The sequence below is a fragment of the Ideonella sp. genome (assembly GCF_044358605.1).
Classification (GTDB): Bacteria; Pseudomonadota; Gammaproteobacteria; order Burkholderiales; family Burkholderiaceae_C; genus Ideonella.
In genome coordinates this window covers 1-57066 of record NZ_JBIKNQ010000023.1, presented here as the reverse complement: position 1 = coordinate 57066, position 57066 = coordinate 1, and the positions used below count along the sequence as shown (strand labels likewise).

At 64.4% G+C, this 57066-nt stretch carries 46 protein-coding genes and 1 pseudogene (1 of these 47 only partly in view); 18 read left to right on the top strand and 29 right to left on the bottom strand.

Features of this window, described 5'->3' with window-relative positions:
* Both ACIQ3Q_RS10150 and ACIQ3Q_RS10145 read right to left on the bottom strand, forming a co-directional pair.
* Positions 1-1584, bottom strand: partial view of an ATP-binding protein gene (locus tag ACIQ3Q_RS10150; RefSeq protein ID WP_396268957.1) — the 5' portion only. Its footprint begins 936 nt before the window's first position; 1584 of the gene's 2520 nt are visible here — the first part of the coding sequence; its start codon is at positions 1582-1584; the stop codon falls past the left edge of the window.
* The gene (locus ACIQ3Q_RS10145) at positions 1581-2387 is read right to left on the bottom strand and encodes an ABC transporter substrate-binding protein (RefSeq protein WP_396268956.1); all 807 of its coding nucleotides are present in this window, start codon (positions 2385-2387) and stop codon (positions 1581-1583) included. Before ACIQ3Q_RS10145 ends, ACIQ3Q_RS10150 begins: the two co-directional genes overlap by 4 nt.
* A gap of 191 nt (positions 2388-2578) precedes the next feature.
* Between ACIQ3Q_RS10145 and ACIQ3Q_RS10140 the strand changes: the two genes are divergently transcribed.
* The gene (locus ACIQ3Q_RS10140) at positions 2579-3919 is read left to right on the top strand and encodes a DUF3422 family protein (protein ID WP_396268955.1); all 1341 of its coding nucleotides are present in this window, start codon (positions 2579-2581) and stop codon (positions 3917-3919) included.
* A gap of 11 nt (positions 3920-3930) precedes the next feature.
* Here the strand turns inward: ACIQ3Q_RS10140 and ACIQ3Q_RS10135 are convergent, their stop codons facing one another.
* Positions 3931-4344 carry a DsrE family protein gene (locus tag ACIQ3Q_RS10135; RefSeq protein ID WP_396268954.1) on the bottom strand — a complete coding sequence of 138 codons (414 nt, stop codon included), beginning with the start codon at positions 4342-4344 and terminating at the stop codon, positions 3931-3933.
* Positions 4345-4459: 115 nt separating this feature from the next.
* Between ACIQ3Q_RS10135 and ACIQ3Q_RS10130 the strand changes: the two genes are divergently transcribed.
* Positions 4460-5437 (top strand): SLAC1 anion channel family protein, encoded by a 978-nt coding sequence (locus ACIQ3Q_RS10130; RefSeq protein ID WP_396268953.1) that lies wholly within the window; start codon positions 4460-4462, stop codon positions 5435-5437.
* Here the strand turns inward: ACIQ3Q_RS10130 and ACIQ3Q_RS10125 are convergent, their stop codons facing one another.
* From ACIQ3Q_RS10125 to ACIQ3Q_RS10095, 7 genes and pseudogenes are all read right to left on the bottom strand, one after another.
* On the bottom strand, positions 5438-7771 hold the full coding sequence (locus tag ACIQ3Q_RS10125) for a putative bifunctional diguanylate cyclase/phosphodiesterase (RefSeq protein WP_396268952.1): 2334 nt from the start codon (positions 7769-7771) through the stop codon (positions 5438-5440).
* Positions 7768-8373, bottom strand: a complete 606-nt coding sequence (locus tag ACIQ3Q_RS10120) for a methylamine utilization protein (protein ID WP_396268951.1) — start codon at positions 8371-8373, stop codon at positions 7768-7770. Before ACIQ3Q_RS10120 ends, ACIQ3Q_RS10125 begins: the two co-directional genes overlap by 4 nt.
* Positions 8374-8572: 199 nt before the next feature.
* Positions 8573-9178, bottom strand: coding sequence for a YiiX family permuted papain-like enzyme (locus ACIQ3Q_RS10115; RefSeq protein WP_396268950.1), 606 nt, complete (start codon positions 9176-9178; stop codon positions 8573-8575).
* A 7-nt stretch (positions 9179-9185) separates the two neighbouring features.
* On the bottom strand, positions 9186-9950 hold the full coding sequence (locus tag ACIQ3Q_RS10110; protein WP_396268949.1) for a ubiquinone/menaquinone biosynthesis methyltransferase: 765 nt from the start codon (positions 9948-9950) through the stop codon (positions 9186-9188).
* Positions 9951-10171: 221 nt separating this feature from the next.
* Positions 10172-12002, bottom strand: a pseudogene (locus ACIQ3Q_RS10105) (ABC transporter ATP-binding protein).
* Positions 12003-12083: 81 nt separating this feature from the next.
* Positions 12084-12464, bottom strand: a complete 381-nt coding sequence (locus ACIQ3Q_RS10100) for a hypothetical protein (RefSeq protein ID WP_396268948.1) — start codon at positions 12462-12464, stop codon at positions 12084-12086.
* A 30-nt stretch (positions 12465-12494) separates the two neighbouring features.
* Positions 12495-12881, bottom strand: coding sequence for a TraR/DksA family transcriptional regulator (locus tag ACIQ3Q_RS10095; RefSeq protein WP_396268947.1), 387 nt, complete (start codon positions 12879-12881; stop codon positions 12495-12497).
* 142 nt (positions 12882-13023) lie between these two features.
* On the opposite strand from ACIQ3Q_RS10095, the gene ACIQ3Q_RS10090 reads away from it, so the two are divergent.
* From ACIQ3Q_RS10090 to ACIQ3Q_RS10070, 5 genes are all read left to right on the top strand, one after another.
* Positions 13024-13776 carry a class II glutamine amidotransferase gene (locus tag ACIQ3Q_RS10090; protein WP_396268946.1) on the top strand — a complete coding sequence of 251 codons (753 nt, stop codon included), beginning with the start codon at positions 13024-13026 and terminating at the stop codon, positions 13774-13776.
* 94 nt (positions 13777-13870) lie between these two features.
* Positions 13871-15064 carry a sensor histidine kinase gene (locus ACIQ3Q_RS10085; protein ID WP_396268945.1) on the top strand — a complete coding sequence of 398 codons (1194 nt, stop codon included), beginning with the start codon at positions 13871-13873 and terminating at the stop codon, positions 15062-15064.
* Positions 15054-16154: a sensor histidine kinase gene (locus ACIQ3Q_RS10080; protein ID WP_396268944.1), complete on the top strand. Its 1101-nt coding sequence runs from the start codon at positions 15054-15056 to the stop codon at positions 16152-16154. The genes ACIQ3Q_RS10085 and ACIQ3Q_RS10080 overlap by 11 nt, the downstream gene beginning before the upstream one ends.
* A gap of 28 nt (positions 16155-16182) precedes the next feature.
* Positions 16183-16962 carry a LytR/AlgR family response regulator transcription factor gene (locus ACIQ3Q_RS10075; protein WP_396268943.1) on the top strand — a complete coding sequence of 260 codons (780 nt, stop codon included), beginning with the start codon at positions 16183-16185 and terminating at the stop codon, positions 16960-16962.
* Positions 16963-17605: 643 nt separating this feature from the next.
* On the top strand, positions 17606-19303 hold the full coding sequence (locus ACIQ3Q_RS10070; protein WP_396268942.1) for a M14 family metallopeptidase: 1698 nt from the start codon (positions 17606-17608) through the stop codon (positions 19301-19303).
* A gap of 13 nt (positions 19304-19316) precedes the next feature.
* Here the strand turns inward: ACIQ3Q_RS10070 and ACIQ3Q_RS10065 are convergent, their stop codons facing one another.
* From ACIQ3Q_RS10065 to ACIQ3Q_RS10045, 5 genes are all read right to left on the bottom strand, one after another.
* Positions 19317-19640, bottom strand: coding sequence for a hypothetical protein (locus tag ACIQ3Q_RS10065; protein WP_396268941.1), 324 nt, complete (start codon positions 19638-19640; stop codon positions 19317-19319).
* A 147-nt stretch (positions 19641-19787) separates the two neighbouring features.
* Complete coding sequence (locus tag ACIQ3Q_RS10060; RefSeq protein WP_396268940.1) at positions 19788-20984, bottom strand: acetate/propionate family kinase; 1197 nt, start codon at positions 20982-20984, stop codon at positions 19788-19790.
* On the bottom strand, positions 20984-21955 hold the full coding sequence (locus ACIQ3Q_RS10055) for a bifunctional enoyl-CoA hydratase/phosphate acetyltransferase (RefSeq protein WP_396268939.1): 972 nt from the start codon (positions 21953-21955) through the stop codon (positions 20984-20986). Before ACIQ3Q_RS10055 ends, ACIQ3Q_RS10060 begins: the two co-directional genes overlap by 1 nt.
* Positions 21956-21968: 13 nt before the next feature.
* The gene (locus tag ACIQ3Q_RS10050; protein ID WP_396268938.1) at positions 21969-22706 is read right to left on the bottom strand and encodes a Crp/Fnr family transcriptional regulator; all 738 of its coding nucleotides are present in this window, start codon (positions 22704-22706) and stop codon (positions 21969-21971) included.
* Positions 22707-22824: 118 nt separating this feature from the next.
* Entirely contained in the window at positions 22825-22989 is a 165-nt protein-coding gene (locus tag ACIQ3Q_RS10045) for a hypothetical protein (protein ID WP_396268937.1), read from the bottom strand.
* A 352-nt stretch (positions 22990-23341) separates the two neighbouring features.
* Between ACIQ3Q_RS10045 and uvrA the strand changes: the two genes are divergently transcribed.
* Positions 23342-26290 (top strand): excinuclease ABC subunit UvrA, encoded by a 2949-nt coding sequence (gene uvrA / locus ACIQ3Q_RS10040; protein ID WP_396268936.1) that lies wholly within the window; start codon positions 23342-23344, stop codon positions 26288-26290.
* 15 nt (positions 26291-26305) lie between these two features.
* Here the strand turns inward: uvrA and ACIQ3Q_RS10035 are convergent, their stop codons facing one another.
* Positions 26306-27325: a GGDEF domain-containing protein gene (locus ACIQ3Q_RS10035; protein WP_396268935.1), complete on the bottom strand. Its 1020-nt coding sequence runs from the start codon at positions 27323-27325 to the stop codon at positions 26306-26308.
* 330 nt (positions 27326-27655) lie between these two features.
* On the opposite strand from ACIQ3Q_RS10035, the gene ACIQ3Q_RS10030 reads away from it, so the two are divergent.
* A complete protein-coding gene (locus ACIQ3Q_RS10030; protein ID WP_396268934.1) occupies positions 27656-30124 on the top strand; it encodes an ATP-binding protein in 2469 nt (822 codons plus the stop codon).
* Between the two features lie 60 nt (positions 30125-30184).
* Here the strand turns inward: ACIQ3Q_RS10030 and ACIQ3Q_RS10025 are convergent, their stop codons facing one another.
* Complete coding sequence (locus ACIQ3Q_RS10025; protein ID WP_396268933.1) at positions 30185-30613, bottom strand: SWIB/MDM2 domain-containing protein; 429 nt, start codon at positions 30611-30613, stop codon at positions 30185-30187.
* Between the two features lie 398 nt (positions 30614-31011).
* Between ACIQ3Q_RS10025 and ACIQ3Q_RS10020 the strand changes: the two genes are divergently transcribed.
* Entirely contained in the window at positions 31012-31371 is a 360-nt protein-coding gene (locus ACIQ3Q_RS10020; RefSeq protein ID WP_396268932.1) for a phage holin family protein, read from the top strand.
* Positions 31372-31386: 15 nt separating this feature from the next.
* On the opposite strand, the gene ACIQ3Q_RS10015 is transcribed toward ACIQ3Q_RS10020, so the two are convergent.
* The gene (locus ACIQ3Q_RS10015) at positions 31387-32988 is read right to left on the bottom strand and encodes a M48 family metalloprotease (RefSeq protein ID WP_396268931.1); all 1602 of its coding nucleotides are present in this window, start codon (positions 32986-32988) and stop codon (positions 31387-31389) included.
* 85 nt (positions 32989-33073) lie between these two features.
* Between ACIQ3Q_RS10015 and moaC the strand changes: the two genes are divergently transcribed.
* A complete protein-coding gene (gene moaC / locus ACIQ3Q_RS10010) occupies positions 33074-33556 on the top strand; it encodes a cyclic pyranopterin monophosphate synthase MoaC (protein WP_396268930.1) in 483 nt (160 codons plus the stop codon).
* Positions 33557-33632: 76 nt separating this feature from the next.
* Positions 33633-34307 (top strand): hemolysin III family protein, encoded by a 675-nt coding sequence (locus ACIQ3Q_RS10005; protein ID WP_396268929.1) that lies wholly within the window; start codon positions 33633-33635, stop codon positions 34305-34307.
* Positions 34308-34385: 78 nt separating this feature from the next.
* Here the strand turns inward: ACIQ3Q_RS10005 and ACIQ3Q_RS10000 are convergent, their stop codons facing one another.
* The 7 genes from ACIQ3Q_RS10000 to glpD all read right to left on the bottom strand — a co-directional run bounded on the left by ACIQ3Q_RS10000 (position 34386) and on the right by glpD (position 42079).
* Positions 34386-36119 carry an ABC transporter substrate-binding protein gene (locus ACIQ3Q_RS10000; RefSeq protein ID WP_396268928.1) on the bottom strand — a complete coding sequence of 578 codons (1734 nt, stop codon included), beginning with the start codon at positions 36117-36119 and terminating at the stop codon, positions 34386-34388.
* A 192-nt stretch (positions 36120-36311) separates the two neighbouring features.
* Complete coding sequence (locus ACIQ3Q_RS09995; protein WP_396268927.1) at positions 36312-36620, bottom strand: DUF2160 domain-containing protein; 309 nt, start codon at positions 36618-36620, stop codon at positions 36312-36314.
* On the bottom strand, positions 36620-37432 hold the full coding sequence (locus ACIQ3Q_RS09990) for a carbohydrate ABC transporter permease (protein ID WP_396268926.1): 813 nt from the start codon (positions 37430-37432) through the stop codon (positions 36620-36622). Before ACIQ3Q_RS09990 ends, ACIQ3Q_RS09995 begins: the two co-directional genes overlap by 1 nt.
* On the bottom strand, positions 37425-38309 hold the full coding sequence (locus ACIQ3Q_RS09985; RefSeq protein ID WP_396268925.1) for a carbohydrate ABC transporter permease: 885 nt from the start codon (positions 38307-38309) through the stop codon (positions 37425-37427). Before ACIQ3Q_RS09985 ends, ACIQ3Q_RS09990 begins: the two co-directional genes overlap by 8 nt.
* The gene (locus ACIQ3Q_RS09980; protein WP_396268924.1) at positions 38306-39376 is read right to left on the bottom strand and encodes an ABC transporter ATP-binding protein; all 1071 of its coding nucleotides are present in this window, start codon (positions 39374-39376) and stop codon (positions 38306-38308) included. Before ACIQ3Q_RS09980 ends, ACIQ3Q_RS09985 begins: the two co-directional genes overlap by 4 nt.
* A gap of 1 nt (position 39377) precedes the next feature.
* Positions 39378-40457 carry an ABC transporter ATP-binding protein gene (locus ACIQ3Q_RS09975; protein ID WP_396268923.1) on the bottom strand — a complete coding sequence of 360 codons (1080 nt, stop codon included), beginning with the start codon at positions 40455-40457 and terminating at the stop codon, positions 39378-39380.
* A complete protein-coding gene (glpD, locus tag ACIQ3Q_RS09970) occupies positions 40448-42079 on the bottom strand; it encodes a glycerol-3-phosphate dehydrogenase (protein WP_396268922.1) in 1632 nt (543 codons plus the stop codon). The genes ACIQ3Q_RS09975 and glpD overlap by 10 nt, the downstream gene beginning before the upstream one ends.
* 175 nt (positions 42080-42254) lie before the next feature.
* On the opposite strand from glpD, the gene ACIQ3Q_RS09965 reads away from it, so the two are divergent.
* The 3 genes from ACIQ3Q_RS09965 (at position 42255) to dbpA (ending at position 47374) form a co-directional block, all read left to right on the top strand.
* Positions 42255-43019: a DeoR/GlpR family DNA-binding transcription regulator gene (locus ACIQ3Q_RS09965; RefSeq protein WP_396268967.1), complete on the top strand. Its 765-nt coding sequence runs from the start codon at positions 42255-42257 to the stop codon at positions 43017-43019.
* A 115-nt stretch (positions 43020-43134) separates the two neighbouring features.
* A complete protein-coding gene (glpK, locus tag ACIQ3Q_RS09960) occupies positions 43135-44634 on the top strand; it encodes a glycerol kinase GlpK (RefSeq protein ID WP_396268921.1) in 1500 nt (499 codons plus the stop codon).
* A gap of 1297 nt (positions 44635-45931) precedes the next feature.
* On the top strand, positions 45932-47374 hold the full coding sequence (dbpA, locus tag ACIQ3Q_RS09955; RefSeq protein ID WP_396268920.1) for an ATP-dependent RNA helicase DbpA: 1443 nt from the start codon (positions 45932-45934) through the stop codon (positions 47372-47374).
* Positions 47375-47397: 23 nt separating this feature from the next.
* Here the strand turns inward: dbpA and ACIQ3Q_RS09950 are convergent, their stop codons facing one another.
* Positions 47398-48549, bottom strand: a complete 1152-nt coding sequence (locus tag ACIQ3Q_RS09950; protein ID WP_396268919.1) for a DUF805 domain-containing protein — start codon at positions 48547-48549, stop codon at positions 47398-47400.
* Between the two features lie 265 nt (positions 48550-48814).
* On the opposite strand from ACIQ3Q_RS09950, the gene ACIQ3Q_RS09945 reads away from it, so the two are divergent.
* Together ACIQ3Q_RS09945 and ACIQ3Q_RS09940 are read left to right on the top strand one after the other, a co-directional pair.
* Positions 48815-49552: a phosphatase PAP2 family protein gene (locus ACIQ3Q_RS09945; protein ID WP_396268918.1), complete on the top strand. Its 738-nt coding sequence runs from the start codon at positions 48815-48817 to the stop codon at positions 49550-49552.
* The gene (locus ACIQ3Q_RS09940; RefSeq protein ID WP_396268917.1) at positions 49549-51222 is read left to right on the top strand and encodes a phosphoethanolamine transferase; all 1674 of its coding nucleotides are present in this window, start codon (positions 49549-49551) and stop codon (positions 51220-51222) included. The genes ACIQ3Q_RS09945 and ACIQ3Q_RS09940 overlap by 4 nt, the downstream gene beginning before the upstream one ends.
* On the opposite strand, the gene ACIQ3Q_RS09935 is transcribed toward ACIQ3Q_RS09940, so the two are convergent.
* On the bottom strand, positions 51223-53751 hold the full coding sequence (locus ACIQ3Q_RS09935) for an ATP-binding protein (RefSeq protein WP_396268916.1): 2529 nt from the start codon (positions 53749-53751) through the stop codon (positions 51223-51225). It abuts the gene before it with no gap.
* A gap of 208 nt (positions 53752-53959) precedes the next feature.
* A complete protein-coding gene (locus ACIQ3Q_RS09930) occupies positions 53960-54937 on the bottom strand; it encodes a DMT family transporter (RefSeq protein WP_396268915.1) in 978 nt (325 codons plus the stop codon).
* Positions 54938-55002: 65 nt separating this feature from the next.
* Between ACIQ3Q_RS09930 and ACIQ3Q_RS09925 the strand changes: the two genes are divergently transcribed.
* Positions 55003-55797: an ABC transporter ATP-binding protein gene (locus ACIQ3Q_RS09925; protein ID WP_396268914.1), complete on the top strand. Its 795-nt coding sequence runs from the start codon at positions 55003-55005 to the stop codon at positions 55795-55797.
* Positions 55798-55888: 91 nt separating this feature from the next.
* Here the strand turns inward: ACIQ3Q_RS09925 and ACIQ3Q_RS09920 are convergent, their stop codons facing one another.
* Complete coding sequence (locus ACIQ3Q_RS09920; RefSeq protein ID WP_396268966.1) at positions 55889-56932, bottom strand: TonB-dependent receptor domain-containing protein; 1044 nt, start codon at positions 56930-56932, stop codon at positions 55889-55891.
* Between the last annotated feature and the right edge of the window lie 134 nt (positions 56933-57066).

Here is a 57066-nt window from a genome sequence, read left to right as displayed (position 1 = left end):
GGCGGCTTGGCCCAGCAAGCACAAGCCCGTCAGTTCCGTCCAGGCCTTGTTCACCATCACCAGCCGGCCTTGGTCATCTTTGACGAAGATGGGCGTGGGCGTGGCTTCGATCAACTGGGCGGTGAAGTCGAGCTGCGCTTGTAGGCGGCGGCGGGCGCTTTCGCGCGCGGAGACATCGGCGCCAAAGCCCGCAAAGCCTTGCAGGCTGCCGTCTGGCCCGTGCAGGGCGGACAGGCTCAACTCCATCGGCAGGCCCAGGCCTGAGGCCATGCTCAACTCCACCGGTAAGGGGCTTTGCGGCCCTCGCGCAGCGTGGGTGATGAGCTGGTCCACAGCCGCCCGGTCACGCTCTACCACCAAGTGCTGCAGCGGTGCGCCCAGGGCTTCGTCGTCGGGGCGTAGGGTGATCTGTTGCCAGCGCGGGTTCACATAGGTCAACCGCCCCGAGGCGTCGGTGCGGAAGATCCATTCGCGCACGCCCTCAATCAGCACGCGCAGCTCACGCTCGCTGTCCACCACGCGCTCATTGGCGGTGTTGAGTTCGCGCGTCACTTGCTCATGGCTGCGCAGGCTTCGGGCGGCCAGCGAGGTGAAGCCCAAGACCACGATGCTGGCCACCAATGCCGCCAGGCAGGCCCCTTGCGCCAGCGGCCAAATGTCGGCGATGGCTTGGTCATAGGGCTGCTCTACCATCACCACCAAGGGCTGGCGGCGCAGGCTGCGAAAGGCCATCACTGCGTCTTGTCCGTCCAGCCCTTTGTCGATCAGGCTGCCGCTTTCTTTGGCGGGGAGGAACTGCTTGAAGGCAATGTGCCCTCGCATGGACTGTCCAGGCTCAGCCCGCAAGGCCGAGGTGCCGGTCAGCAGCACCCCATCAAAGGCCAGCAGCGCCCCCACGGCGCGCTCGTTGTCCAAGGTCAGCGCGTGTTGGTTGGCAAAGTAGTCGGGGTTGATGGTGGCGACCAGCCAGGGGGCCGTGGCGGCGTCACCGCTGAGCCGCTGCAACACGGGCATGAAGCTTTGGCTGCTTTGCGGCGGCGCGCCGGTGGCCCGGTCCAGGGCCCATTGACCTAAGTCTCGCCCGGCCAGCAGGCGGGGCACCACACCGCCGTTGGGGCGGTCGGCGGTGCCCAAAGCGGCCAAGTCCACTTGCGCCCCCACATTGGCGGGCAGCGAGCTGGCGGTGACCTTTCCCTGCGGGCTCACCACCGACAAGCTGCGCACAAAAGGCAGGCCTTGCAAGAGCGTGGCCATGGTCTGGCTCAGGCCTTCAGCGTGGGTCAGGTGCAGGTCATGTTCGCCCTTGAGGCGGTCCGCATGCGTGGCTGTGTCTTGAACAATGGTGTCTTGCACCGCACTCAGCACCACATCTACGGTGTTGAAGGCACGGTTGGCATGGTCCTCCAGAGCGCGCGCGTTCAGGGCGGAGCGCTCCAGGGCGTGGTCTTCCAGCTCCCGGTGCTCCATCACCATGAAGGCCACCAGACCCAGCAACATGCAGGCCAAGAGCGAGAAGCCCGCCCACCAGGCGGCACGCTCCGTCAGCCACTCGGGCAGGGCGGCGCGCTTGCCAGGGTCTGTCATTTGCGGACCACGATCTCACTCAAGCCCGCCCGCTTCGCCGCAGCGTCGAGCCGACCGTCTTTCTTGATGCGCGCCACAAAGTCGTCCACCTTCTTGAGCCAAGCGTCGTCGCCCGGCTTCACGGCGTAGGCATAGGGCAAGACATGAAAGGCCGTGGGCGGAGAGATCAGCTTGGCCCAATCGGCGTTGTCCAGCAGGCGGCGGCTGTAGGGGTAGTCGGTCATGAACACGTCCACGCGCCCGGACTCCAATTCTTGTTCGCGGGTTTGTGGAGGCTTGACCACCACCATCTTGGCTTGCTTCAAGGCCTCGGACATCACCGGCTCCATGAAGGTGCCCGCTTGCACGGCCACCAGCACGCCCGGCTTGTCGATGTCGCTCCACTGCTTGACGGTGCGGTTGGAGCGTGTGGTCACGCCATAAATGTCGCTTTGTAGATAAGGCTGGCTGAAGCGCAGCACCTTGGCCCGTGCGGGCAGCACGCCCACCGCAAACATGGCCACATCGCACTTGTCGGTGGTCAGGTCTTCCACCAGCTTGGCGAAGGAGGAGTCCACATACTGGACTTTGGCGCCCAGGTCTTTACCGAACTCGGCAGAGAGATCAATGTCGATGCCGGTGAGTTGCTGGGTGCGCGGGTTGCGCAGCGTGATGCCGTAGTAATCCGGCCAGATGCAGACCTTGAGGTTGCTGCTGGCGGCCACCCGGTCAGCCACTTCTGCGGCCATGCTGGCGGTCGAGGCGGCCAGGCCCAGAAGGACCCCGAGGGTCGCGGTTCGTGCAGCAAGAGTGAGTGTGGGCATGATCAGTCCTTGAAGATGCTGAAAGCAGCGCAGCGGGCGGATTGTGCTGAGTCTTGGCAAGCAGGGGAAGTGGCGTTGCAAGTGCTTGCTGACAACAGGGCAACCGTCTGAACGGCCCGGCGCTGGTAGTTGGTCATCGGCCGATGCCCGCTGTCCTTGATACTTGAGCCCAAAGTCTCTGAGGTTTAGCCATGCCTGATGCCACACCTGCCCTTGCCCGCAGCCCCTGCCTGCCGCCCATGGATGTGCAACGCACCGAGTTACACAACGAGGTCCATGCCCGCCCCCCGGCCCGCATCCGCCTGCCGGCCTTGGTGGTGCTGGTGGTGGTGCTGAACGACGCCGTCAGCCGCGAGCAGGAGTGGCAGCACTTGCGCCGCCTGCCGGGCCAAGAAGGGCTGGCGCTGGAGGCCTTGCAGGGTAACTTCGTGCGCCTGCGGCTGGGCGGCCACACCCTGAAGTGGGAGCGCCACAGCGAGTACACCCGCTACGTGTTGGTGCAGCCCTTGCCCGAGGGTGCTGGGCTGGGCGCCGAAGAGCCGGACCTGCTCAGCGGCATGCTGGTGGGCACGGAGTGGCTGGCCAGCATTCCGGGCCGCACCATGGCGGCGGTGCAAACCGCCTTGGTCGAGCACCCGCTGGACGATGCCCCTGCCGCTTTGGCACTGGCCCAGCGCTGGTTGGGGGGCGGCACGGTGGTGGCGTCCTTGATGGGGCATGGGCACTCTTTGGCGGTGACCCGGTTCCAGCTGCGCGAGGACGGCTTTGAGCGCATGGTGCTGGTGATGCCGCCAGGCACCACCCAAACCCGTGCGGGCCGTGTCTCGCAACGCCTGCTGGAGATGGAAATCTACCGGCTGATGGCCTTGCGCGGCTTGCCGGTGGCCAAGAGCTTGGCCACCCCGCTGGCCGAGGCCGAGCGGGCGCTGGCGGATGTCACGGCCCGCTTGGACGCGCATCAAGAGTCGGAGCAGGTTTTGCTCGATACCCTGATCAGTGTCGCCGCCAAGGTGGAGCGGGCCACCGCCGAGTCCATGTACCGTTTCTCGGCCACCCTGGCCTATGACGGCCTAGTGCGCCAGCGCATTGCCGAGATGCGCGAGAAGGCCATCCCAGGCACCCAGACCTTGGGCGAGTTCATGCAGCGGCGGCTCTCACCCGCCATGGCCACGGTGGCGGCCACGGCGCAGCGCCTGAATGCGCTGTCCGCCCGCATTGAGCGCGCCAGCAGCCTGCTGCGCACACGGGTGGACATTGCCACCGAGCATCAAAACCAGCAGCTGCTGGCCAAGCTGACGCGGGGCCAAGACCTGCAGCTCAGCCTGCAGACCACGGTGGAGGGCCTGTCGATTGCGGCCATCTCCTACTACGTCATCAGCCTGGTGCTGTATGGCGGCAAGGCCGCCAAGGCGGCGGGCCTGCCGCTCAACCCCGAGATGCTGGCCGGGGCGTCGATACCGCTGGTGCTGTGGGCGGTGTGGAAGGCCACGCAGCGCGTGCATGCGCGCTTGCATGGCCCCGGCGGCCACTGATGGCCTGCGGCTCAGGGCTTGATATAGCCAAAGCCCTGGGTTTGCAGCCGTGCAATGCGCACCACCCCCGAGGGCGTGAAGTTGGCCTCTTGAATGAACTGTTCCTTCTTGAGGCTGCGGTTCCTGAGCGTGATCTCGCAGACCTCAAAGCTTACGCCGCGCGCCACCAGGGCTGAGACCAAGGCGTCATAGGCCGCGCCACTGGGGTGTTTGGCACCCTCCATCAAAAAGTCGACGCCTTCGCCATGGCTGACCACGGTGATCTTGGCGCTGGGGTCCACATCCAAGTGGTTGCGCAGATTGCGCAAGCCCGACAAGGCTTGGCTGGCCGCGTCGTTGATGTGATACACCACTTTGTCTTGGGCCAGACTCAGGCTGCAAGTGGCTGCCAACAGGCTGGCCAGCACCATAGATTTCACGCGCATGGAAAACTCCGGGTGAGTGAGGTCAATGTCTATAAGTTGTGGATGATGCATCATCCATCCTCAGCATCTTGTCCTTGATTTCCCCCAGGCGCTCATGACCTCTTCCAATGCCCCTTTGAAATTCCTCCATCCCGGCTGGTTCACCCTGGTGATGGGTGTGGCGGGCCTGTCGCTGGCCTGGCACCGTGCTGGGAGCCTGATGGGCGAGATGGCCGGCGGCATCGCCCTGGTGTTGGGGGCCTTGGCGGCCTTGATCTTTGTGGCTCTGGCGGTGGGCACACTGCTGCGCTTGCAGCGCCACCCCGAGGCCTGGCAGGAAGACCTGCGCCACCCGGTCCGTCATGCCTTTGTGGCCACCATGCCCATTTCGCTGATGCTTTTGGGCACGGTGAGCGTGGCGCTGTTCGGCCCCAATGTCGTGGCGGCGGGCCTGTGGTGGGTGGGGTCGGTGGGGCAGTTGGGCGTCACCTATTGGGTGCTGGCACGCTGGTGGCAGCCCAAGGCGCAGGGTGGTCTGCAGTGGGCTGCGGTGACGCCCGCTTTGTTCATCCCCATCGTGGGCAATGTGTTGGCACCGCTGGGCGGTGTGCCGCTGGGGCATGAGCTGTGGGCCATGGCCCAGTTGGGCGTGGGCGTGCTGTTCTGGCCGGTGGTCTGGACGCTGCTGATGGCCCGCATCTTGGTGCAGGGCGCCTGGCCCGAGCGGCTCTTGCCCATGAACTTCATCTTCATCGCGCCACCGGCGGTGGTGGGCTTGGCGGTGCTGCAATTGGGCGCGCCGGCACAAGGGGGCTGGCTGCTGTGGGGCATGGCGATGTTTGTGGCGGCTTGGGTGGCGAGCCTGGCCCCGCGCTTGCGCACACTGCCCTTTGCGCTGCCGCATTGGGGGGTGAGCTTTCCGCTGACAGCCCTGACGGCCCTGACGCTGAAGCTGGCCACGCCCGGCAGCGCCATGGCGGTGCTGGGGCCGGTGCTCTTGGCCCTCAGCACCTTGGTGATCTTGAGCTTGTTGATGGCCACCTGGCGCGGCCTGCGTGCCGGCACCATGCTGGCGCCGGAGCCGGTGGCCGCCATCGTGCCTGCCGCAGCCTGATCAGGCTGGTACGGCGGCAAACCGCTGCGCCAGCCAGCCCTCCAGCTCCGCTGCCGGCATGGGCTTGCCGATGTGCCAGCCTTGGGCTTCATCGCAGCCCATAGCGTTCAGGCGCTCCAAGACGGTGGCGTTCTCAACCCCTTCGGCCACCACACTCAGGCCCAGGTTGTGCCCCAGCTCGACGATGGAGCGCACAATCATCGCGTCCTTGGGCTCGCGCTCCATGGCGCGCACAAAAGACATGTCGATCTTCAGCTCATGCACCGGCAAGGTCTTGAGCGTGGCGTAGGAGCTGTAGCCGGTGCCAAAGTCATCGATCGACAGCTTGTAGCCCCGCGCCTGCAAGGCGTGCAGCGTCTGCACCGCGCGCTGCGGGTCGCTCATGATGGCGCTCTCGGTGATCTCCAAGCACAGCGCGTTGGGCGGCACGCCGGCATGCGCCAAGCGGGCGTCCAGTTGGGCCAGCAAGTCGGGCTTGGCCAAGTCGTGGGTCGAGAGGTTGATGGACAGCCGCCCCTCAAAGCCCTGCGCACGCCACGCCGCCACAATGCGCGCGGCCTCTTCCACCACCCACAGTGTCAGCGTGTGGATGAAGCCGGTGTCCTCGGCAAAGGGGATGAACTGCAGCGGCGGCACCATGCCGCGCTGCGGGTGTTGCCAGCGCACCAGGGCCTCGCCACCGACGATGCGGCCACTGCCCACGGCCAACTTGGGCTGAACAAATAGCCGCAACTCGCTGTTGCGCACCGCCCGGCGCAACTCACCCAGCAAGGACAGGGTCTGAGCGCTGCTGGCGTTCAATTCGGAGCTGTAGACCAAGCTGCCCAGCTTGCGCTGCTTGGCCGCATGCATGGCCATCTCAGCATGGCTGAGCAGCACCGCCGGTGCCTCGCCGTGGGCGGGGTAAGCAGCCACCCCAATGCCGGCGCTGACATCCACCGGGTGCTCATTGAGCAGCAAGGGCGGCACCAAGGCCTCATGAATCTCGGCGGCGGCTTGCTCGGCCTCTGCCACGCCTGCATGGGGCAGCAGCAGCGCAAAGTCGTCGGCGCTGAAGCGCGCCACCAAGCCCCCGCGTGGTGCAGCCACGCGCTGTAGCCGTTCGGCCACTTGCACCAGCACTTGGTTGCCGCTGTCATAGCCCAGGTTGTTGTTGACCTGCTGCAGCCGGTCCAGGTTCAGCAGCAGCACGGCGGCTGGTAAGCCCCCTTCATCCAGCGCGTCGCGCAAGGCTTCGCTGAAGCGTGCCCGGTTGGGCAGGCCGGTCAGGCTGTCGGTGAAGGCGAGGTTGCGGATGGCTTCATTGCGGGCCGCCACATTGCCGCGCATTTGCTCAAAGGCCTGCGCCAAGTCGGTGACTTCGTCGTCGGCGCTAGGCAGCGTCATCGGGGTGACGAAGTCGCCTTGGCCGAGGCGGCGGCTGGCCTCCACCAGGGCTTGCAAGGGCCGGGTCACGCGCCGCGCCGTCCAGACACTGCCGGCCACCAAAACGCACAAGCCCAGCAGCGTGATGCCCAGGAGCAGCCATTGCAGGCGGCGGTAAGGCGCTACCGCCGCGTCCACCGAGCGCCACAGCACAGCCCGTAGCTCCCCTTGGGGGGTATTGAGCCAACTGACCGCATGGGTTTGCACGGCCACCCCCGCCACCTGCGCTTGCCCCGCGCCCAGGGGCCATTGAGCCAGGCTGGTGGCAGACAGGCCGGGCTGACTGCTGGCCACGACACGGGTTTGTGAGGGGCTGAGCTTGAGCCAAGCCATGTGCAGGTCTGAGACGCCATGCAGGTCTTTGGGGGCCGCGTCGGTCAGCGGAAAGCCCATCACCACCCAGCCCACCAGCAGCGGCGCTTTCATGGGCACGGTCACCACCTGATAAGCCTGTTGGTCGACCAGCAGCCACTGGTTGAGTTGCGGGCTGCCGTCGGCCTGGCGCGGCCATTGGCTCAGCGCTTGGCGCAGCGCGTCATCGCCCCCGCTGACGGCGCGCAATTGCAAATCCGGCCCCAACCAAGCGGCCACCGTGGCGCCGATACGCCCCGACTGATTGGCCAGCGCGTCTTGGATGGTGGCGCTGTCCTCAGAGTTCACCGCCGCCCGAAAGCCGTAGTCTGCGGCCAGCAAGGCGGCGCCTTGTTGCAACTGCTGCGCGCTTTGCGCCAGCAGCCGGTGCAGCACCCGCTCACCCACCTTCAGTTCATCATTCAGCAGCAGGCGCGCATTGGCTTCTATGCTGTGCCGAATGCTCAGAAAGCCCAAGCACTGCACCGCCAGCAGCAGCGCCAGGAACAAACCCAAGATGCGGCCCGTCAGGCCGCGGTAGAGAGGGCGGGCGTTCATGAGGCGGGCAAGTCCACGTTGATCTGCTCGTTGCCGGTCACTGTCACGGCCCTCAGCAAGCCTTGCGAACCTGCGGGCAGGCTGGGGTGCCAGGCCCGCAATTGGTAGGCGCCCTTGGGCACATCGTCCCAGCGCGCCGTGCCGGGGGTGGCGGTTTTGGCCCACCAAGGGGTGTCGCTCACCACCACCCAGCCCACCATCTGGTCATGGATGTTGCAGCCCAGCACCACCACGCCGCTGCGCTCAAAGAGGATGGGCTTTTCAGGCTTGCCCACATAGAGCTTGATCTCAAACTTCTTGGCCGGTGAGAAGGAGTACACGTGATGCCGCACCGTGTCGCGGTTCGGAAAGCTCACCGCAGTCCCCGCAGTGACCACCGTGACCATGGGGTCAAAGCGTCGTTGCTGCTGACCGATCTCCACCGCTGTCATGGGCTTGACAGGCACCTTGGCCCCGACAGGCTCCAGCATCAGCACCGCATCCACCAGGGGCTGGCCTTGCTGGCCACGCACCGTCACGCTGACGCTGCCCGCCGTGGCGGACAGGGCCACCCAGCCACAGCACAGGCTGGCCAAGGTCTTGAGCAAAGAAGGATTCGCCATGGGAGAGTCGGTGAAGGAGGAGAGGCCCGTCGATCACCGGCTTTTCGGCTGTTGGAGGGGGGAGCTTGAGGGCGACAAGGGTCTGCGGACTGCCTTGCCCTGGTGCGGGGTGGTTCCCAGGCTACCCCCGCGCTCCTCAGCGCCTCTCAAATCGCCCTGCGGCCCACCCCGCTCCAGGGCAGTGGGTGCGGTGGCACGGTTACTGTGTGGCGATGGTGGCCAACAGGGGCGAGTCAAACATCGCGACGGGTGAGATGACGGGCTCGTTCAAGGGAATGCTGTCGCCATAGCGCTCTTTGAGCTTTTTGCGCACAGCGGGGTCGGACAGATTGAAATCTCGGATCTGCTGGCGCTGGCCAATGCTGACCCCCAGCGCCCGCTGATAGGCCTTCCACACCAGTTCAGAGCAATAGATTCGGTCGTCCGACCACTCAAAAGTCAGGTCGTAAGGACGCCCGACAAAGGCTTGACCGTGCTGCCGAAGCTTCTCGATGGCTTCTGGCGTCAGTCGGGTTTGCGCATCGCGCAGGCGCTTGACCACCACCTCGCCGCCAACACCGCGCGCCACCCATGCCGCTAGCGGGGTATAGCTCACTTTGCCTATAGCCTCCAGCACATAAGGCTTGCCGTTGCGCATGAGCACCATGCCCATGTGGCTGTACTTAGACCCTGTCGCCCGCTGCACGGCCACACTCTGCGACGAGCGCGAGGTCTGAAAAACAATGTCGCCGTCCTGCACCGGCAAGGGTGCGGCGCGAGCCGTGATGCAGGCCAATGTCAGAGCCAGTCCAGTGAGTGTTTTCATGGTGCCTTCATGCCCAAGAGTGGTTCGCAGGAGCCCGCGTCTTGCGTGCTGTATGTATCGCCACAATGCCCAAAGACAGCCGCTCAAAAGACACGTCTTCGAATCCAATGGCGGTCAGCTCGTCGGCCAACTGCTCGGCGCTCGGGAAGTCTCGTATGCCTTGCAGCAGGTACTTATAGGCCGACGCATCTCCTCCCGTGGCGATCCAGCCGAGCATGGGCATGCACAAGGACATGTAGGCCAGATAGAGGCGATGTACCAGAGGCCATCGAATGTTCGAGGCCTCTAAAACGATCAATCGTCCTCCGGGCTTGAGCACACGCCAAGCTTCTTGAAGCACGGCCTGACGCTTGCAGATCTTCAGTGCCAATGACAGCGAATAGGCGTCCACGCTGGCGTCCGCAATGCCCTGCATGCATTGCGCATCCAGTGTCCTCAAGCTCACCTCAGTGCTGTGTTTCTGGAGGCGCCTCTCGGCGATGGCCAGCATGCTGGGGCTCAGGTCTGCAGCCATGATGTGCCGCTTCTCCCCTTGCAGTTGAGGCAACACCCGCAAGATGATGTCACCAGTTCCGGTCGCGCCATCGAGCAGCACGCCCCAGGGCTCCTGCGCAATCACCGCCGCCACGCGCCGCTTCCATAGGCGATGTATGCCCAGACTAAAGACGTCGCACAACAGGTCGTAGCGCCCGGCGATGCGCCCGAACACATCGTCGCTTTGCCACTGGAACTCAGCGGCGTTGTCGTTGGAGTCGGGTTTGACGTTCTTCACTTGACCTCACTCTTCAGCTTGACATGCAAAGCCAGCGACGCCTGAACAAGCAGAGAGGGATGGGGCGTGATGCAGCGAAGTAAAGAAGGAGGCCGAAGGCCGGGTGACATGAGCGGAATCATGCCCCATCCCTCTCTGCAAGCGCCAGCCGCGGCAGGTGGCCACCGCAGCAAGCGGCGACGCACCGACATGCCCTCGCTTGGCCGCTACAGCCGACGTCTTCACGCCTCCTCCCCCAAGAACCCCCCACTCTGATGCGCCCACAGCCGCGCATACAAGCCACCCGCTGCCAGCAACTCGGCATGACTGCCTTGTTCCACGATGCGGCCCTGGTCCATCACGATCAGGCGGTCCATGGCGGCGATGGTGGAGAGGCGGTGGGCGATGGCGACCACGGTCTTGCCTTCCATCAGTTGGTAGAGGCTGGCCTGAATGGCGGCTTCGACCTCGCTGTCCAGCGCGCTGGTGGCTTCGTCCAGCAACAAGATGGGCGCGTCCTTCAGCATCACGCGCGCAATCGCCACCCGCTGGCGCTGACCGCCCGAGAGCTTGACGCCGCGCTCGCCCACATGAGCGTCATAACCGCTGCGGCCTTTGGGGTCCGAGAGACTTTGGATGAAGCCGTGCGCCTCGGCCCTATGGGCGGCGGCGAGCATGGCCGCGTCGTCGGCATCGGGGCGGCCATAAGCCAGGTTGTCGCGCACTGAGCGGTGCAACAGCGACGTGTCCTGCGTCACCATGCCCACTTGCGCGCGCAGGCTGTCTTGGGTGACCTGGGCGATGTCTTGGCCGTCAATCAAGATGCGGCCCGCGCGCAGGTCATGAAAGCGCAGCAACAGATTCACCAGCGTCGATTTACCCGCGCCTGAGCGGCCCACCACGCCGATCTTTTCGCCGGGGCGGATGGTGAGATTCAGCGTGTCGATGACCTTGGGGCCGTCGCCATAAGCGAAGCACACCTCTTCAAACTTGACCTCGCCGCGCTTCACGTCCAGTGCGCTGGCTTTGGGCGCATCCAGCACCGTGGGCGCTTTGGAGAAGATGTCCATGCCGTCTTGCACCGTGCCGATGTTCTCGAACAGCGAGGCCATCTCCCACATCACCCAGTGCGAGATGCCATTCATGCGCAGCGCCATGGCAGTGGCGGCGGCCACGGCGCCTACGCCCACCTCGCCGCGCGACCACAGCCACAGGCCCATCGCAGCGCTGCCGGCAATCAGGCCCACGCTCAAGGTCTGAATGGTGATCTCCAAGCCAGTGGACAAGCGCATTTGCGCATAGGCCGTGCCCATGAACTCCTGCATGGCATTGCGGGCGAAGAGCGCTTCACGCCTCGTGTGCGAGAACAGCTTGACGGTGGCGATGTTGGTGGTAGGCATCGGCCACGCGGCCGGTCATCAGCGAGCGCGCATCGGCCTGGGCTTGGCCCACGCGCGCCAAGCGCGGCACGAAGTAGCGCAGTGCCACCAAGTAAAGGCCCAACCAGACCATGAAGGGCCACATCATGGTGGTGGAAAAGCTCGCTACGATGACCACCATGGTGCCAAAGTAGATCAGCACATAGACCAGGATGTCGGCCATCGTCATCACCGTGTCGCGCACGGCCAGTGCCGTCTGCATCACCTTGGTGGCCACGCGGCCCGCAAACTCGTCTTGGTAAAAGGCCAAGCTTTGCGCCAGCATTTGGCGGTGGAACATCCAGCGCAGCCGCATCGGAAAGTTGGCATGCAGGGTCTGGTACTTGGACAGCGCCCACACACTCATCAGCAGGGGGCTGGCCAGCACGGCCACGCCCATCCACAGCACCTGGGTTTGGTGCTCGGCCCACCAGGTAGCCGGGTTGGCGCCTGACAGTCCATCGACGATCTCGCCCATGAAGGCGAACATCAGGGCCTCAAAGATGCCGATGGCGGCCGTCAGCAAGGCCAGCACCGCGATATGGCGGCGCATGCCAGCGGTGCAGGCCCAGATAAAGCGGCCCAGGCCCTTGGGGGGCACGGGCGGCAACTCGTCGGGGAAGGGGGCGATCAGGCGTTCAAAAAAGGCAAACACGGCGGCTCTGCTTTGGCATGAGAGCCCCCGACGTTAGCCTAAGCCAGGGCTGCCCGGCGCAAGCCCTGAGCGAGACGCCGCTTACATGGGGGTGGGGGTGCCCGCCATGCGGTCGTACTTGTTGAAGTACTGGCGGGCCAGAGCCACCAATTGCGCATCAGTGGGGTGGTCGGCCTTTTGGCTGGCGACGATGGCCTTGGCCACGGCCGGCACATGCTTGCTGCAGTGGGCATGGAACTCGTCGTGGGCGGCACCGGGGCCGACCACCAGCACCTCGTGCACACCGGCCAGGGCTTGCGCCACATGGTTGTAGAACTCGGCCAGGGCCTTGGCGTCGGGGCCATGATGGCGCGGGTGATGCGAGCGGGCTTTGACGCGTGCGGCCTCCACCGATTCTGGGTCGAACTGCAGCACGTGGGCTTCTTGGTGGTCCATCCAGACGACGGCGTGGAATTTACTCATGGTGGGTGTCCTTCTCTAGGTGACAGTGAATCAAAGACGGTGATGGGTCACTTGGCCCTCATGGGCGCTTTGGCAGCGCACACAGCGCTCGGCCCAGGGTTCAATGGCGAGGCGCTCTTCGGCAATCGCGTCGCCGCAATCACCACAGGTGCCGAAATCTTGTTGATAGAGGCGCTGCAGCGCGCGGCTGATCAGGGCCAACTCTTGGTTAACGCGGTCGGAACGGGCCATGTCCACCTCGCGGTCGGCGTCGCGCTGCGGGGCGTCATCGCCATCTTGCGAGAGCACCTCGTGCGCGTGTTCAACCCGGCTCTGGCCACCTTGGTGGGTGTCGAGTTGTTGGGTCAGGGCCTGTTGCCGCTGGCGCAGTGCGGCTTCCAGGGTTTGGCGTTCGGGGGTGTTGAGGATGGTGCTCATGAAGGGGTCTCCTTGATGCTCATCGTGCGCCTGTGAGGCGGCGCTTGCCTTGACGGGGGTCAAGGGTGCTGCGGGTGCAGGCCCCTGCCTACAATGGCCGCTTTCCGCACTCTTGACGGCCTGTCGCCAGGCCTGCCGCGCCATGTGCCAGCTCCTCGGCATGAATGCCAACACACCCACCGATGTGATGTTCAGCTTCACCGGCCTGGCCACGCGCGCTGACGAGCACAAAGACGGTTTCGGCATTGGCTTTTTTGAAGACAAGGGCGTGCGGCTGTTTGTGGACCATCACAGCGCGCGCCAGTCGCCAGTGGCCGAGTTGGTCAAGACCTACCCCATCCGCAGCAAGCAGGTCATTGCCCACATCCGCAAAGCCACCCAGGGTGTGGTGGCGCTGGAGAACACTCACCCCTTCCAGCGCGAGCTGTGGGGCCGCTACTGGGTGTTTGCCCACAATGGTGATTTGAAGAACTTCGAACCCCGCCTGCACGGCGCCTTCAAGCCCGTGGGTTGCACCGACAGCGAGCGCGCCTTTTGCTGGCTGATGCAGGAGCTGGCCAAGTCCCACGCCAGCGTGCCCGACGTGGCCGAGCTGACCCAGACCCTGGCCGAGCTGATGCCGCAACTGCACCGCCACGGCACTTTCAACATGCTGCTCTCCAACGGTCAGGCGCTGTGGGCCCATGGCTCCACCAAGCTGCACTGGCTGGTGCGCCAGCACCCGTTTCGCCGCGCCGCGCTGCGCGACGACGACATGCAGGTGGACTTTGCCAACCTCACCACCCCGCAAGACCGCGTGGCCGTGATCGCCACCGAGCCCCTGACCAGCGACGAGGCCTGGACGGCCTTTGCGCCCGGTGAGCTGCGGGTGTTTGTGGATGGCGCGCCGCTCTGACATTCATGCCGGGCTGCTGCTGTTCATGACGGCCAGCCTGCCATTCACCCGCTGAGGGCTTGAGGCGCTTCAACGGCTGCCTACACTGCGCCCCATGTCCGCCTCCCACAACGCCCTGCAACGCGCCTACATCCGGTGGGCTGAGCCCTACTACCAGCGGCTGCCGCTCGAGGCTCAGGCCGAGGCCCGGCGCATGGACGAGTTCCTCTACACCACCCGCGGCGGGCTGGCGCTGTGGCTGGGGTGGCTGTCGGCGGTGGCCGGGTCCACCGCAGGTTTGGTGTTGGGCGTGGGTATGCCTTGGGGCCTGGCGCTGGTGTGCAGCGTGGGCGTGTGGTTCGGTATCCTCATCGCCCTGGCCAGTGCCTGGCTGATGCCCGACAAGTTCACCGGCACCCGCCTGTGGCGCGGCGGCCTGTTTGCCGTGCTCATGGCCTTTGCCGGAGCCTTCACGGGTTTCTTGGTGGGGCGGCTGACGCGCAAGGGCAACCTGGCCCTGGCCTTTGAAGACCTGGGCGACAAGCTCACCATCGCGGCCAAGCAGGCCACACCCATTCTCTTGATTGGCGTGGTGGCCCTGTTTGCCCTGCTGTGGGGCGTGGCACAGATCCGCCGCTCGCAAGCCCAGCATCAGCTGGAGCAGGCGCGGGTGGTGCAAGCCCAAGACACACTGGCCCGCCAAATGGCCGAAGCCCGCTTGAAGCTGCTGCAAGCCCAGATCCAGCCGCATTTCATCTTCAACACCTTGGCGGCCTTGCAGCATTGGGTGGATACGTCCGACGCACGGGCCGCGCCCTTGCTGCGCTCGCTCACCGGCTTCTTGCGCGGCTCCACCGAGCTGATGGCCCGCGACGAAGTGGCCTTGGCCGAAGAGCTGGCCTTGGTGCGCCACTACTTGGCCATCATGCAAGCCCGCTTGGGCGACCGGCTACAGGCCGAGATGAGCAGCACCCAGGAAGCCGACGGGTGGCACCTGCCCCCAGGCCTGTTGCTGACCCTGGTGGAAAACGCGCTAGAGCATGGCGTGGGCCCGGCCCTGCAAGCCGTGCAGGTGCGGGTGGCTGCTGCCGTGCAGGACGGCCACTTGACGGTGACCGTGCAAGACACCGGCCCGGGCCTCAGCCCCGGCTGGCAAGAAGGCGTGGGCTTGGCCAATGCGCGTGAACGCCTGCAACACCGCTTTGGCGGCCAGGCCCGCTTGCGGGTGGAGGCGGCTGATCCGGGCGTGCGCGCCACGCTGACCGTGGCTGCCGCGCGCTCGACCCAGGAGGTGGCCCATGTCGGCTGAGCGCATTGATTGGAGCCAGCTCTATTACCCGGGGCCAACCCGGCGCTTTACGCCGCAGGAGATGGCGAGGGCGGGGCAGGATAGGCCTTCCAAGACCTTGATCCTGGTTGTGCTGACTCAGCTCTTGTGCATTGTTCCGGCGCTGTGGGCACTGACCACGCCCACCATGCGACTACCAGTCTTTGGGGTGGTGGGTGCCTTCTTGATCTTGCTCCTCCCCTTGGCCGCTTGGTGCTGGGCCTACCCCACTCGCAGGCGTTTGCACATTGCGTTTCTTTCGGCAACAGCCTTTCACCTCACCTTGGCCGTGGCGGTGAAGAGTCTGGACTTGCCGCGTGAGTCGCGTTTTGAACTGTTGATCGCCTCCAGTGTGGTCTTTTTCCTGGGGTCCATGGCACTGTGGGTGTTGACCGCCACCCGCTCCAGTCAAATTTCCGCCCGCCTGCGCGAGCTCGACGAGCGCGACCAAGCCATCAGCATGGCCTTGCAGTTGGCGACGGCCCAGGTCCAGCCCCACTTCCTCTTCAACTCCCTGGCTTCGCTGCAGCATTGGGTCAGCACGGGTGATGCCCGAGCGGCCGCCTTGCTGACCGAGCTCACCGCCTACCTGCGCGCCACGCTGCCGCTGTTCGAGCGCCGCAGCCTGAGCCTGGCCCAAGAGCTGGAAGCCGTGCGCCACTACCTGGCCGTGCTGCAACTGCGCTTTGGCGAGCGCCTGCGCAGCGAGGTGCAAGCCGCTCCCGAGACCCTGCAGGCCAGCCTGCCGCCCGGCGTGCTGCTGACCCTGGTGGAAAACGCCGTGGAGCATGGCCTGGCGCCCAAGCTGCAAGGTGGCGAGGTGCGTGTGCTGGCCCAGGTGACGGCCGATGGCCGCATCAGCGTGACGGTGTGCGACGACGGCGTGGGCCTGCCCGCCCCCGACCCTGGCCCGGCCGACCCCAACAGCACACGCGGTGTGGGCCTGCGCAACACCCGCACCCGCCTGCAGCAACTGCATGGCGCTGCGGCCGAGCTGAGTTTGCACAACCAAGCCAGCGGCGGCGCTTGCGCCCAACTGCTGCTGCCCCCGGGGCCATCCGCCCCACTTTGATGTCCTCCTGATGCCCACAAGGCCTGCCATGAGCCACACCCTGACCGCCCTGATCGCTGATGATGAAGAAGCCCCCCGCGCCCAGCTCAAAGCCGCGCTGCAACAGGCCTGGCCTGAGCTGCAGATCGCGGCTGAAGCCGCCAACGGCGTCGACGCCTGGGACGCCTATCTAGAGCATGAGCCTGATGTCTGCTTCTTGGACATTCGCATGCCCGGCCTGTCTGGCATTGACGTGGCCAAACGCATCGGCGCCCAGACGCCGGTGGTGTTTGTCACTGCCTTCGGCGACCATGCCGTGACGGCCTTTGAAGCCGGCGCGGTGGACTACGTGATGAAGCCCGTCGAGCGGCCGCGCCTGGAGCAAACGGTGGAGCGCTTGCAAGCGCGGCTGCAATCCAGTGCCACGCCCACACTGCCTGATCTACAGGCCTTGTTGAGCCAGTTGGGTGGCAGCCTGCGCAAGCCCGCCCCGCTGAGCGTGATCCAGGCGGCGGTGGGCAAGGAGGTCAAGCTGCTGCGCGTGGAGCATGTGGTCTATTTCGAGGCCGATTCGCGCTACACCCGCGTGGTGGTCGACGACCCGGTCACCGGCCCCGGCGAGGCGCTGATCCGCACCCCGCTCAAAGAGCTGCTGGCCCAGCTCGACCCGGATCAGTTCTGGCAAGTACACCGCTCCGTCATCGTCAACCACCACCACATCGCCAGCGCCGTGCGCGTGGACGAAGGCACCATGGTCCTGACCCTGCGCGGCCGCCCTGACCGCCTGCCGGTGTCGCGGCATTTTCAGGGGATGTTCAAGGGCCAGTGATGCCCAAGCTCATGATGAAAGCGCACTCCGTAGAGTGAAGCCCATAGGGATTTGTGGGGGGCCTGGCTCATACATGTCAACATAGATGAGACGGTCTTGATCGGTCCCATCTACCCGTATCCGATACACGTCCAGCAGACCGATGCCCATGGGTGTATGCACGCTTGGGAACTCGCAGCACGCGCCTTGTCGCTCATACTCCAGTGGCTGGCCTTGAGGTCCACGAAGTGCATTGAGAAACAGGATGTGCAGATTTGTGCGAGATCTAGGACCTACCTTGATTGGCTTCTCTTTCGAAAAGCCATAGCCGGGATCCTGGGAGATCAGGAGTGGCATTCTGAGGTAGGGTGCCTGAGTATCAGAGCGTCCATTCGGAACACCTTTTCCTGCCTTCGTTGATCTGGCCAGTATCTCGGGGGCGGTCGGCGGCGCGGTACTGGGCGCTGGAGGAGCTTGGCAGGCCGTGAGCAGCACCGATAGGGTGAGGACGAAGCAGAGACGATGGGAGGAGCGGAGCATGGAGTTGTGATTGAGAGGGTGAGCGGATACCTTGCATCTTAGATGCCTGTTCGGTTGAACCCTTAGGCTCTTGCATGTCGCGCTACCTCTAAACTGTGTTCATCCACACTGACTGCCTGATGTGATGCCAACCTCGCTACCCACCCCCCACTTCGACCGCTTCTACCGCCACCCCGAACTCACCGCCCTGCTGCAAGCCTATGCCGATGCGCGGCCGGACTTGGTGCAGTTGCGGGAGTTAGGCAAGAGCCATGAAGGGCGGCCGATTTGGGTGATCGTGCTGACCAACACCGCCACCGGCGCGGATGATGATAAGCCGGCGATTTGGGTGGACGGCAACATCCATGCGGCCGAGCTGACGGCCTCCACTGCCTGCTTGTATTGGCTGCATCAACTGGTGCAGGGCTATGGCGCCGATGCAGCCATCACCGAGCTGCTGAACACGCGGGCGGTGTACCTGGTGCCGCGCCTCAACCCTGATGGGGCTGAGCTGGCCCTGGCCGACAAGCCGCGCCACATTCGCTCGTCCACCCGACCCTACCCGTTTGACGAGCCGCATGTCGAAGGCCTGACGGTAGAGGATGTGGACGGTGACGGCCGTGTGCTGCTGATGCGCATGCCCGACCCGCATGGCGGCTGGAAGCCCCACCCTGATGAGCCGCGCGTGCTCATCCCCCGCCAGCCGGGCGAGTTTGGCGGTACGTATTACCGCGTGTTGCCTGAGGGCACGGTGCAGCAGTTTGACGGCGTGACGCTCAAGGCCAACCGCGACGTCGAGGGGCTGGATCTGAACCGCAACTTCCCCTCCATGTGGCGGCAGGAGTTTGAGCAGGTGGGCGCGGGGCCTTACCCCACCAGCGAGCCCGAGGTGCGGGCCATGGTGGACTTCATCGTCAAGCACCCGAACATTGGTGCGGCGGTGAGCTTTCACACCCACTCGGGCGTGATCTTGCGGCCCATGGGCACGCAAAGCGACACCGACATGACGCCGGAAGACCTGTGGCTGATCAAGCGCCTCTCAGACATCGGCACCGAGCTGACGGGCTATCCCAGCGTCAGCATTTTTCATGACTTCAAGTACCACCCCAAAGAGGTCATCACCGGCACGCAAGATTGGATTTACGAGCACCTGGGGGCGTTGTTCTGGACGGTGGAGATTTGGGCGCCCAACAAAGAAGCGGGCATCAAAGACTACGACTGGATCCATTGGTACCGCGACCACCCGCCCGAAGATGATCTCAAGCTTTTGAAGTGGAGCGACGAGCAATGCGCAGGCCTGGCCCACGTGGACTGGTACCCGTTTGAACACCCGCAGTTAGGCTCCGTGGAGTTGGGCGGCTGGGACCGCCTGAACTTCTGGCGCAACCCGCCGCCGCACCTGCGCGAGCGCGAGGCCGCCCGCTTCCCCAAATGGCTGACCCAGATCGGCCTGACCCTGCCCAAGCTGGAGCTGCTGCACGCCACGGCCGAGCCCTTGGGCGACGAGCGCTGGCGGGTGCGCTTGGCCGTGGCCAATGCGGGCTACCTGCCCAGCAATGTCACCAAGCGCGCGGCAGAGCGCAAGACCTCTCGGCCCTGCGTGTTTGAGCTGGACCTGCCCGAGGCCGCCACGCTGGAGATGGGCGCACGCCGCATCGAAGGCCCGCACCTAGACGGCCACGCCGCCAAGCAATCGCTGCAGGCCTTCTTACCCAGCAAAGAGCTGACGGCGGACCGCGCGCAGGCCGAGTGGATCGTCAAGGCGCCGGCAGGTACGGTGCTGCAGCTCAGCGCCCACGCCGGGCGGGCAGGGCGGGTGCGGGCGAGTGTGAGGTTGGGCTAAGGCGGGCTGGTGCTTACTGGCAGCGGAAGTTCAAGCGCACGACACCATTGACCAGGAGGTTGGAGTCGAAGTCCTTCTTCACCACGGTCATTTTTTTCTGTTTGAGCTCGCAGAAGTTGGTGGCTTGCTCGGTCACCACCGCGTCCGCGCCGGACTGACGGCCCGCCAGCGGGGCGGCTTCTGCTTCGATAGAGAACGAGCCGTCGCTGACAGGCTTGATGGCGGATTGGTAGGTGAGCCCCAGCCCCCGCGTGCCGGTGCTTTGGTTATTGACCGCGCAAGCCGACAGCAGGGCCGTGACGAGTGCGAGGCTGGGGAGGGTAGTGATTCGTTTCATCAGGAGCTTTCAAGAGGACGAGCGCGGCACGATCGGGCGTGGCACACAGGCATGCGATTCTGAGGAAGGCAGCGGCCTGTCAGGTCAAGGCGGAGTCAACGTGGCCTCAACAGCGGCTCTAGGCCTTTGAAGATCGGCGTGCGCGGTTCAGCGCAGCAAGGCCAACGCGGCTCGCGCCGCCACGCGTCCTTCGTCGGTGGGAACGACCCACAGCTCCACCGCGCTGTCGGCGGCATGAATGGCTTGCACGCTGTCGCCCGTGTCTGCTTGGTTGGCGGCGGCATCCAGCCGCACGCCCAGAAACGCCAGGGCGCTGGCCACGTCAGCGCGCAGTGCCGCGTCGTGCTCGCCAATGCCACCGGTGAAGGCGATCAGCTCCACCCCGCCCAGCAAGGCCGCCAAGCCGCCCATCTCTCGCACGATGCGGCGTGTGAACAGGGCAATGGCTTCACGTGCTGCGGGGGCGGCGCTGGCGCGCAGGGTACGCATGTCGGCGCTCAGGCCCGACACGCCTTTGAGGCCGCTGTTTTTGTAGAGCAGTTCTTCCACCTCGGCTTGGCTCCAACCTTGGCGCCACAGGTGCAGTAGCACGCCGGGGTCTAGGCTGCCGCTGCGGCTGCCCATCATCAGGCCGTCCAGCGCCGAAAAGCCCATGGTGGTGGCGACAGAGCGGCCGCCTTGGGTGGCGCACAAGCTGGCGCCGTTGCCCAGGTGGGCCAGGATGGCGCGGCCATCAGAGCGGCCACCAACGCGCGGGCTGTGCGCGGCCAGCACCTCGCTCACATACTGGTAAGACAGGCCATGAAAGCCGTACCGGCGCAGGCCTTGCTCGGCCAGGGCGGCGGGCAGGGGCAGGCGCTGCTCCAGGGGCGGCAGGCTGGCGTGGAAGGCGGTGTCAAAGCAGCCCACTTGCGGCACGCCCGGCAGGGCTTGGGCAAAGGCGGCCACACCGGCCAGGTTGTGCGGCTGGTGCAGCGGGGCCAAGGGGCTGAGGGCGGCCAGGGCTTGCAGCGTCGGCGCATCCAGCAAGCAGGGCGCCACGCACACGCTGCCGCCATGCACGATGCGGTGGGCCACGGCCTGCAGCGGCACTTGGGCGGCGCTCAACAGGCTCACCAAATGCGTTAAGGCTTGCGCCATGGGCGGCTGCGGGCTGGCGGGCAGGTCCAGCGCTTGGCCTTCGGCCTTCAGGCGTGGACGGCCGCCGGGCTCCAGGCCTTCATAGGTGCAAGCCCAGCGGGCCGGGCCTTCTGCCGGGTACAGGCCGCATTTGAGCGAGGACGACCCGGCGTTGACGGCCAGCACGGCGCGCTGGCCTTGGAAGCGCTCGCGCAGGGTCGGCATCACGGGCGGCGGCCCACCAGCGCCGCCAAAGCGGCCGAGGCCACGCGCGAGGCGGCGGTGTCGGCGCGGCTGGTCAAGGCGATGGGCACGCGGGCGCCCAGCACCACGCCGCAGCTGGCCGCGCCGGCCAGGTAATCGAGCTGCTTGGCCAGCATATTGCCGGCCTCCAAGTCAGGCACCAAGAGGATGTCAGCGTCACCGGCCACGGCCGATTGGATGCCCTTGATGCGGGCGGCCTCGGCCGAGATGGCGTTGTCAAAGGCCAGCGGGCCGTCCAGCAGGGCACCGGTGATCTGGCCTCGGTCGGCCATCTTGCACAGCGCGGCGGCGTCCAGGGTGGAGGGGATGCGCGGCGTTACCGTCTCCACGGCAGAGAGGATGGCCACCTTGGGGCAGGCCACGCCCAGGGCGTGGGCCAAATCAATGGCGTTGCGCAAGATGTCGGCCTTGGTGAGCAGGTCGGGCGCGATGTTGATGGCCGCATCCGTCACCAGCAAAGGCTTGGGGTAGGCGGGGACATCGAGCCTGAAGATGTGCGACATGCGGCGCTCGGTGCGCAGGCCGGGCTCGGCCAGCACGGCCTGCATCAGTTCGTCCGTGTGCAGGCTGCCTTTCATCAGCGCATGGGCTTGGCCTTGGGCGGCCAGGCTCGCGGCCATAGCGGCGGCGGCGTGGCTGTGCGGCGCGGCGATCAAGGTCAAGCCGTCCAGGCTGCGGCCCAGGGTGTCGGCCAGCTTGCGGATGCGGGCTTCTGGCCCAATCAGCAGCGGGATGATCAGCCCGGCGTCGGCCGCGTCCAGCGCGCCACTCAGCGAGGCCTCGTCACAGGGGTGGGCCACGGCGCAGGGCACGGGTGGGCGGCCACGCATCTCAGCCACCCAGGCGGACATGCGCGCCTCAGCGGCGGCGGCATCGGCGCGGTGGCCTGCGGGCAGGGCATGGTCCGCCGGGCGGCTCAAAGAAGCATTCATGATGGGCGTGGGCTCAGAGTTTGCTGGCCTCGTCGCGCAGGGCGGCGGCCAGGGCGGTGTGGTCAATGCGCGCGTGGCGCGGTGTGGTGGGCACCAACAGGCCATCGCGCTTGAAGCTGCTGACCAAGCGGCTGGCGGTTTCAATCGTCATGTCCAGCATGGCGCTCATTTCTTGGCGGCCGGGCAGCCAGATCTCGCCGCCGTCGGCATATTCGGTGAGCTTTAGCAGCAGGCGCAGCATGCGGTAGCGCGCAGGGCCGGCGCATAGCTCGGTCAGCCATTCGTCGGCGTCGTCCAAGGCGCGTTGCCAGCGCTTCATCATGTCGCGCATCAGCTCGGGCTGCTCGCGCGTCAGCTCGTCCACCAGGGTGCGCGGCAGGCGGCAGACCTCCACCGGCGTGCAGGCCACGGCGTCGGCCGCATAGCTTTGGCCCAGCATGGCCTCCATGCCCAGCAGGTCAGAGCGGCCCGCCAGGCGCAAGATGCGGCGCTCGCCCCGCTCGTTGTTGCGCTCTAGGCGCACCACGCCTGAACGCACCGTGAAGGCGGCATGGCCCGTGCCCTGGGCTTCGTACAGGCTTTGGCCGGGCTCTAGTTTCAGGCTGGCGATGTGGACGTGGATCTTGTCCAACTCCGCATGATCCAAGACGCCAAAGAGGGCGAACTTTCGGACGCCGCACTCGGCACAGACCCGAGCCTGGGGATTGAACAGCGACTCGTGTGGGCTCAGGGGGATGATGGAGGCGGACATGCGCTCAGTATGCCGTCTGCCGCTGGGTTGCTCCCAGCGCTCAAGGGATGACCCTGGCATGAAAAAGCCGCCCAAAAAGGCGGCTCAGCAAAGGGGGCGAAAGAAGCGCTGGGTGGGGTCAGCGCTTTTGGTCGGCCTTGAGCACGCGGGCCATGCAACGGCGGTCATTGTGAATGGCCATGCTCCAGAAGGGCTCGAACTTCTGGCCCTTATCGTCTCGCGCGGCGGGGGCCACGGGGTGCAGGCGCGGAGCGGGAAACGGAGGATGAGCAGACTTTTGCATGGGGGTTCGCTGATGACTTCTAGAGCAGGCTTTGAAGGGCCTGCGAGGGGTACAACGAGCCAGCTTTCTGCGCAGATGACAAGAATGTGAAAGTTTTTTGCATCCGTGAAGACCCGCGGTATTGAATGAATTTACGCATGCCGAACATTCTTGCAAATGTGTGCGCACACTACCATTTTATTCGCTGTTATATATAGGCTTGTGTCAGGCAATGAACCCAGAAGTTGCCAAGCCATCACGCATTTGCCGGGTTAGCAAGCGGCCTGCGCAGGGATCTTCCCCGGGCGGAGTGGGCCAAATCGCCCCGGCCCGTTATCATGGTCGGTTGCCCTCGCTGCGCCTTGCCGACCCCATGCCACACACTGATTTGCCCGCTGTTTCTGCCGCCTCTGCACCGGGTTTGCCGGGCTTGCCGACCTTGTCTGCCACGGCATTGGCCCAAGCGGCCCGCATCTCAGTGCGCGGTGCGCGCACCCACAACCTCAAGAACATCGACCTCGACATCCCCAAGCATGCGCTGGTGGTGATCACGGGGCTGTCGGGCTCGGGCAAGTCCTCGCTGGCTTTTGACACCTTGTATGCCGAGGGCCAGCGCCGCTATGTGGAGAGCCTCTCGGCCTATGCGCGGCAGTTCTTGCAATTGATGGACAAGCCCGATGTGGATGTGATCGAGGGCCTGTCGCCCGCCATCTCCATCGAGCAAAAGGCCACCAGCCACAACCCGCGCTCCACGGTGGGCACGGTCACCGAGATCCACGACTACCTGCGCTTGCTCTATGCCCGCGCAGGCACACCGTTTTGCCCCGACCACGGCCTGGCCCTGCAGGCGCAGAGCATCAGCCAGATGGTGGACGCCACGCTGGCGCTGCCCGAGGGCACCAAGTTGATGGTGCTGGCCCCGGTGGTGCGCGACCGCAAGGGCGAGTTCCTGGAGCTGTTTGCCGACATGCAGGCCCAGGGCTATGTGCGCTTCAGGGTCGACGGCCAGGTGCTGGACGCTGCCGATGTGCCGCCGCTCAAAAAAGCCGAGAAACACGACATCGACGTGGTGGTGGACCGACTCAAGACCGGCGAAGGCATGAAGCAGCGCCTGGCCGAGAGCTTTGAGGCGGCGCTGCGCATTGCCGACGGCCGGGCGATTGGCTTGGAGATGGACACGGCCAAAGAACATCTGTTCTCGGCCAAATACGGCTGCCCGGTGTGCAGCTACTCGCTGCAAGAGTTGGAGCCGCGCCTGTTCTCGTTCAACTCGCCGGTGGGGGCTTGCCCGCACTGCGACGGGCTGGGCATGCAAACCGTGTTCGACCCCGACCGCGTGGTGGCCTTCCCCACGCTGTCGCTGGGCTCAGGTGCCATCAAGGGCTGGGACCGACGCAATGCCTACACCTACTCCATGCTGGAGAGCGTGGCCAAGCATTACGGCTTCGACTTGGAGACCCCTTACGAAGAGCTGCCGCCCAAGGCCCAGCAGGTGCTGCTCTATGGCTCGGGCGGTGAGGACATTGAGTTTGTTTACGAGGCCGAAGGCAAGAACGGCAAGCCGCGCAGCGTCAAGCGCTCGCACCCCTTTGAAGGCGTGATCCCCAACTTTGAGCGCCGCTACAAAGAGACCGACTCGGTGGCGGTGCGCGAAGACCTCGCCCGTTACCAAAGCGCCAAGCCCTGCGGCCATTGCGGCGGCGCGCGGCTGCGCGTGGAGGCGCGCAATGTCTTCATCCCCGGCACCGAGTCGCAAAAGGGCCGCCCCATCTATGAGGTGGAGCACCTGACTTTGGCCGATGCCCTGGCTTGGTTCAGCAGCTTGGCGCTGACGGGGGCCAAGGCCGAGATTGCCGAGAAGGTGGTGCGCGAGATCCGCTCGCGCCTGCGCTTCTTGAATGATGTGGGCCTGAACTACCTGAGCCTGGACCGCAGCGCAGACACCCTCAGCGGTGGCGAGGCCCAGCGCATCCGCCTGGCCAGCCAGATCGGCTCCGGGCTCACGGGCGTGATGTATGTGCTGGACGAGCCCAGCATCGGCCTGCACCAGCGCGACAACGAGCGCCTGATCGGCACCTTGAAGCACCTGCGCGACCTGGGCAACAGCGTGCTGGTGGTCGAGCACGACGAAGACATGATCCGCGCCGCCGACTGGTGCATTGACATGGGCCCGGGTGCCGGCAAGCATGGCGGGCAGGTGATGGCAGCGGGTACGCCTGAGCAGGTGGCGGCCCACCCCGACTCCCTCACCGGCAAATACCTGGGCCAGGTGCTGCGCATTGCGGTGCCTGAGAAGCGCCACAGCCTGGCCGACAGTACCGACCCCAAGACCTTGCGGGTGGTCAACGCACGCGGCAACAACCTCAAGGGCGTGACGGTGGAGTTCCCGGTGGGGCTGCTGACCTGCGTGACGGGCGTGTCGGGTTCGGGCAAGAGCACCTTGGTCAACGACACGCTGTATGCGGCGGTGGCGCGCAAGCTCTACAACAGCCATGCCGAGCCCGAGGCTCACGACACCATTGAAGGCCTGGAGGCTTTTGACAAGGTGATCAATGTGGACCAAAGCCCGATTGGCCGCACGCCGCGCTCTAACCCGGCCACCTACACCGGCTTGTTCACCCCCATTCGCGAGCTGTTTGCCGAGGTGCCCACCGCGCGCGAGCGCGGTTATGGCGCGGGCCGCTTCAGCTTCAATGTGGCGGGTGGGCGCTGCGAGGCCTGCCAGGGCGACGGCGTCATCAAGGTGGAGATGCACTTTCTGCCGGATGTCTATGTGCCTTGCGACACCTGCAAGGGCCTGCGCTACAACCGCGAGACGCTGGAGGTGCTCTACAAAGGCAAGAACATTGCCCAGGTGCTGTCACTGACGGTGGAAGAGGCGCACGCCTTTTTCAGCGCTGTGCCCAGCATTGCGCGCAAGCTGCAAACCCTGCTGGACGTGGGCCTGGGCTACATCACTCTGGGCCAAAGCGCCACCACTTTGTCGGGCGGTGAGGCGCAGCGGGTCAAGCTGGCGCTGGAGCTTTCTAAGCGCGATACCGGCCGCACGCTCTATATCTTGGACGAGCCCACCACCGGCCTGCACTTTGCCGATATTCAGCTGCTGCTCAAGGTGCTGCACCAGCTGCGTGATGCGGGCAACACCATCGTCGTGATCGAGCACAACCTGGATGTCATCAAGACCGCAGACTGGCTGATCGACATGGGTCCAGAAGGCGGCTCGGGTGGCGGCACGGTGTTGGCCGAAGGGCCGCCCGAGGCGATTGCGGCCAGCGAGGCCAGCCACACTGGGCGCTTTCTCAAGACATTGCTGGCGCGCTGAGGCCTAAGCCGCGTTTCAGGCGGCCAGCACGGTGACGCGGTCTCGGCCGCCGGTCTTGGAGGCGTAGAGCGCTTGGTCGGCCCGCTCGAAAAAGTCGGTGGGCGATTCGCCCGGCTTGTGGCGGGTCACCCCCAGCGATAGGGTCACGCGTGCCAGGGTTTCATCGGCGCCATGGCGGCGGATGCGGGCGGCGCTGATGCGCTGGCGCACCAATTCGGCCAGGGTGTGCGCATCGGGCAAGGCAGACTCTGGCAGCAGCACGGCAAACTCCTCACCGCCAACCCGCGCGGGCAAAGCACCTTGCGGAGCCAAGGCCTTGAGGACGGCCGCCACCGCCTTGATGACCTGGTCGCCAAAGGGGTGGCCCCAGGTGTCGTTGATCTTCTTGAAGTGGTCGATGTCGCCCACCAGCAGGCAGGGGGCGCTTTCGCCACCGGCCACGGTGCTGGCCAAGCAGGCGGCCAAGCGTTGGTCAAAGGCGCGGCGGTTGGCCAAGCCGGTCAAGGCATCCAAAAGCGATTCCTCGCGGGCTTTGCGCACCTCTTCGCGCAAGGCCATGATCTGCTTTTGGCTGTCGTCAAAGCGGTCTTGCAAGGCCTTCATATTGCCTTGCATGGTGCGGGTCTCAGCCAGCGCCTCGGCCACGGCGTCGGCATGGCCATCGCCTTGGTCCAGCGCGGTGGAGAGCCGCCCCAGGGTTTCACCAAACCGGGCGGTGTCGGTGCCGGCTTGCGCGGCGGAGGTGGCCATGTGGCCCAGCACGCGCTGAAAGCCTTCGGTCACGCGGGCGGCGGTGTCGGCGTCGATGTCGGCCACATGGCGATCAAACAAGTGCCGGGTGGTGGTTTCGTCCAGCGTGCCGCTGCGGGCCATGACCTCATCGATCGCATGACGCAGGTCCGGGTTGCGATTGGACACATAGTCATACCAGATGGCGTAGCTCACCGGGTGCAAACCGGCGGTCTGGCGGGACATCAGGGGCAGTGCTTTGCGCAGGAGTTCAGCGCTTTGCTCGATGCTGTCTTCGTACTTCACAGATATTCCCCAACAACTTGGATTGGGCGCTATAGCCTGTAGGACTCATGCGCCGACTTATGGGTGAACCCCTAGCGGTAGTCACGCCAATCAATGTACTCCTCCGCGTGGGCGGTGTGTCGTTGAAATGGTCGCAGCTTGTACTGCTTTTGAAAAAGCAGTTGTCGGGTGCAACACAAGGCATCAGAATCCGCGCTTCACCAATTTTGCTTTTTCTTTGAGGTGCACCAAAGAGTGCGTCCAAGGCAGCGGACATACTGTGCGTGAGCACAGACTTCGCTGAAGCGCGTGACGGGATAGGGCTCTCCGTCACGAGGGAAGGTAGTACGAATGTCAGACCTGTGTGCGCCATTGGCCGATGAACATCTTCGCTTGGAGGTGTTGCGTAGCCTTAGGTTGCAGGAATCTTCACCAGATCCCAGTTTTTTGCCACTGGTGCGCTTGGCGGCTCAGTTGGCGGCTTGTCCGTCCAGTGCGTTGTCAGTGCTCGAATCAGATTTGGTACGGCCGCTTGCATGGTGCGGTTGGTCTTCCGAGGCCATTCCACGGCAACACGCGTTCTGTTCCATCTTGCCCAGTCATGCGTCCCTCTTGATCGTGCCTGATGCGCGGCTGGATGAGCGCTTTGCTCAGCTTCCTTTGGTTGTCGGCGATGTGGGCTTGCGCTTTTACGCGGCGGCCCCGGTCTTGGTCGATGGCGAGGTGGTGGGTTCACTCTGCGTGATGGACACCACGCCCCGCACACTGACGCCGGGTCAGTGTGAGTCCTTGCAGGAGTTGGCGGCCTTGGCTGCTTCTCTGTTGATCCAAGGTCGCCAGCGTCGCGAGGCGGATGATCATGCCCAGCGACTCCACGATCTGGCGCGCGCCTCTGGCGATTGGATGTGGGAGTTGGATGCGCAAGGCCGCTGCACCTGGATTTCCGGAGACATTCAGGCGGCCACCGGGGTGCACCCCAGAGAGTTGCTGGGCAGCCCGCTGCCGCCTGAGCTCCTGGTCGATGAAAAAGGCCAGCTCTTGAATCCACCCCAGTACTTGAGTGATCTGTTGGCAACACGCAGACCCTTGTCCCGCGTGCTGAGCCGTTGGGACACGCCGCAAGGGTCGCTGTGGCTGTCGCGCAGCGCCCTGCCAGTGTTCAACGGGCAGGGGGAGTTTGTGGGCTACCGTGGCACAGCCCGCAACATGAGTTCCAAGCTCGCGGCACAGCAGCACCGGCGTGAGCAGGACGAGCGGCTGCAGCGGCTCTCCGCCGAAGTGCCCGGGGCCTTGGTCCAGTTTGTGGTGCCTGCTGAAGGCGGCGACCCGCGCTATCTGTATGTCAGTGCGGGCCTGAGCCGTTGGATCGCGCCGGTGCCGGAGGGCACCACTGCGCTGGCGCCTTTTGGGCCGGCTGACGACATGGTGCCCGACGACCAAGCGCGTTGGCGTGCCGCACTCAAGCGCTCGGTCAACAGCCTGCGCCCTTTGCAGGTGGAGTACCGCCGCCGCAGCGGCCGTGGCCCGCAACGCTGGTTTGAAACCCGGGCGTCGGCCCAGCGACTGCCCGATGGCAGCACGGTGTTCCACGGCTTCACGGCAGACATCACCGAGCGGCGCAACTTAGAAGCCTCGCGCCTGGAGAACGAAGTGCTCCGGCGGGAAAAGGCGGCGGCCGAGGCGGCCAACCGTGCCAAGAGCGAGTTCTTGTCGCGCGCCAGCCATGAGCTGCGCACGCCCTTGAACGCTGTGGTGGGCTTTGCCCAACTGATGACCATGGACGCTGCCAACCCGCTGCCGGCCGAGCAAGCGCACCGGCTGATGGGCTTGCGCAGCGCGGGGCAGCGCCTGTTGGACTTGGTCAACGATGTGTTGGATGTGGCCCGCATCGAGGCCGGCGGCTTGCAGCTCAAAAAAGAGCGAGTGGACCTAGGGCCTGTGGTGGCCACCTGTTTGGTCACCATGCGGCCCATGGCCGCCGCGCGCGAGGTGGTCTTGCAGGCTGAGTTGACGGAGATGGCGGCCGTCTGCGGTGATGCCATGGCCGTTGAGCAGATTTTGATCAACTTGCTGAGCAACGCCATCAAGTACAACCGCCACGGCGGACGAGCGGTGGTGCAAGTCTGGGCCGACGGTGACCACCAAGTGCTGGCCGTCACCGACCAAGGTTGGGGCTTGGATGAGGCAGCCCAAAGTCAGTTGTTCCAACCCTTCAACCGATTGGGTGCGGAGCGCCGACGCATTGAAGGCAGCGGCCTGGGCTTGGTCATCGTGCGCGACCTGGTGCATGCCATGGGCGGCACGATAGAAGTCATCAGTGCGCTACAGCAAGGAGCGGAGTTCAGAGTGCGGCTACCCCGAGACACCAGCAGCGAGGCGCCCAAGGCGGAGCCTGTGCCGCCGAGGGGCAAGCCTCGTGAACCGACACTGACCGCCAGTTCTGGGACCGTGCTCTATGTGGAGGATGAGCCCCTCAATGTGCTGCTGATTCAGGAGGTGTTTCGAGCCCATCCTGGCTGGACGCTGCACATCGCTACCGATGGGGCTGCTGGTGTGGCCATGGCAGCTGCTTTACAGCCCGACCTGGCCTTGATCGATATGAACTTGCCTGACATCGGGGGCTTGGAGGTTCTGCGCCAATTGCGCGCCTCACCCAAGACGGCGGGTTTGTGCTGTATCGCCCTGTCGGCGGATGCCTTGGCCGAGCAGATCACGGCGGCGCGGGCGGCCGGCTTTGACGACTACTGGACCAAACCCATTGATCTTGCCAACCTGATGTCGTCGGTGATTCGAGCGCTCCAAGCACACGCGCGCAAATAAAAAAACCGACCCAGGGGTCGGTTTTGCGCTTAGCCACCGCAGCTGCGGTGGTGTCGGCAATCAGCTCAGGTGGCTGTTGATCAGCTTGGTCATCTCGAACATCGAGACTTGCGCCTTCTTGAAGATTTCCTTCAGCTTGGCGTCGGCATTGATCATGGTGCGCTGGGCCTTGTCTTGAAGATTGTTCTTCTTGATGTATTCCCAGACCTTCTTGGTCACCTCGGTACGCGGCACAGCCTTGTCGCCAATGATGGCGGCCAAAGCGGCGCTGGGCGTCATGGCCTTCATGAAGGCCGCGTTCGGGGTGCGCTTCTTCGCCGGAGCTGCTGCAGCCTTCTTGGCCGGAGCCGCCTTCTTAGCAGGCGCTGCCTTCTTCGCCGGAGCTGCTGCCGCCTTCTTGGCCGGAGCCGCCTTCTTCGCAGGAGCCGCTGCCGCTTTTTTCGCGGGAGCCGCCTTCTTGGCCGGAGCGGCCTTCTTCGCAGTTGCCATATCGATTCTCTCCATCAAAGGAATGTTGATGTGCCAGACCTGGGCGGCGGCCGCGTGAGCCACCGATCCTCTACGTCAATGAGCGGGGTGAATGGTACTGCGTGTACGAGGGGCTGAGAAGCGGTTTTCCCAGGTAAATCGTGCTCGGACCCCTGCGAAACCACGCTTTTTGTCGTTCGCAGGCATCACCCTTGGGGTTTGCCTCGCATAAACGGGCCGATGGCGGCCTGATGGCGCCCCAAAAGACGCTGCAAATGGTGCCCCCTTAAATACCGTGCACCGTATTTTGGGTGGATCGCCCACCTTGTAAATGCGCGGTCTGACCTCAAAATGTCAGGCTGACAGACCCCTGGGCCGGAAGGCCCCGGGCTGGTTCGCACCACAGAAAGAGGAACAAGATGAAGCTGATTGTTCGTTGGGCTTTGCTGGCGGTGGCCTTGCTGGCGGTGGCACAGGTCTATGCCGGCGTCACCCTGACGGGCTTTTCAAGTGCCCTGTTGGCCGCCGGGATGCTGGGCTTGCTCAACACGCTGGTGCGGCCTCTGCTGGTGCTGCTCACCTTGCCCGTCACCTTATTGACCTTGGGCTTGTTCTTGTTTGTGATCAATGCCCTGATGTTCTGGTCAGCGGCTGGGCTTTTGGGGGGCTTCAATGTCACCGGCTTTCCAGCCGCCCTGATCGGCTCACTGCTCTACAGCGCCTGTGGCATGGTCATTGACGCGGTGGTGGAGCGCATCTTCGCCCGTGAGTCGGCTTGATCGAGGCGCATGGGCTTACTCCGGGCGCTCACCACGCATCTCCGCCAGCAGGCGGCGCCGGGGGGCCTCCAGCTCACGCATGCGCGCGGCAATGATGCTGGCCTCCACATCATCCCGAGCGTCCGGCGCCCGTGAGTTTTCTTGCGCCACTCGCAGTCGATCAAACGCCCCCAGCAAATCGCCTTGAGCATAGGCGGCCTCTGCCGCCGCGCGCTGGGCCCGCAGCTTCAAGCCCAGCGGCTCGGCGCATTGCGCCAAGGTTTGCCAGGCCGTGGCGTCTTGCTTGTGGTCGGTCACCCAGGTTTGCAATTGCTCCATGGCGGCGCGCAAGGCCTGGGTACTTTGCGCTTGGCCGGCACGGTGGCGAGCCAGGGCGATATCGGCGCGTAGCAGCAAGCCTGGGCGGCTCAGGTCGGCCTCCAACGCGGGCATCAATGCGTCCAATTCGGGGCTGAGCGGCTCGCCTCCACCGCGTGCTTGCTCGATCAAGCTCTGAGCCTTCAGGTGCGTCACGGCCAGTCGAGCAAAGGCTTGGGCCTTCAGCGTGCCCTGGGCCAGCGCTTCGGACTCTTTGATGAACTGGGCCGCTTTGGCATGGTCGCGCAGTTGCACCGAGGCCAGCGCAGCCGCATAAACCGCAGCCAAGCGCGCTTCACCCACCTGGGGTGAGCCCGGCTCGCCCTGGCTTTGCAGGCGCCGCAAGGCGGTTTCACTGCGGTCCATCAGGACGCGGGCGCGAGCTTGCATCAAGGCGTGGCGCACGGGCTCGGCATAGGCCGGCGGGGCGGGGCGGTTCTCGCGGGTGCGCAGCCGGGCTTCGCTGATGCGTTCAATCGTCAGAGGGTGCGTGCGCAGATAAGGGAACTGGTTGTTGTCGTTGAGCCGTGAAGCCACTTCCATCTTCTCGAACATGCCGGACATGCCCGACGGCATGAACCCCGCCTGCACCAGCAGTTCAAAGCCAATTCGGTCGGCTTCACGCTCCATTTCGCGGGTGAAGTTGATCTGGCCTTGGATCATCGCGGCCTGCCCGCCAGCCACTACAGCTTGAGCGACCTCGGCATTGTTGCTGCGGCTGGCGGCTATCAAGCCCAGCAAGATGGCCGCCATGGCCGCCGTGCCTTGACGCTGGCCGTTGACCATGCCGCGCGCGATGTGACGCTGGCTGATGTGGGTTAGTTCATGGGCCAGCACCGAGGCCAACTCGTCCCGCGAGGCCGTCATGCCGATCAAACCCAGATAAACCCCCACATAGCCGCCGGGCATGGCAAAGGCATTGACGGCCTTGTCCCGGCCCAAGAAGATCTCCCAAGCGAAGGCGCGGTCCAGGTCGGGCGTGATGTCGCCACGGGCGCGTGCGGCTTCTAGCAGCGGTGTCCAAAGGCCTTGCACATAAGCCTGCAGCAGCGGGTCATCCAGAAAGTCAGGGTCGCGGCGCAACTCGCGCATATAGCGGTCGCCGAACTTGCGTTCGGTGATCAGGTCTACATCGTCCGACACCGCGTCCCCCAGCGAAGGCAAGTTGACTTGAGCCAAAGCTTCGGGGGCTCGGGCGGCCACCATAAAGGTCGCTAAGCTCACCAGGGACAGCGCACGGGTCAGACGGGAGATGTTCATCAGACAAGGTCTCACAGCGCCGCCGTAGCGGCAAAAGGGCGCCGCTATCATGACACCGACTTGTATCTCTGATGTTGCGCCTGCTATGAATGACCAACTGACCCATTTCGATGACCACGGCCAAGCCCATATGGTGGATGTTGGCGCCAAGAGCGAGACGCACCGCATCGCGGTGGCGACGGGCCAGATCCGCATGCTGCCCGCCACGCTGGCGCTGATCACCAGCGGCAGCGCCAAAAAAGGCGACGTCATCGGCATCGCCCGCATTGCAGCCATTCAGGCCTCTAAGCGCACGGCTGACCTGATCCCCTTGTGCCACCCTCTGCCCCTGACCCGCGTGGCTGTGAGCTTTGACATCAACGAGGCGGCCAGCACCGTGTCTTGCACCGTGCAGGCCGAAACCTATGGCAAGACCGGCGTGGAGATGGAAGCCCTGACCGCCGTGCAGGTGGGCTTGCTGACCATTTATGACATGTGCAAGGCCGTGGACCGCGGCATGGTGATGGAAGGCGTGCGCCTGCTGGAGAAGCAGGGCGGCAAGAGTGGGCATTGGGTCGCGCCGGCTTGACACCTGGCGGTCTTTTGCCCGGAAGCTGGGGACATAGCCCTAAGCAGCCTAGGTGCATACCCGGCACAATCGCGGCATGAGCCTTCCATCCAAGGCGCGCTTGCGCGCACCGGCCCCTGACCGCCCCCAAACCCTGGGCGAAGAGATCGCCAACGCCATCAGCCATGGGCTGGGCTGTGTGCTGGCCATTGCTGCCTTGCCCATTTTGGTGCTGGATGCTTGGCTCAAAGGCACAGGCGCTGATGTCGCCGCGGTGGCGGTGTTCGGCGCGTCCATGATCCTGCTCTACGGCATCTCGGCGCTGTATCACGCCCTCCCGGCGGGCCGGGCCAAGGTTTGGCTGAATCGGCTGGATCACGCGGCCATCTATTTATTCATTGCGGGCAGCTACACGCCCTTCACCCTGGGCGTGCTCAAGGGCGGCTGGGGCTGGACTCTGTTCATCATCGTCTGGAGCGCGGCGGCCGCCGGTGTGGCCATCAAGCTGCTGAACCGGCTCAAGCACCCTTGGCTGTCCACCGGCCTCTACATCGCCATGGGCTGGGTGGCTGTGCTGGCCGCTGGCCCGCTGATCGAGCGCATGCCCACCGCAGGCCTGGCGTGGCTGATTGCGGGTGGCCTGAGCTACACCCTGGGTGCCTTTGTCTTCCTGATGGACAACAAGATCCGCTACGCCCACTTTGTCTGGCACCTGTTTGTGCTGGGTGGCAGCGTGTGCCACTTCTTCGCCGTACTAGGGTACGCACGATAAAGAAAAGGCCCGCGTGATGCGGGCCTTTTGCCATCTTCTGTGCCGAGGTGATGTCTCCACCTCGGCCCCGCCTGCGTTTTAGCGCACGCGGCCTTCCTTCCAAGCGCCAAGCAGCTTGTCGTACTGGATGGTTTCGCCTTTGGGCTTTTCGTTGGCCAGCTTGGCCCACGGCGCGGCCTTGTCGGACAGCCACTTCTTGGCGTCTTCCTTCTTGTTGAGCTTGGGGGCGCACTTGGCCATGCCGGCGCGCTCCAGGCGGGCCATCACGTCGTCCATTTCCTTGGCCAGGTTGTCCATCGCGCCCTGCGGGGTCTTCTCACCCGTCACGGCTTGGGCCACGTTCTTCCACCAGAGTTGAGCCAGCTTGGGGTAGTCGGGCACATTGGTGCCGGTGGGGCTCCAGGCCACGCGGGCCGGGCTGCGGTAGAACTCCACCAGACCGCCCAGCTTGGGGGCCAGGTCGGTCATGGTCTTGCTCTGGATGTCGCTCTCGCGGATCGGCGTCAGGCCCACGGTCGTCTTCTTCAGCGACGTGGTCTTGGCGGTCACGAATTGGGCATAGAGCCAGGCGGCGGCCGTCTTGTTGGCGTCATGGTCCTTGAAGAAGGTCCATGAGCCCACGTCTTGGTAGCCGTTCTGCATGCCCTGCTTCCAGTAGGGGCCGTTGGGGCCAGGGGCCATGCGCCACTTGGGGGTGCCGTCGGCATTGACCACGGGCAGGCCCTTCTTGGTCATGTCGGCGGTGAAGGCGGTGTACCAGAAGATCTGCTGCGCAATCTGGCCCTGGGCGGGCACGGGGCCGGCTTCGCCAAAGGTCATGCCGGTGGCCTCCTTGGGCGCGTACTTCTTCATCCAGTCCACATACTTGGTCAGGGCATAGACGGCGGCGGGCGAGTTGGTGGCGCCACCGCGCTCCACCGAAGCGCCTACCGGCGTGCACTTGTCGGCCCCGACGCGAATGCCCCACTCATCAATCGGCAGGCCGTTGGGGGTGCCGATGTCAGCAGTGCCGGCCATGGACAGCCATGCGTCGGTGAAGCGCCAGCCCAAGGACGGGTCCTTCTTGCCGTAGTCCATGTGGCCGTAGATGGGCTTGCCGTCGATCTGCTTCACGTCGTTGCTGAAGAACTCGGCGATGTCCTCATAGGCGCTCCAGTTCAGCGGCACGCCCAAGTCATAGCCGTACTTGGTCTTGAACTTGTCTTGCAGGTCTTTGCGGGCGAACAGGTCAGCACGGAACCAATACAGGTTGGCAAACTGCTGGTCGGGCAATTGGTAGAGCTTGCCGTCGGGCGCGGTGGTGAACTTGGTGCCGATGAAGTCCTTCAAGTCCAGCCCGGGGTTGGTCCACTCCTTGCCCGCACCGGCCATGTAGTCGGTCAGGTTCAGCACCTTGCCATAGCGGTAATGGGTGCCGATCAGGTCGGAGTCAGAGATCCAGCCGTCGTAGATGGACTTGCCCGACTGCATGGAGGTCTGCAGCTTCTCGACCACGTCGCCTTCTTGGATCAGGTCGTGCTTGACCTTGATGCCGGTGATCTCGGCAAAGGCCTTGGCCAGGGTCTTGGACTCGTACTCGTGGGTGGTGATGGTCTCGGAGACCACCGAAATTTCGGTCACGCCCTTGGCTTTGAGCTTGGCCGCTGCGTCGATGAACCACTTCATCTCGGCCATCTGCTGGTCTTTGTTCAGCGTCGAGGGTTGGAACTCGCTGTCTACCCATTTTTTGGCTTCGGCCTCACCGGCCCAAGCAGCATGGCTGCCCAGGGCACAGGCGGCGGCCAGGGCCAGCGCGGTGTAACGAATCTTCATGGTGTCTGTCTCCTCAAGAGGTGGAACGTTTGCTGCCCCGTGATTGCTGGGTTGAGCGGCCCCGGGGCAGCGCCGGGCCGAATTCCGCTTCTCAATCACCTGTGACGTTGTTGCTTCGCCCTGCCGTGCTCAAGCACTGTCTGCGGCGTCGCGCCTGGTCACAAATGATTGAGAAACGGAATTTGCTTCGAATCAACCTTTTCTCATGACAAAGGCCAGCAAGACCATGGAGGCCACAAAGCTGATCCAGATGCTGGGCTCTTCGCTCAAGCTCAACACTTCAGCCAACTTGCCCGCCAAGCCAATGAAAGCCAAGTTCACATAGGCGGCACTCAGCAAGCCAATGAACAGCCGATCGCCACGCGTGGTGGCGATGGGCAAAAAGCCCTTGCGCATGACGGTGGGTGACTTAATCTCCCACACCGTCATACCGATCAGCATCAGCACGATGCAACTGAAAAACACCGCCACGGGCGTCGTCCAAACCATCCAATCAAACATCACACCCTCCCCATGGCGAAACCTTTAGCGATGTAGTGCCGCACAAACCAGATCACGATGGCGCCGGGCACGATGGTCAGCACGCCGGCGGCGGCCAGCGTGGCCCAGTCCATGCCGCTGGCTGAGACCGTGCGGGTCATGGTCGCGACGATGGGCTTGGCGTTCACGCTGGTCAGGGTGCGGGCCAGCAGCAACTCGACCCAGCTGAACATGAAGCAGAAGAAGGCCGCCACGCCCACACCGGCCTTGATCAGCGGCAGGAAGATGGTCAGGAAAAAGCGCGGGAAGCTGTAGCCGTCGATATAGGCCGTCTCATCAATCTCGCGCGGAATGCCCGACATAAAGCCTTCCAAAATCCACACCGCCAGCGGCACGTTGAACAGCAGGTGGGCCAGCGCCACTGCTATGTGCGTGTCCATCAAGCCCACGGTGGTATAGAGCTGGAAAAAGGGCAGCAAGAACACGGCCGGCGGCGTCATGCGGTTGGTCAGCAGCCAGAAGAACACATGCTTGTCGCCCAGAAAGCTGTAGCGGCTGAAGGCATAGGCTGCGGGAAGGGCCACGGTGAGGGAGATCACCGTGTTGATGCCCACATAGATCAGGCTGTTGATGTAGCCCGAGTACCAGCTCTCGTCGGTGAAGATGAGCTTGTAGTTGTCCCTGGTGAAGGCCTGCGGCCACAGGCTGAAGCTGCTCAAAATCTCTTCATTGGTCTTGAAGCTCATGTTCACCATCCAGTAGATGGGCAAGAGCGCGAACACCAAATAGGCGATGAGAAAGAGGCTGCGTTTATGAAAGCGCTGTTCAGTCATGCGCACCCTCCTTGTCGGCTTGGCCGAGGCGCTGCATCCAGTTGTAGAGCACAAAGCAGAACAACAAAATGATGAGGAAATAGATCAAAGAGAACGCGGCGGCCGGCCCCAGGTCGAACTGGCCCACGGCCTTTTGCGTGAGGTATTGCGACAGGAAGGTCGTCGCATTGCCCGGCCCACCGCCGGTCAGCACAAAGGGTTCGGTGTAGATCATGAAGCTGTCCATGAAGCGCAGCAACACCGCAATCATCAGCACGCCGCGCATCTTGGGCAGTTGGATGTACCGGAACACCGCGAACTTGCTGGCGCCATCAATCCGGGCGGCTTGGTAATAGGCGTCGGGGATGCTGCGCAAGCCCGCATAGGCCAGCAGCGCCACCAGCGGCGTCCAGTGCCACACGTCCATCAGCAGCACGGTCAGCCAGGCGTGGGTGGCGTCGCCGGTGTAGCTGTACTCAATGCCCAGTTTGGCCAGCGTGGCGCCCATCAGGCCAATGTCGGCCCGGCCAAAAATCTGCCAGATGGTGCCCACCACATTCCAGGGGATGAGCAGCGACAGCGCCACGATCACCAGGGTGGCTGAAGCCTTCCAGCCGGTGGCCGGCATGGCCAAGGCCAGTGCAATGCCCAGCGGCAGCTCCACCGCCAACACCGCCAGCGAGAAGCGCAACTGGTTCCACAGCGCGGCATGCAGGTCTTCGTCGCGCATCACGGCGGCAAACCATTCAGTGCCCACAAACACCCGGCGCTCGGGGCTGATGATGTCCTGCACCGAATAGTTCACCACCGTCATCAGCGGCAGGATGGCCGAGAAAGCCACGCACAAAAACACCGGCAAGATCAGGAACCAGGCTTTTTGATTGACGGGCTTGTTCATGGCACCAGCTCCTCGCTTTGGTAGACGCAGGTGTGGGCGCTTTGCAGTGCCAAGCCCACCACCGCAGCAAGCGGCGGCGCCACCTCGTCGGGCGTGAGCCGCGCTTTGATCATCAGCCCCTCGGCTTGGCAGGTCACCAACTGGTAAGTACCAATGTCTTGCACTTGGGTCACGCTGGCTTGCAGGCTGCCCGCGCTGCCTGCGGGCAGCAGGGTGAGGTACTCGGGCCGCACGCCCAGCTTCAGCGCGCCTTGGGGCAGGGGCTGTTGGCAGACCAGGGTTTGCTGGCCCACGCGCAGCTGCGAGCCTTCAACCTCCACCGGAATGAAGTTCATGCCGGGCGAGCCAATGAAGTGGCCGACAAAGGTGTGGGCCGGGCGCTCGAACAGGGCCTCGGGCGTGCCCAGTTGCACCACCTTGCCGCGGGTCATCACCACCACTTGGTCGGCAAAGGTCAGGGCCTCGACCTGGTCGTGGGTCACATAAATCAGCGTCAGCTTCAGCTCATGGTGAATCTGCTTGAGCTTGCGCCGCAACTGCCACTTCAGGTGCGGGTCGATCACGGTCAGCGGCTCGTCAAACAGCACGGCCGAGACATCCGGCCGCACCAAGCCACGCCCCAGCGAGATCTTTTGCTTCTGGTCAGCGCTCAAGCCGGCGGCCCGCATGTCCAGCTGGTGGCTCATCTCCAGCATCTCGGCAATCTGGCCGACACGGGCTTTGATCTGGGCTGCGGGCACCTTGCGGTTCTTCAGCGGAAAGGCCAGGTTCTCGGCCACCGTCATGGTGTCGTAGATCACTGGGAACTGGAACACCTGGGCGATGTTGCGCTGCTGCGGCGTGGCCCGGGTCATGTCCTGCCCGTCGAACAGCACCGTGCCCTGCGAGGGCGTGAGCAGGCCCGACATGATGTTGAGCAAGGTGGTCTTGCCGCAGCCCGAGGGGCCGAGCAGCGCATAGGCGCCGCCGTCTTCAAAGCTCATCTTCAGCGGCAGCAGCGCGTAGTCCGCATCCTCTTTCGGGTTGGGCTTGTAGGCGTGGGCCAGGTTCAGATCTATGCGGGCCATGTCAGTGCGCCTCCGGGGTGGCGCGGCGGGGGCTGACCAGCACCTGCCCTGCGGCGTCAAACACATAAACCTGAGACGGGCGCAGATATACCGTCAGCGCGCTCTTGAGCGCAAAGTCGTGCACGCCGGTCAGCTGCACCACCAGCTCGCCCACAGCGGTGTGCACATGGACAAAGGTGTCGGAGCCCGACATCTCGGCCAACTGCACGGTGCCAGGCAAGGCCACATCGCCAGGCTTGCCTTGCACGCGCAGCGCGCTGGCGCGCACGCCCAAGGTCAGGCTGGCGGACGCGGTGCTGGGCAGGGGCAGTGCCAGGGTCTCGCCATGCGCCAGACGGGGGCCGCCATGGCCCGCTTGCGCAGCGATCAGGTTCATGGGCGGGTCGCTGAAGGCGCGCGCCACCCGCAGCGAGCGCGGGTGGTGAAAGACCTCGGCCGTCGGCCCATATTGCAGCAGCTCGCCTTTGTCCATCACGGCGGTGTAACCGCCCAGCATCAAGGCCTCGGCCGGCTCGGTGGTGGCGTAGATAACGGTGGCGTCGCCCACCGCGAACAACTGGCTCAGCTCTTCGCGCAGCTCCTCACGCAGCTTGTAGTCCAGGTTGACCAAGGGTTCGTCCAGCAGCATCAGCGGCGCCTTTTTGGCCAGTGCGCGGGCCAGGGCCACCCGCTGCTGCTGGCCGCCGGAGAGCTCGGCCGGCAGACGCTTCAAGAACATGTCGATGTGCAGGCGCTCGGCCAGGCTTTGCACGGTGGCGGCGATGTTTGCCTCCCCGCGCAACTTGAGGGGCGAGGCGATGTTGTCGAACACGGTCATGGCTGGGTAGTTGATGAACTGCTGGTAGACCATGGCCACATTGCGCTGGCGCACGGGCTGGCCGGTCACGTCCACGCCGTCCACGGCCACCCGGCCGGCGGTGGGCACATCCAGCCCAGCCATCAGGCGCATCAGGCTGGTCTTGCCGGCCTGGGTGGCGCCCAGCAAGACGGTGACGGCACCGGGCTGCGGCGCAATGCTCTGTTCGTACAACCAGGTCTCAGCGCCAACGCGCTGGCTGATGCCGGTGAGGCTCAGCTGCATAGGGAATCCTTTGTCTCGGTCTCTTGATGGGTGTGTGCCAGCATCCAGTCACTCACCTTCTGCTGATCCGCCGGGCTCAGATGCAGGCCCAGCTTGCTGCGGCGCCACAGCACGTCCTCACCCGTGTGGGCAAACTCCTCGCGCTGAAGATAGCGCAGCTCGGTCTCGTAGACGCTGTTGGCCACTTCAGCGCCCAGGTCACTCAAGCGCTGGGCTGTGCCCAGCACTTGGCCGACGCGCCCGCCATAGGCCCGCGCCCACCGCTGGGCCAGGGCTGGCGGCAGCCAGGGGTGGCGCTGCTGCACGGCTTGCAGCAGGCGGGCAAAGTCGGTGTCCGGGCGCTGGGCCGGGCCAATCCAGGCACTCAGGTCGCCGCCGGGCAGGAGGGCGCCTTCCGTCCAAGGGCTGCGGGCCTCGCCGAGCAGGCGGCCGACCTCGGTCGCCGCATCTTCCGCCAGTTTGCGGAAGGTGGTGATCTTGCCTCCCCACACACTCAGCAATGGTGCAGAGTGGGAGGCGGACAGCACATTGCTCTCCAACAAGTAATCACGCGTCACGGCTGAGGGGTCACCCGACTCGTCGTCCAGCAGTGGCCGCACGCCGCTGTAGCTCCACACCACATCGCTGGGCCGGATGGGGCGGGTGAAGTAGCGGCTGGCTTGTTCGCAAAGGTAGTTGACTTCGGCGGCGCTGATGCGGGCTTGTTGCGGGTCGCCGTGGATCTCTTCGTCGGTGGTGCCGATGAGTGTGAAGTGGCCCTCATAGGGGATCGCAAAGATGATGCGCTTGTCGGGGTTTTGGAAGATGTAGGCGTGGTCGTGCTCAAAGCAGCGGGGCACCACGATGTGGCTGCCCTTGACCAAGCGCAGGTGCTTGGTGGCCAGGGCCTCGCCCTGGGCGGCGGTGGCCGTGCCGCGCAAAAAGCTCTCGGCCCAAGGCCCGGCGGCATTGACCAGGGCGCGGGCCTGCACGGTTTCTTGGCGGCCATCGGCATGGCTCAGCGTGGCCTGCCAGCCCTGCGGGCTGCGCTGCGCGGCGGTCACGGCACAGCGCGTCAGAACCCGCGCACCTTTGGCCACCGCGTCTTGGGCACACAGCAGCACCAAACGGGCATCGTCCACCCAGCCGTCCGAGTAGACAAAGCCCTTGCTGAAGCCGGGCTTTAGCGGCGCGCCCGCTGGGTGCTGGCGCAAGTCCACCCCGCGCGAGCCGGGCAGCACTTCGCGTTTGGCCAGGTGGTCGTAGAGAAACAGGCCCAAGCGGATCATCCAAGCCGGGCGCAAAAAGCTGGCCTGGGGGTCGTGCGGCATCACAAAACGCAGTGGCCACATGATGTGCGGCGCGCTGCGCAGCAGCACCTCGCGCTCTTGCAGCGCCTTGCGCACCAGAGAAAACTCGTAGTACTCCAGGTAGCGCAGGCCACCGTGGATGAGCTTGGTGCTGGACGACGAGGTGTGCGAGGCCAGGTCGTCCCGCTCGGCCAAGACCACCCGCCAGCCCCGGCCTGCGAGGTCACGTGCAATGCCTGCGCCATTGATGCCGCCGCCCACCACCAGCACGTCACAGGCGGTGGAGGGCAGGGGCTCAGCGCGGAGCGATGGGACGGGCGGCGCCAGGGTCAACAGAGATCTCCTCGGGTGACGCAAACGAGGCTGCTTGCGTTCTTCTTTTTTCTTTTTATCCGAATAAATGCGCGAATGCAATCGGGTGTTTGCTCTTTTGTTTTCGTTTGATGTTCGTTTAGGCTTCGTTTCGCGGCTGTGGCGAGCCTGCACAATTCAGCCCATGTCCGATGCGATGACCCCTAACCCCCGCCAAGCCGAACTGCTGGACGCCGTGCGTGCCCAGGGCAGCCTCAGTGTGGAAGCCCTGGCCGAGCGCTTTGGCGTGACCCTGCAAACCGTGCGTCGAGACGTGAAGCTGCTGGCCGAGGCCGGGCTCTTGGCGCGCTTTCATGGTGGCGTGCGGGTGCCCAGCTCGACCACCGAGAACATTGCCTACCGCCAGCGCGAAGCCCTGCATGCCGAGGGCAAACAGCGCATTGCGCGGGCCGTGGCGGCGCGGGTGCCCCAGGGCAGCTCTTTGCTGATGAACCTGGGCACCACCACCGAGGCCGTGGCGCGCGAGCTGCTCAAACACCAGGGCTTGCGCGTGATCACCAACAACCTGAATGTCGCCGCCATCTTGGCCGACAACCCCGACTGCGAAGTCATCGTCACCGGCGGCGTGGTGCGCCACCGCGACCGCGGCATCGTGGGTGAAGCGGCGGTCGACTTCATCCGCCAGTTCAAGGTGGACATCGGCATCATTGGCATCTCGGGCCTGGAGCCTGACGGCACGCTGCGCGACTTTGACTACCGTGAGGTGAAAGTGGCCCAGGCCATCGTGACGCAAAGCCGCGAGGTCTGGCTGGTGGCCGACCACAGCAAGTTCATGCGCCCGGCGATGGTGGAGTTGGCACGGCTGGACCAGCTCGATATGCTGTTCACCGACGCCCCGCCGCCCGAGCCCTTCCCGCAGTTGCTGTTGGACGCGGGTGTGCAGCTCGAAGTGGCGCCCTGAAGCACCTGCCCGACCAAGGCCGTCCGCCCTGAGCTTGCCGAAGGGCCAGATGTAGGCCCACCCGGCTGACCGGTGCACTTGAATTTGGATCGCTCAATTGTTTGGAAGACAAGCCATGACCTACCTCCTTGCGCTGGACCAAGGCACCTCCAGCTCGCGCAGCATCGTGTTCTCAGAAACCGGCCAGATCGTGGCCATGGCCCAGCGCGAGTTTCGGCAGATCTACCCCCAGCCCGGCTGGGTCGAGCACGACCCGCTGGAGATTTGGGCCACCCAACTGGCTACCGCGCGCGAGGCGCTGGCCAAGGCGGGTCTGAAGGCCGAGCAAGTGCGGGCGATTGGCATCACCAACCAACGCGAAACCACCGTGGTCTGGAACCGCCGCACCGGCCAGCCCATCTACAACGCCATCGTCTGGCAAGACCGTCGCGCCGAGCCCCTGTGCGCCGAGCTGCGTGCGGCAGGCCATGCGCCGGCGGTGCAACAGTCCACTGGCTTGTTGATCGACGCCTACTTCTCAGGCACCAAGCTGCGCTGGATCTTGGACAAGGTTGAAGGCGCCCGCTCGTCGGCTGAGCGCGGCGAGCTGGCCTTTGGCACGGTGGACAGCTGGCTGTTGTGGCAGCTCACCGGCGGGCGCGTGCACGCCACCGACGTGAGCAACGCCGCGCGCACCATGCTGTTCGACATCCGCCGTAACGCATGGGATGAGCAGATGCTGAGCCTGCTGAACATCCCCCCCAGCCTGATGCCCGCCGTGCACCCCAGCAGCCACCTGTTTGGCGAGACGAATGCCGACCTGCTGGGCGCCGCGCTGCCTGCGGGTGGCATGGCCGGCGACCAGCAAAGCGCGCTGTTTGGCCAAGCCTGCTTCAAGGCCGGTTTGGCCAAGAACACCTACGGCACCGGCTGCTTCATGCTGACCCACACCGGCGCACAGTTTCAAACCAGCAGCAACGGCCTGCTCACCACCAGCGCTTGTCAGGTCGCCCACCAAGTGCCGCAGTTTGCGCTGGAAGGCAGCGTCTTTATCGGCGGCGCCGTGGTGCAGTGGCTGCGCGACGGCCTCAAGGCCATTCACAGCAGCGCCGACGTGCAACCCCTGGCCGAAAGCGTGCCCGACGCTGGCGGCGTGATGTTCGTGCCCGCCTTCACCGGCCTGGGCGCGCCCTATTGGGACGCCGAAGCGCGCGGCGCCATCGTCGGCCTCACACGCGGCAGCACCGTGGCCCACATCGCCCGCGCCGCGCTGGAGAGCATCGCCTTCCAAAGCGCCGCCCTGCTGCAAGCCATGAGCAAAGACGCCGTGGCCGCCGGAGGTGCACCGGTGAGCGAGCTGCGCGTAGACGGCGGCGCCTGCGTCAACAACCTCTTGATGCAGTTCCAAGCCGACCTCCTGGGCATCCCCGTGCAACGCCCCCAAGTCATCGAAACCACCGCCCTGGGGGCGGCCTACTTGGCCGGCCTCGCCACAGGCGTGTGGCGCAACACCGAAGAACTCTCAGCCCAATGGAAGGTCGAGCGCAGCTTCCACCCCACCATGCCGCGTGACCGCGCGGCGGAGTTGATGGCGCGCTGGGAGAGGGCGGTGAGGCAGGCGGTGGGGCGGGGGTGAGGGAGTCTCACTCTTGAAGCATCAGAAGCGATGGGCTTATCCAATGAGTCATGAGTTCGAAGCCCTGGGCGCGATGCTAGTGAGAAATGCCTAAGGAAGGTGGTCCAAGTGGCACGGAGATCTGGCGCTTCAGGTTGAAGCGCTGGACATCGGGATACTGTCGACCTCGACTCAGGGTGGGTCGCTAGCTTTCAGCTGAGAGACGGTCTATAGATCTGAGGTCTGATCGCTTCGACGATCCCAGCGTAGATCTGGTAATGCCAATGAAATTCAAGAGGGTTCAACTTCCGAAAGTCTGACTCGCCTGGGAGATCTGCTCTGAAGCAGAGGTGCCAAGCAGATGGATCTGCTACGAAGGCATTGGGAGGTGCATCAGGAAACTGATCTGCAGTGATGTCGACGACGCAGTTGCCTCTTTGAAGCCACGAATGCGTATGCCAAGTTCTGTCCTCATGGGACCCTCGCGAGCCGGAAACCAACTTGAACCCTACTACCCCCGAATCGGCTAGATAGGCGCCAAGAAGATACGACGCATCGGTGCACCATCCTTTCGGGAATACTGCCGACATTCCGATGGGGCCAAGCCCAGACGTGTCGCTTTGGATTGCGACGCGAAAGCGAGTCGCAATATCGATCAGCGTTTGGGTTTCTTCCGCGATGGCGAACTTCGCTGCTTGCGGGTAAGTGCCTGACATCAAAGAACCTCTCTTGTCGACATCATGTTACGCGCGCCTCGTTTGAGGGCAATCGGCCTAAGCGTACGGCGCCTTGCGCGGGATGTGCGTGCCGCATGACGAGGCGGTGTGCTTGCGCAAGGTAGGGCGGCACTATAGGCACTAGGCGATTGTTGCCTCACCCACTCTTGCTGGGATCAGAAGGCACGATGCAGTTCTGGGGCGACGCCAGTTACTACGTCATATCACAACGCAGTTCGGAAACGATGGAATTGCGCTGGCGCAGGCCGTGGCCTGGGGCGATTTCTGAGGTGCGGCGGCGCGCAGGGCAAGGGCGTGGCGCGTGTATTCACGCGCTTCCACAACAAATTCGCCTTCACTGTTTGACCATAGCGAGCCGCAGGCGAGCGGAGGGAGTTTGACGGCGCACGCCCTTGCCCGAGCACCGACGGGAGTCGGCGTTAGCCGACCACCGATGCATGAGCCCTGGGCCACGGCCTGCGTCAGCGCACGCGCGGCCCTTCACAGAGTCTTTCCCAAGGTCCACGAGAGCACAGTGCGAATGGGTGACCCGGCCCACCCCAACCCGGCGACAATCCAGCATGAGCGTTCCTTCTTCTCCCGTGTCTGATTCCTCCGCCACCGCACCCACTTCCGCGCTGGCGTTTTCTCACTTGCCGCTGAATGCAGCGGCCCAGGCCAACTTGGCGCAACTGGGCTATGCGCAGATGACGCCGGTGCAGGCGGCCAGCTTGCCTGCCGCGCTGAGTGGCCGTGACTTGATCGTGCAGGCCCCCACCGGCAGTGGCAAAACGGCGGCCTTTGGTTTGGCCTTGCTGCACCGGCTGGACCCGGCCGTGTGGCAGGTGCAGGCCATGGTGCTGTGCCCCACGCGCGAGCTGGCTGACCAAGTGACCGAAGAGCTGCGCCGCCTGGCGCGGGCGGCGGGCAACGTCAAAATTTTGAGCCTGTGTGGCGGTGCCACCATGCGCCCGCAGCGCGAGAGCCTGGCTCATGGTGCTCACATCGTGGTGGGCACGCCGGGGCGGCTGATGGACCACCTTGAGAAAGGCAGCTTGCAACTGGGTGCCTTGAACACTCTAGTGTTCGACGAGGCCGACCGCATGCTGGACATGGGCTTTTACGACGACATGGTGACGGTGGTCAGCCGCTGCCCGCCGCAGCGCCAGACCCTGCTGTTCTCCGCCACCTACCCCGAGGGCATCACCAAGCTGTCGGCGCGCTTTTTGCGCCAGCCGCAAAGCATCACCGTGGCGGCCCCAGCGGCGGCCGTCAAAGAGGCGGCAGCGGGTGGCGCCATCCGCCAAGTCGCTTTTGAAGTGACCGAGACTGAGCGCCTGGACACCGTCTCTAAGCTGCTGAACCACTATCGCCCCGCCAGCACCCTGGCCTTTTGCAACACCAAGCAGCAATGCCGCGACTTGGTGGACGTGCTGACAGCCCAAGGCTTTGTGGCCCTGGCCCTGCATGGCGACCTGGAGCAACGCGAGCGCGACCAGGTGCTGATCCGCTTTGCCGGGCGCACTGCCTCGGTGCTGGTGGCCACGGATGTCGCGGCGCGGGGCCTGGACATTGAGCAGTTGGAGGCCGTCATCAATGTGGAGGTCACGCCCGACCCCGAGGTGCATGTGCACCGCATCGGCCGCACCGGCCGTGCCGGGCATGACGGCTTGGCCCTAAGCCTGGTCAGCATGGAGGAGATGGGCCGCATCGGCCGCATTGAGCTGGCCCATGGCATGACCCTGCCGTGGCAGCCGCTGGCCGATTTGGTGCCTTCGGCGGGCGGCCCGCTGCGCCCGGCCATGGCCATGCTGCAGATTTTGGGTGGCCGCAAAGAAAAAATCCGCCCCGGCGACGTGCTGGGCGCGCTGACCGGCGAGGCGGGTTTTGCCGGCAGCCAGATCGGCAAGATCAAGGTGACCGAGTTCCACACCTATGTGGCGGTTGAGGCCGGCATTGCCCAAGAGTCCGTCAAGCGCCTGAGCGCAGGGCAGCTCAAGGGCCGCAAGGTCAAGCTGCGGCTGATGGATGATGTGGTGCGCTGAGCTGAGCTGAACCGAGTTGAGGGCTAACGCGTCAGCATGTGCCAGAGCTGAGGCGTGGTGAGCAGGGTGGTGGCGCCGAAGACCACCACGCCGAAGACCGCCCACAACCACCGTGCATCATCTACGGGCGTGCCGTAGTCGTTTTCCTCGGCATTGCCCGGCCACAGCAGCAGCACCAAGCTGAACAAGGCGTTGAGGCCTGGCACCAGTTGCAGCAGCGCAAACCAGCCGCTGCGGTTCAGGTCGTGCAGCCGCAGGACGGTCAGGCGAATACCCCACCACATCAAGACCACGCCGACCAGCACGCCGCCCCACAGCACGGCTGCTTTTGAGACGGTGACTGCTAAGGCCATCAGCCCCAACAACAGCCCCAGTGAGACGGCCAAGCACAGCGCATTGCTGCCCAGAAAGCGCACACGGCCCATGCGGCCTTCCAGAGAGAGGCTCAGTAGCGGCGGCAGCTCGTCGGCATCGTTCTCGAAACCTTCATCGTCGCCGAGCCGCGCCTGCTCTTGCGCCAAGCGCTGTTCATTGCGGGCGCGCTGTTCTTCCAGCCTGGCCTGTCGTCGGGCTTCGGCCTCGGCCTTTTGCGAGGCCAAGGTGCGCGGCATGTCGCACAGGCACGAGCGGCAAATCACTCGCTTGGATTGACGCTCCCCGCAGTTGGGGCAGGTCACTTCCTCGGGGCCAGAGGCGGGCGCAGCGGCCGCAGGTGCCGGGGCGCGCGAGGGGGCTGCTGCAAGTGAAGGCGGCGGCGGCGGAGAAGGCAGCTCGCTGTCGGGCACCAGGGACAGCATCATGCTGGTGTCCGGCGGGGGCACCGCGGTGCGGCGAGCGGGTGGTGGTGGCGCCGGGATTTGGGGGGCGGGAGCGGGCGCAACCGAAGGCGCAGGGGGGGGTGTTTTGGGCGCCGCCGAAGCGGGCGCTTCTGCCCCCGGTGCCTTGGCTGGGACGGCATGCAGCACTGCGCCAATGGCGCGGAAACGCTGTACCCAATCGGCTGCTTCAGCGGGGCTCAAGTCTCGCTTTATGACCACCCTTTGGCCTGAAAACAGCTTGTTGAGCCGCGGCTCATCCAGGCGCAGGCGGCGGCCTAACTTTTCTCGGACCTGCGCATGGGAAAAGCCCGACAGAATCTCGCCTGCAAAAACCAGTTGAACCGCTGTACTACTCATGGGCTTGAACAAAACACGTGCCCCGAAGTGTCGCCGCCTTGGCTCAAAAATGCTGTGATGAAGCGTGTCTACCGGGGCAGGTGTGCGCAGGAAGTCTTGAATTCGGCGACGAATTGCACACCTGGCGTGGGTTTGGCAGCCTTAAGGAGCTGTAAAGAAAGAACCTTCTGCGTGAACGACAATGCAACACAGACCCAAACTTGTGGTGGTGGCCCCCCTCGGCGGTGGTGAGTGGCTGATTCGGTCTTTGTTGAAGTTGTGTGGCATGTCCGATCGTTCTTGGCGCTTATCGCCCTTCTTGTTTATCCATGGCCTGCTGATCCCCATGGGCTTGATTCTGGTGGCCCAACTGCTGCGGTCCAGCGGCTGGGATGACCGACTCACGGCCTTGTTTTTCGACCCGGTGTCCATGGCCTTCCCGGCCAGCGACTGGCCTGCGCTAGAAGCATGGGGCCACCATGGCGCTAAGACGGCGGTGGTCTGCGTGTGGGTGGGCCTGCTGCTGGCGGCAGTGGTGGCGCCCAAGCTGCCCAGGCTGGCACCGCACCGCAAGCTCTTGTGGCTCACCGTGGCTGCCATGGGCCTGGGCCCGACCCTGGTGACCCTGCTCAAAGACATCAATGCGCATGATTGCCCTTGGAGTCTTAAGGCTTTTGGTGGCGCCAACGTTTACTCGTCCGAGTGGTTTGTGCCGCGCAGTCGGGCCGGGCATTGCTTCCCAGGCGGGCATGCCGCCGGCGGGTTCTCATTGATTGCACTGGCCTTTGCCGCTGCGGCACTGGGTTGGACGACGCGGGCGCGCGGTCTGCTGGTGCTGGCTGTGGCGGCTGGCGTGGCGTTCAGTGCGGTTCGGATCCTGCAAGGGGCTCACTTTGCGAGCCACAATCTCTGGTCTGCCGCCATTGACTGGGCCGTCGCCGCCTGGATCTTGGCGCCCTTGATGCCCCATGGCCTTGACGCCACATTCCGCCGGGCCACCCGCACACCACCACCTCAAGCATGACACGCGCAGCCAAACATTCCACCACCGCGCTCACTGGGCAGCACCCGCCCGCTGGGGTTTCTATCGAAGGCTTGGTGGTGCTGGTGTTGGCCTTGCTGGTGCTGCTGGGCAATGCTGCTTTTTGGCAGCAAGCACTGGCAGGGCGCGCTTGGTCAGACTGGCAGACTTGGCGATTCGCGCTGGCGGTGGGGGTGATGCTGACGGCCGCACAGGCCATGCTGGTGCTGCTGCTGGCCCATCGCTGGACGGTGAAGCCCTTGCTCGTGCTGATGGTGGTGTGCAGCACCGTCTCCAGCCACATGATGAGCCGCTACGGCGTCGTGATGGACCCGAGCATGCTGCGCAATGCCATGCGCACCGATGTGCGCGAGGCCACTGAACTGGTCAACCTGGGCCTGCTGGGCAGCGTGGCCATGGGTGCGGTGGTGGCGGCCCTGTTGTGGCGCCTGCCCCTGCGCCAGCGGACTTGGGGCCGTGCGCTGTGGGTGCGCGCAGCCACCATCATGGGCTTGCTGGCCTTGACGGTGGGCTCCTTGTTGCTGGTGTTCCAGGATTTCGGCTCCCTCATGCGCAACCAAAAAGAGTTGCGCTACAAGATCACCCCGGCCAGCGTGGTCTGGTCCAGCATCAAGGCGACGGTGGATGACCTGCGCGTGGCCAATGCGCAGCGCGAGCCCTCGCAACCTGCGCAGCGCCTGGCGCGCGCCGAAGGCCGCAAGCCCCAGTTGTTGGTCTTGGTGGTGGGTGAAACAGCCCGGGCCATGAATTTCTCTCTGGGCGGCTATGCACGGGTCACCAACCCGGAATTGGCGCGCATTCCAGAGCTGATCTACTTTCCCAAGACTGATGCCTGTGGCACCTCGACCGAAGTCTCTTTGCCGTGCATGTTTTCTGCCCAAGGACGCGAGGACTACGACGAGGACCTGATCCGCCGCAGCGAAAGTGTCTTGCACTTGCTCGACCGTGCGGGCTTGCGGGTGGTTTGGCTGGACAACCAAAGCGGCTGCAAGGGCGTGTGCTTGGGGCTGGAATCTCGCGATGTCAGCAATGGCAGCGACCCCGTGTTGTGCCCTGATGGGCGTTGCTACGACATGGCCTTGCTGGAGGGCTTGAAGGCCGAGATTCAGCGCTCGGGTGCTGCTGCGCCGCTCAAAGATACCGTGGTGGTCTTGCACCAGTTGGGCAACCATGGGCCTGCTTATTACAAGCGTTATCCAGAGAACTTCCGGCGCTTCATGCCCGAGTGCACCCGCAATGAGTTGCGCGAGTGCAGCCGCGAGGAGATCGTCAACGCCTATGACAATGCCATCCTCTACACTGACCACCTCTTGGCCAGCACCATCGCGCTGCTCAAGGAGAAGCAAAGCCAGTTTGATGTGGGCCTGATCTATGTGTCAGACCATGGCGAGTCCTTGGGCGAAAACGGCGTTTTCTTGCATGGCTTGCCCAGGGCCATTGCGCCCAAAGAGCAATTGGCCGTGCCCATGTTGTGGTGGTTGGGTGGCGACCCCAAAACCGATTGGGGTGTGGATGCTGCGTGCTTGCGGCAACGTGCCGAGCAGGAGGCCAGCCACGACAACCTGTTCCACTCCATGCTGGGCCTGATGGCGGTGCAGACGCCACCCTACAAGGCTGAGCGAGACTTGTTGTCGAGCTGCCGAGTGCAGTGATCAGTGAGGTGACAGGCTGCGCATGACCGCGTGGAGCAACTGCTGGCTGTCCAGCGGCTTGGTGAGGTAGTCGGCAAAGCCGATACGGCGCCCGCGCTCGATGTCTTGGGTCATGGCGCTGGCGCTGACGGCAATGACGGGAATGTCGCGGGTGCTGTCGGCTGCTTGCAGGTGACGGAAGACTTCAAAGCCATCCATTTCGGGCAATTGAATGTCCAAGAGGATGAGGTTGGGCTTGTGCTGGCGGGCCAGGGCCAGGCCATCTTGGGGCATGGCGGCCGTCAAGACCTTCAAGCCGGGCAGGCGGGCCAGCATGGCTTCCATCAGCATGGTGTTGACGGGGTTGTCTTCGATGTAAAGCACGGTGCGATCCATGGCCGCAGCAGCCAGCGCCATGTCGTCGGGTGAATGCATCTGCTGGGGCAAGGCGGTGGGCATGCTCAGGCTGGTGTGTGGCAAGGTCACCCAGAACAGGCAGCCTTCACCCACGCTGCTGCTGACCCCAATGTGCCCGCCCATCAGAGCCAGCAAGCGTTGGCTCAATGCCAAACCAATGCCAGCCCCCTCGACCGTTCCATGCTGTGCCCCCAAGCGCTCGAAGGCCTGAAACAGCTTGACCTGCTCGTCCGCGCTCAATCCTGGCCCGCTGTCTTCAATCTCCACCCGCAAAAGATCGCCCGACCGTGCCCAGCGGATCTGCACCGTGCCACCCTTGTGGTTGTACTTGATGCCATTGCTCAGCAAGTTGAGCAGCACCTGCCTCAAGCGGGTGCGGTCGGCCAAGACCATGTGGTCGGGCGCACTGCCGGTGGGCGGTATCACCTGCACGTGGTGCCGCTCAGCCAGCGGCTGTATCAGGAATCGGCACTCATCGATCACCTCGGCCACCACCACGGGCTCCAAGCTGACCGCCAGCTTGTCGTTCTCGATCCGGGCCAAGTCCAGGAGATCGTTGATCAAGGCCAGTAAGTGGCGACCACCTCGAAGGATCTCGCGCAAGTAGAGCCGATGCTGGGCGGACAGGGCGTGGGCGTCGGCTTCTAGCAACTGGCCGAAGCCCAACACCGAGTTCATGGGGGTGCGCAACTCGTGTGACATGCTGGAGAGGAACTGCGACTTGGCGCGGTTGGCGCGCTCGGCTTCTTCTTTGGCCAGCACCAGGGCGGCTTGTGCTTGCTTGAGCGCAGAGACATCGGCGCCAAAGGCATAACAGCGTGGCTCGCCGGTTTGCGGGTCTGTGCCCCGGGCCAGGGTGATCAAAGTGTCGATCTGTGGGCCACCGTCTAAGCCTGGCAGGGGTGATTCGTAGTGCACCAGTTCCCCCTGCAAGGCCCGATGCACCATAGGCAACAAGAAGGCATGTTTCTCGGGGCTCACCATTTCCGCCACTGTGCGTCCTATCCACTGCGCAGGGCTGCGGCCTGAGGCTCGGGCCAATCGCTCGTTGACGAAGGTGTAGCGCAACTGCGCATCAAGGCAGGCGCAAAAGCCGGGAAAGACTTCCAGCAGCAAGCGTTGCTCGGCTTGGCTGGCCAGCAAGGCCTTCAAGGCGACTTCGTGCTCGGTGACATCGCGGCTGACTCGTACTGCGCCCCGCGTGCCGGTGATGGGGTCGACATAGGGGTGGAAGGTGGTGTCCAGCACCCGGCCCATCACGCCGGGCGCGTTGAAGAGCCCGCGAATGGTGCGTTGCTTACCGTCTTCAAGGCAGGCTCGCAAGGCCTCGACCCGGGCTGCACTGACACCAAAACCGGGGAGGGCGTTATTCAGCTGCCCCAGCGCAGCCTCTCTCGAGATGCCCGTAGCGCGGCACCAGGCGTCGTTGACGGCGCGGATCGTGTGGTGCTCATCGACTACGCTCACGATGTCTGAGATGTTGTTCAGCACAAACTCATAGGTCTTGAGGGCGTCTTGCTCGGCCGTGCTCAGCGGCAAAGGCGGGCGGTGCGTCAATGGCGCCAGAGGTATTCGGCCGCGCCGCAATACTGGGCGGCGGCGCCACAGAGACGTGGCGGGCAGCAACAGCCACGCGGCCAGCAAGGTGGCCAACAGTGCGGCTTGAGCCGTGCCTAAGCTGAGAAGCGCCACCACAGTGGGCAGCACCAAGCCCGCCAGCAAGGCCAGAATGGCGCGGCTGTCAAAAGACAGCAAGGCCCAGCCTAGCCCGGCGCTGAGGCACAAGGCGGTGAGCGCGACGGCCTGGGTGTGCGGCAAAGCCAGGGCCGCAAAGCAGCCGGCTGCCATGCCATGCAGGCCGATGGCCCAGCGCAGCGGCGCCAAGCGCCAAGGGTTGAGAGGCACCACCTCTGCACGAAGCTGTGCAAGGCCTCCCCAAACCATCAGCGTTAGCAAGGTAAGTAAGCCCGTGCTCACCAAAAGTGTGGACGTCGTTGCCTGCTGCGCCAAAGCGGCGGCCAACACGGTCCATGGCAGCAGCAGCACGGCTGCCCGAGGCCAAACACGTTGGTGGGCTCGGGCCCATCGGGCGGGAATGTGTGCGGACACAGGACTGCTCGGCGTCTTCTTCATGGGCCTTTCCTCAGCGGCGGCGCATGTCAGGGTGTGGTGCCCCTGTCCCACGAGGGGCCGAGCTTCAGGCCCGGCGGGCCCGAAAGCACGGTCAATGCTTTTGGTCGTTAGGCCGATGGTGCCATAAAGCGGCAGGACAGAAAGCTGACATTCACGGGGGCCGGAGCGCCGCAAAAACCGCTATGCTGCGCAGTGATCGGCCGCAGGGTCAATGTGTCACGGGAGCCGCTGTGGCCTTCTGTACGCCTTCTGGCTTGACACGCAAGGCCCACAACACCCCCCCCACCAGCAGTGCCACGCCACCTGCGGTGGTCGCATCGGGCCACTGGCCGCGCAGTGCATAGGCATAGCTCAAGGCGGCCAGCGTCTCAAACACGATCAACTGCCCCACCAAGGCAGTGGGCAGCCGTTGGCTGGCCTCGTTCCAGCACATCGTACCCAACCAAGACGCGCACAGCCCAATGGTCAGCATCAAGCCCACAAAGGCTTCGGGCCGTGGGCCAAAGGGCATGACCCAAGGCGCTTGCGTGGCCTCGAAGTAGGCCCAGGTCAGACCAAAGCCCAGCAGCGCCACGGGCAAGGTCACCAGCCCTTGCGCAGTGGCCCAAGTGCGGGGCGAGCGGTCTTGGTGGGCGCGCAGCCAATCGGCATTGCGGATCGGATACCACGTCCAGCACACCACAGCGCCCAGGGCCAGCAGCGCGCCCATGCCATAGCGGCTCAGGTCGGCGTTGGGGTCGGCGCGGAGCAATGCCAACTCATGTTGATTGACCAGCGCAATGCCGGCTGCGATCAGCAACAGAGATGGCGCCAACTTCAGCCAAGGCAGGCGGCCATCGCGCTGGCCGTCGCGCAGATTGGAGATGATGGCAATGATCACGGGTAAGGTGCCGATGATCATTGTGGGCAAAGGGCCGCCCGCCCGCTGGATGGCGGCCGAGAGAAACAGGTAATAGACGATGTTACCGACTAACGTTAACTTGAGGGCTTCAATCCAATCGGCTCTTGTGAGCTGTCGAACAGCAGCCCAATCCAACCACGCCAGTGGCAAGGCGATCAAGCCAAAGGCGAGGTAGCGACCGAAGGACAGCATCACTGCGGGATAGTCGGCCAGCAGCAGCGGGCCGACAAAAACCAGGCCCCACATCAGGCCTGCAGCGAGTGCAAAAAGAGTGCCGAAAAGCATGTAAAACGCGGAACCGACTGGGGGCCAAAAAGGACATGTTCTCACGCTCCGGTAAAGTCACGCCTGTGAGTGCATTTCAATCTATCGAACTAAAAGCGGCTCAACGCCGCTACGAGACCGGGCTGCTGGCCCTGGATGGTGTGGATTTCAAGGTGGCCCGCGGCGAGCTGGTCAGCGTCGTGGGCCCTGCGGGCTGCGGCAGAAGCTCGCTTTTGCGGCTGCTTGCAGGCTTGGATCGGCCCAGTAGCGGCGAAGTCCTGCGCAATGGCGAACCCGCCCGCGGAGCGCTGTCCGACGCCGGCATGGTGTTCCAAGAACCCACGCTGATGTCCTGGGCCAGCGTGGCGGTCAATGTGGAGTTGCCGCTGCGTCTGCAGGGGGTCTCGCCCGAGAAGCGCGAAGCTGCGGCGCGTGACGCTTTGCAGCGCGTGGGCTTGGCCGACCTGGCGGATGCCGCACCGCGTGGCATGGACCGTGCGCAGAAAATGCGTGCGGCCTTGGCGCGTGCCTTGGTGGCCAAGCCGGCCATGCTTTTGCTCGACGATGCTTTTGCAGGCTTGGAGGACGCGTCGCGTCTGGTCTTGCAAGACTTGTTGCTGAGCCTGTGGCGCCCAGAAGGGGCCACGGCCAAGTTTGCCGCCGTGGTGGTGACCAACAACATCGAAGAGGCGGTGGCTTTGGGCCAGCGCATCATCGTGATGGCCGAACGCCCGGGGCGTGTGGTCGAGGAGATCAAGGTCAGCAGCACCGCCAAGCGCGATGCCAGCTTCCGCGAGTCCGCCGCCTTCAGCAAAGCTTGCGAGAAGGTGCGTGCCGCATTGGCGCGGGTGTCTGCACCCTCCGAGACGGTCGACGGCTGAGCCGTGCTGGGCCAGCGCTGAATGCTGGCCTCACTTCCTTCCTTAAAGACAAAGGGCCGCAACAGCGGCCCTTTGTTGTGATGCGCGTGATTTACTTGAAGCGGTATTGCGCGCTCACATAGAAATAGCGGCCGCGTGGGTCGGTGTAGCTGGGGTCGTAGCCCGAGATGAAGTGATAGGCCTGGTTGGAGAAGGGCGGTGCAGTGTCAAATAGGTTTTGCACCCCAGCGCGCAATACCAAGCCCTTGCTGGCTTCCCAACTGCCGGAGACGTTCCACAACGAGTAGGCCTTGACCCGGTTGTTCTCGACGATATTGCCGGTGTTGGTGTCGATGGCATTGTTCTGGTCTTCATAGCCCGACAGGAAATTGTTGGACAGCGTGGCGCCCCAGGCCCCGTACTCCCAGTCCAGGCTCAATGTGTGGCGCCAGCGTTGCACCACCCCGTAGTTGACGAACTTGCCCAAGTCACTGACGTACGGGTCGCCATCGCCCAACTGCTTCTTGGAGGTCAGTGTCAAGGTGCCGTTGAGACGCGCGCCAAAGGTGCCCACACTGGTCTTCAGACCACGCAGGTTGAGCCCGATGTCCAAGCCCGAGAGCTTTTGGCGGCCACGGTTCTGCTTGTTGAGTTCGATAAAGCAGATGGCGCTGTCGCTGTCGTCGTAGTCGCAACCCTCCAGCCCTTCGTCTTCGTTGTAGCGGTGAACCAGCGACTCGTACTTGGCCAAGTTGCCCAGGATCACATCTTCACCGAGCGTGCTGATCAGATCCCGCTTTTCGATGTTCCAGTAGTCCACGCTCATGCTGAACTGGTTGCTGGGCTCGAAGACGGCACCGAGCGAGAACTGCTTGGACTTCTCGGGCTTGAGTGCTGAGTTGGAGAAGGTGCGGGTCTCCCAAATGTCGGCGCAATAGGTCAGATCGTTGTCGTTCTCGGCCATGCACACGGGGTCAGCCAAGGTGGCCGACGCCCCAACGGCCACAGGTCGGTAAAGATCGGTCATGGAGGGGGCGCGGAAGCCTGCACCCACCGAGGCGCGCAACAGCACCTCTTTGCTGGGCAGATAGCGCAGGCCCAGTTTGGGGCTGGTGGCGCTGCCGGTGACTTGGTAGCGCTCGTGGCGTGCGGCCAGTTGCAGCTCTAGCAGGCTGCTGAAAAACCGCCTTGATCATGCAGCTTTGGCGCCCGACTTAAAGTCTGAGTTGAGTGCGTTTCGTGATGCGGGAAATCGAGCCCGAATTTCATCGATTTAGTGCGGTTTTCATG

What these genes read in the sequence shown, in the direction of transcription:
- ACIQ3Q_RS10115 (WP_396268950.1), bottom strand. Translation starts at nt 9,178, where the DNA reads ATGAAAACACTCACTGGACTGGCTCTGACATTGGCCTGCATCACGGCT.
- ACIQ3Q_RS10135 (WP_396268954.1), bottom strand. Translation starts at nt 4,344, where the DNA reads ATGCGCGTGAAATCTATGGTGCTGGCCAGCCTGTTGGCAGCCACTTGC.
- ACIQ3Q_RS10030 (WP_396268934.1), top strand. Translation starts at nt 27,656, where the DNA reads ATGTCAGACCTGTGTGCGCCATTGGCCGATGAACATCTTCGCTTGGAG.
- ACIQ3Q_RS10065 (WP_396268941.1), bottom strand. Translation starts at nt 19,640, where the DNA reads ATGAAACGAATCACTACCCTCCCCAGCCTCGCACTCGTCACGGCCCTG.
- ACIQ3Q_RS09945 (WP_396268918.1), top strand. Translation starts at nt 48,815, where the DNA reads ATGTCCGATCGTTCTTGGCGCTTATCGCCCTTCTTGTTTATCCATGGC.
- ACIQ3Q_RS10020 (WP_396268932.1), top strand. Translation starts at nt 31,012, where the DNA reads ATGAAGCTGATTGTTCGTTGGGCTTTGCTGGCGGTGGCCTTGCTGGCG.
- ACIQ3Q_RS09985 (WP_396268925.1), bottom strand. Translation starts at nt 38,309, where the DNA reads ATGAACAAGCCCGTCAATCAAAAAGCCTGGTTCCTGATCTTGCCGGTG.
- ACIQ3Q_RS10140 (WP_396268955.1), top strand. Translation starts at nt 2,579, where the DNA reads ATGCCTGATGCCACACCTGCCCTTGCCCGCAGCCCCTGCCTGCCGCCC.
- ACIQ3Q_RS10095 (WP_396268947.1), bottom strand. Translation starts at nt 12,881, where the DNA reads ATGAGCACCATCCTCAACACCCCCGAACGCCAAACCCTGGAAGCCGCA.
- ACIQ3Q_RS10085 (WP_396268945.1), top strand. Translation starts at nt 13,871, where the DNA reads ATGTCCGCCTCCCACAACGCCCTGCAACGCGCCTACATCCGGTGGGCT.
- moaC (WP_396268930.1), top strand. Translation starts at nt 33,074, where the DNA reads ATGAATGACCAACTGACCCATTTCGATGACCACGGCCAAGCCCATATG.
- ACIQ3Q_RS10120 (WP_396268951.1), bottom strand. Translation starts at nt 8,373, where the DNA reads ATGGCGAATCCTTCTTTGCTCAAGACCTTGGCCAGCCTGTGCTGTGGC.
- ACIQ3Q_RS10060 (WP_396268940.1), bottom strand. Translation starts at nt 20,984, where the DNA reads ATGCCGACCCTGCGCGAGCGCTTCCAAGGCCAGCGCGCCGTGCTGGCC.
- ACIQ3Q_RS09975 (WP_396268923.1), bottom strand. Translation starts at nt 40,457, where the DNA reads ATGCAGCTGAGCCTCACCGGCATCAGCCAGCGCGTTGGCGCTGAGACC.
- ACIQ3Q_RS10025 (WP_396268933.1), bottom strand. Translation starts at nt 30,613, where the DNA reads ATGGCAACTGCGAAGAAGGCCGCTCCGGCCAAGAAGGCGGCTCCCGCG.
- ACIQ3Q_RS09980 (WP_396268924.1), bottom strand. Translation starts at nt 39,376, where the DNA reads ATGGCCCGCATAGATCTGAACCTGGCCCACGCCTACAAGCCCAACCCG.
- ACIQ3Q_RS10050 (WP_396268938.1), bottom strand. Translation starts at nt 22,706, where the DNA reads ATGTCCGCCTCCATCATCCCCCTGAGCCCACACGAGTCGCTGTTCAAT.
- ACIQ3Q_RS10005 (WP_396268929.1), top strand. Translation starts at nt 33,633, where the DNA reads ATGAGCCTTCCATCCAAGGCGCGCTTGCGCGCACCGGCCCCTGACCGC.
- ACIQ3Q_RS09995 (WP_396268927.1), bottom strand. Translation starts at nt 36,620, where the DNA reads ATGTTTGATTGGATGGTTTGGACGACGCCCGTGGCGGTGTTTTTCAGT.
- ACIQ3Q_RS09935 (WP_396268916.1), bottom strand. Translation starts at nt 53,751, where the DNA reads ATGAAGAAGACGCCGAGCAGTCCTGTGTCCGCACACATTCCCGCCCGA.
- ACIQ3Q_RS10125 (WP_396268952.1), bottom strand. Translation starts at nt 7,771, where the DNA reads ATGAACGCCCGCCCTCTCTACCGCGGCCTGACGGGCCGCATCTTGGGT.
- ACIQ3Q_RS10055 (WP_396268939.1), bottom strand. Translation starts at nt 21,955, where the DNA reads ATGAATGCTTCTTTGAGCCGCCCGGCGGACCATGCCCTGCCCGCAGGC.
- ACIQ3Q_RS09940 (WP_396268917.1), top strand. Translation starts at nt 49,549, where the DNA reads ATGACACGCGCAGCCAAACATTCCACCACCGCGCTCACTGGGCAGCAC.
- ACIQ3Q_RS09950 (WP_396268919.1), bottom strand. Translation starts at nt 48,549, where the DNA reads ATGAGTAGTACAGCGGTTCAACTGGTTTTTGCAGGCGAGATTCTGTCG.
- ACIQ3Q_RS10145 (WP_396268956.1), bottom strand. Translation starts at nt 2,387, where the DNA reads ATGCCCACACTCACTCTTGCTGCACGAACCGCGACCCTCGGGGTCCTT.
- ACIQ3Q_RS09990 (WP_396268926.1), bottom strand. Translation starts at nt 37,432, where the DNA reads ATGACTGAACAGCGCTTTCATAAACGCAGCCTCTTTCTCATCGCCTAT.
- ACIQ3Q_RS10045 (WP_396268937.1), bottom strand. Translation starts at nt 22,989, where the DNA reads ATGCAAAAGTCTGCTCATCCTCCGTTTCCCGCTCCGCGCCTGCACCCC.
- ACIQ3Q_RS10100 (WP_396268948.1), bottom strand. Translation starts at nt 12,464, where the DNA reads ATGAGTAAATTCCACGCCGTCGTCTGGATGGACCACCAAGAAGCCCAC.
- ACIQ3Q_RS10075 (WP_396268943.1), top strand. Translation starts at nt 16,183, where the DNA reads ATGAGCCACACCCTGACCGCCCTGATCGCTGATGATGAAGAAGCCCCC.
- ACIQ3Q_RS10080 (WP_396268944.1), top strand. Translation starts at nt 15,054, where the DNA reads ATGTCGGCTGAGCGCATTGATTGGAGCCAGCTCTATTACCCGGGGCCA.
- uvrA (WP_396268936.1), top strand. Translation starts at nt 23,342, where the DNA reads ATGCCACACACTGATTTGCCCGCTGTTTCTGCCGCCTCTGCACCGGGT.
- ACIQ3Q_RS10015 (WP_396268931.1), bottom strand. Translation starts at nt 32,988, where the DNA reads ATGAACATCTCCCGTCTGACCCGTGCGCTGTCCCTGGTGAGCTTAGCG.
- ACIQ3Q_RS10070 (WP_396268942.1), top strand. Translation starts at nt 17,606, where the DNA reads ATGCCAACCTCGCTACCCACCCCCCACTTCGACCGCTTCTACCGCCAC.
- ACIQ3Q_RS10000 (WP_396268928.1), bottom strand. Translation starts at nt 36,119, where the DNA reads ATGAAGATTCGTTACACCGCGCTGGCCCTGGCCGCCGCCTGTGCCCTG.
- glpK (WP_396268921.1), top strand. Translation starts at nt 43,135, where the DNA reads ATGACCTACCTCCTTGCGCTGGACCAAGGCACCTCCAGCTCGCGCAGC.
- ACIQ3Q_RS09930 (WP_396268915.1), bottom strand. Translation starts at nt 54,937, where the DNA reads ATGCTTTTCGGCACTCTTTTTGCACTCGCTGCAGGCCTGATGTGGGGC.
- ACIQ3Q_RS10090 (WP_396268946.1), top strand. Translation starts at nt 13,024, where the DNA reads ATGTGCCAGCTCCTCGGCATGAATGCCAACACACCCACCGATGTGATG.
- ACIQ3Q_RS09965 (WP_396268967.1), top strand. Translation starts at nt 42,255, where the DNA reads ATGACCCCTAACCCCCGCCAAGCCGAACTGCTGGACGCCGTGCGTGCC.